Below are 57,671 nucleotides of genomic sequence, written 5' to 3' on the forward strand. Positions count from 1 at the left end.
GGTTTGCCCGGCGCAGCTCTCATCATGGGGCGGGATCTTTCCCATCCACGACCCCGGATAGATTCGAGCAAGTCCACTTTATGCCAACACCGCCTCGCTTGCAAAAATCGGGCTGACCATAGATTTTCATTGCACCGCGGTATTTAACGCGCGGAACGTGCATCAGGCAGCAAACCTCAGGGCCGCATCACACGCTCAGCCACGCAAAACCCTCGTCCTGCGAAGCCACCACCACTTCCGTCGGCGCCGCGCCCAGCACGCCGGCCATCGCGGCCTGTGCCAGTTCCGGCAGATTGTTCTGCTGACTCAGATGCGCGGCCACCAGATGGCGCAATCGCGAACGGTCGAGCGAGGCCAGAATCTCAGCCGCCGCATCATTGTTCAAATGCCCATGATTGCCGCCGATGCGCGCCTTCAGCGATTGCGGGTAGCGGCTGCCAGCCAGCATCCGCACATCGTGATTGCATTCGAGCACCAACGCGTCGCAGCCGCTCAGCACGGTGCTGATATGCGGTGTGGACGTACCCACATCGGTCAGCACGCCAAGCCGGCTCGCGCCATTCGACAGCACGTATTGCAGCGGCTCGCGAGCGTCGTGCGGGACGGTATAAGGGAGGATGCTGAGGTCGCCGATCGCGACCGCTTCGTCGCCCCACAGCACCTGCAGGTCGATATCGGCTTCGTCGGCGCCCACCGCGCGGGCGGTACCCCAGCTCATGTAAAGCGGAATCGACCACTTGCGCGCCAGCGTCAGCGCGCTGCCAATGTGGTCGCTGTGTTCATGCGTGATCAGAATGGCGTCGAGGCCTTCGACGCTCGCACCAAGCCGCGTCAGACGCCGCTCGACTTCCCGCGCCGAAAAGCCGCAGTCGAGCAGCACGCGCGTGGTGGTCGCGCCGCTTTGCGCTTCCACCAGCAAGGCATTGCCTTCGCTACCGCTGCCGAGACTCGCGAACCTCACGGTTCGCTTAGTTCAGTTGCGCATGCAGCAGCGTCACGATGCGCTGCGCGTCGGTCGAATTGTCCACCTGCCCGTTCGCGTCCACCACCGCGACCTGCGTCACCGTGTCGCCCTTCGAACGCACATTGACGAGGAATTCCTGACCCGGCTTTTTCGACGAATTGCCGCTGTAGAACAGCTTGCCGAGCAGGCCTTCTTTCTTCAGTTCCTGCATCGAGTCCGCGTAACGCACGTAGTAGATGCCCTTCGCGCGATCGCGGTTGTCGACCGTGAAGTTGGTGCGGTCGAGCGCGAGGCCCACGCGCAGCCATGCACGATCGAACGACTCCTGCAGATCGAGCGTCGACGCGCCTGCGCTCTGGTCGAGCGTAGCCGGCGCGGCCGCCGGGCGCGCATCGGTCAGCAGTTGCTTGGATTGCGCTTCGGTCAGTCCGAACTTCTGCATCAGCTTGGTCAAAAACAGCGCTTCAAGTGCCGGATCACGCGGGCGCTCTTCCCAGCGCGACGACGTCTTGTCCTGCCCTGTCATCATCTCTTCCATCGCGCTGTGCGTAATGGAGATATCCGTGGTGTCGCCCGGCGCGCGCGAGACGAGCGTGCGGAAACTGTCACGCGTGCCCGACGAGTAAGCGAAGTCGATCACCTTGCCGACCGTGCGGCGGAACCAGTCGTCCGGAATGTTGGCGCGGTTTTCGGCCCAGTCGGTCGTCATGATGCCGGTGGCCGGTGCGTCGGTTTTCAGCGCGAAGCCGTTCTCCTGCCAGAACTCCTGCAACTGGGGCCACAGTTGTTCAGGCGTGCGGCCGTCGACGACGAGCCAGCGGCGATCGCCGTCGCGTTCGATGTGCATGCCGAGCGGATCCTGCGCGTTCGGCTGGCCTTCGGTCGAATTGCCGGCGGCCGTGACCGCGCGCTGCTGCGCGCCGCCCAGCGCCAGATTGGCCGGCGGTGCGACGTAGTGCTGATCGGTCTGCGTGGTGTTCAGATCGCCAGGCACGGCGAGCGGCGGCGCGCTGCCCGCGCCTTTGTAGTTGACGCGGTCGGAAGCGAACCAGTCGTTCAGCGTGTCACAGCCGGCGAGCGTCGTGAGGGCAAGCGCCAGCGCCGCCATGCGGGTTGCGTGGAGGGAAAGTGCAGAACGTTTCATGAGGTCCTTCGTGATGCTGGAACGCGGTGCCGTGGTTCTGTGTGCTGGGAACGTGGGCTGGATCGACGTCGGTTAAGGGATTGCCGGTGACAGGCTTGCGTTAGCGCTGACGGGTATTGCGGACGAGCCGCTTACCCCAGCAGACCCGCTTCGCGAAGCGCGCCGCGCACCACCTCGTGGTATTGCGCGTCGAGCGGCGTAAGCGGCAGGCGGATTCCGCCCTGCACACGACCCAGTTGCTGCACTGCCCATTTCGCGGGAATCGGATTCGATTCGATGAACAGGTTCTTATGCAGCGACAGGAGTTTCAGATGAATTTCACGCGCGGTTTTAGCGTCGGCGGCAAGAGCGGCCTTGCACAACTCGCTCATGGCGCGCGGCGCGACGTTGGCGGTCACCGAAATATTGCCGTGGCCGCCGAGCAGCATCAGCGCGATCGCCGTGGGATCGTCGCCGCTGTAGATGCCGAAATGCGCCGGCGCGAACTTGATCAGATGCGCGGCGCGATCGATGTTGCCGGTGGCTTCCTTCACACCAATGATGCCCGGCACCTGCGCGCAGCGCAGAATGGTTTCGTTGCTCATGTCCGCGACGGTGCGGCCCGGCACGTTGTACAGGATCACCGGCAGATCGACGGTTTCCGCGATTTTCGCGAAGTGGCGATAGATGCCCTCCTGCGTCGGCTTGTTGTAGTACGGCACGACCTGAAGCGTCGCGTCCGCGCCAACTTCCTTCGCCTGGCGGGTCAGTTCGATCGCTTCCGAGGTGGAATTGCCGCCCGAGCCCGCGATCACCGGAATCCGGCCCGCTGTGTGCTCGACTGCGGTCTTGACCATCAGCACGTGCTCTTCCACCGACAACGTAGCGGACTCGCCGCTCGTGCCGACCACCACGAGCGCGTTCGTGCCCTCTTCGACGTGCCAGTCGATCAGTTTGCGAAACGCCGGCAGATCGAGGCTGCCGTCTTCGAGCATCGGGGTGATGATGGCGGGAATGCTGCCGCGAATCTTAACGCCGTCGTTGCTGTTGCCTTGAGTGCCGCTTTGGTTGCCGTTAGTCATGAAACGCCATGAATTTGATCAGGTAAACCGCGATTGTAGCGGATTAGCCAGCCAACCCGTAACAACGCGGAGATGCCGCCTGCATGGGGTCGTCTGAGCGCTCCGCCTCCAGAATTGCGCAGATCCGCTGGACGTAGGCCGGGCGCGGCTGCGCGAGATAACCGTCCTGAAATGCGACCACTCGCAGGTGGCCGCGCACCCGCTCGAGGAGCTCGCCGGGCGCGAGCAGAAACGCCGGATTAGAGGGCTTGCCGACGCTTTCGTTTCCTTGCGCGAAGGTCTCGTAAACCAGTACGCCGCCGGGCGCGAGCGCCTGCAACAGCGACTCGAAAAGCGGCCGGTGCAGATAGTTCGTCACCACGACGGCGGCGAACTTGGCGTCAGCGGGCAAAGGCCACGCGGCGCCCTCGAGGTCGGCCACGAGCGGCGTCACGAGCGGCGCGTCGCGCAGCAAATCGAGCGCGGCCGGATCGCGGTCGATGGCCGTGACCGGATGTCCGCGCGACGCAAAGAATCGCGCATGCCGCCCCGCCCCCGACGCGACGTCGAGCACCGCGCCGCCCGTCTCGACCAGATGCGCCCAATCGCGCACCCAGGGCGACGGCTCGCTCAACCCATGCACGGCGGCAGCGGAAGTACTCATCACTACAGCGCGGCCCGTCAGTTGTACGACAGGCCCATGGCCTCGCGCACGTCGCGCATCGTTTCCGTGGCGAACTTGCGTGCCTTGTCACAGCCGTCGGCGACGATCGCGCGCAACAGCGACGGATCGTCCATGTACTTCTGGGCACGCTCGAGCATCGGCTGCTGCTCGCGCAGAATGCCCTCGATCACCGGCTGCTTGCACTCGAGGCAGCCAATTCCGGCCGAACGGCAGCCCTTCTGCACCCATTCATGCGTGGCCTCATCCGTGTAGACCTGATGCAGCTGCCACACCGGACACTTGTCCGGATCGCCCGGGTCGGTGCGGCGCACGCGCGCCGGATCGGTGGGCATGGTGCGGACTTTCTTCGTGATGGTCTCCGCGTCTTCGCGCAGGCCAATCGTGTTGCCGTACGACTTCGACATTTTCTGGCCGTCGAGCCCCGGCATGCGCGACGCTTCCGTCAGCATGGCCTGCGGCTCGACCAGAATGATCTTGCGTGAGCCTTCGAGGTAGCCGAACAGGCGCTCACGGTCGCTCATCGACAGGCTCTGCGACTCCTGCAACATGGCGCGCGCCTGTTCGAGCGCTTCGTCGTCGCCTTCCTGCTGGTAGGCATTGCGCAGTTCGTGATACAGCTTGGAACGCTTGCCGCCGAGTTTCTTCGCCGCCTCGTTGGCCTTCTCCTCGAAGCCCGGTTCGCGGCCGTACAGATAGTTGAAGCGGCGCGCGATTTCGCGCGTCATTTCGACGTGCGGCACCTGGTCCTCACCGACCGGCACGAGCGAGCCGCGATACAGCAGAATGTCCGCGGCCATCAGCACCGGGTAACCGAGGAAGCCGTAGGTGGACAGGTCCTTGTCCTTCAGCTTCTCCATCTGCTCCTTGTAGGTCGGCACGCGCTCGAGCCAGCCAAGCGGCGTGCTCATGCCGAGCAGGAGCGCCAGTTCGGCGTGCTCGGGCACCCGGCTCTGGATGAACAGTGTGGCTTGCGCCGGATCGATGCCCGAGGCGAGCCAGTCAATCAGCACGTCCCACACGTTCTTTTCGATCACTTCAGGCGTTTCGTAGTGCGTCGTCAGCGCGTGCCAGTCGACCACGCAGAAGAAGCACGGGTACTCGGACTGCAGACGCACCCAGTTTTTCAGCACGCCGTGATAGTGGCCGAGGTGCAGCGACCCGGTGGGCCGCATGCCGGAGAAGATACGGTCTGGGAACATGGTTATTTAGAAAAGCGAAACAAGTGGAGTCAGAATTGCGGTAATCGCGCTATAGCCGATCGTAACGAGCGGGCTCAACCAGTAGCGCGTGAGCGTGCCCGTCATGACAAGCGCCATCACGATGAAAAACCCGTACGGTTCGAGGCGCGACAGCGCAATGGACTGGCGCGGCGGCAACAGCGCCATCAGCACGCGGCCGCCGTCGAGCGGCGGCAGCGGAAACAGGTTCAGCACGCCGAGCACGAGGTTCACGCCGACGCCCGCACCCGCCATGCGCGTGAAGAACGGTTCATCGACATTCAGCACCGCGAGCGCGACGCCGAACACGCCCCAGATCAGCGCCTGCACGAAATTGCACGCCGGCCCCGCCGCCGCGACCCACATGCTGCCCCAGCGCGGATTGCGCAGATTGCCGAAGGCGACCGGCACCGGCTTGGCGTAACCGAACATGAACGCGCCGCTGGTGGCGAAGTACAGCAGCAGCGGAATCGCGATGGTGCCAAGCGGGTCGATGTGCCGCATCGGATTGATGGAGACGCGGCCGAGCACGTACGCGGTATTGTCGCCGAGCCAGCGCGCGACGTAGCCGTGCGCCGCCTCGTGCAGCGTGATCGCGAAGATCACCGGCAACGCGTAGACGGCGATGGTTTGTATCAGGGAAGAATCCATAACTCGCTATTGTAACAACGCGATGGCGTGCGTCTGTCCGCTTTCGCTCATGCCGTCTCTTCGAGACCGAATGGCGCGAGAGAACCGCGCCCTGCCCGCACCAGCACCGGGTCCGCGCCGGTCAGATCAACCACCGTGGACGGCTCGCACACGCAAGGCCCGCCGTCGATCACCAGATCCAGCTGCTTTTCCAGGCGCGCGCGGATTTCTTCCGGGTCGTTCAGCGGCGCGGTTTCGCCCGGCATGATCAGCGTCGAGCCGAGCAGCGGCTGGCCGAGCTCTTCGAGAATGGCCAGCGTGATCGCGTGATCCGGCACCCGCAGGCCGATGGTCTTGCGCGACGGGTGCGACAGGCGGCGCGGCACTTCCTTGGTGGCCTGCAGCACGAACACGTAGGGGCCTGGCGTGACCGATTTGATCAGCCGGTACTGCCGGTTGTCCACCATCGCGAAGTTCGCCAGCTCCGACAGATCGCGCACCAGCAGCGACAGCAGCTGCTTCTCATCGAGCCCGCGAATGCGCCGCAGGCGCTCCACGGCGTCCTTGTCGTCGAGATGGCAGGCGACCGCGTAGCTCGAGTCCGTCGGCAGCGCGACCACGCCGCCGTCGTTGATGATCTGCACGGCCTGCTTGACGAGGCGCGGCTGCGGGTTGTCTGGATGAAGCCGGAAATATTGGGACATGGTGGCTAGCGATGCCTACGGATGAACGGCAAATGAATGGCGGACGAGCAGCGGTGAAACGGCAAGCGGAACACAAACGGACGCGCGACGCAGGCCCTGCTCGCGCGCATGACGTGCCCGCGTGGCACCGCGCGGGATCACAGCCAGCGTTCCCAGACGGGCTTCAGATCGGAGGGCAGCGGCGGCAGCGTGCCTAGCTCGACACGGCCTTCGCCGGGTGCATGAAAGTCGGACCCGCGCGACGCCTCGAAACCGAAACGGCGCGCGACATCTGCGTACTCGCGGTATTGATCGGGCGTATGGCTGCCCGTCACCACTTCGATCGCCTTGCCACCGAGGTCGATGAATTCGGCAAAGAACGCGTCGAACTCGACCGGCGAGTATGCGTAACGGCCGGGATGCGCAATGACGGCTTCGCCGCCGGCGGCCTGGATCCAGCCCACGGCGTCGGACAGCTTGGCCCCGCGATGCGGCACAAAGCCGGGCTTGCCGTCGCCGAGGTAGCGTGTAAACACATCCTGGGTGGAACTGGCGTAACCGCTTTCCACCATGTAGCGCGCGAAGTGCGTGCGTGAAATCAGGTCTGGGTTCGACACGTATTTGAGCGCGCCCTGATAGGCATCGGGAATGCCCAGCGCGGCCAGTTGCTCGCCGATCGCAACGGCCCGCGCGGCGCGGCCGTCGCGTGTGCGGGCCAGTCCATCGATCAGGACCGAACTAGACGGATCGATGCCGAGCCCGACGATATGCACCGTGCGCGAGGCCCAGGTGACGGAAACCTCGACGCCGCTCAGATAGCCCATGCCGAGCGCTTCCGCGGCGCGCCTTGCTTCCTGCTGGCCGCCCACTTCGTCGTGATCGGTGAGCGCCCACAGCGTCACCCCGCCCGCATGCGCGCGGCGCGCGACCTCGGCCGGCGCGAACTGGCCGTCGGAAACGGTGGAGTGACAGTGGAGATCGGCGTTCATCGTTGTCTTGAAAAGGTTCTCCGCTCATTTTACTGCAACGCAGTAAGTGAACGCAGAGCTATCTCGCGCACCTGACGCCCTGAAAGGAGTCTCCCTGAGACGCCTTAAAGCTTTTGAAAGGTCTACGCGCAGAATCCCTCGATCAGCGCGGCCACCTGCTCCGGCTGATCGTGGTGCACCATGTGCCCCGCTTCGTCGATGATCTTCTCGCGCCAGTTCGGGAACGCCTGAAAGCGCGCCTTGAATTCGTCGAGCGGAATCTCGCCCGCAATCTGCGCGAGCGTCGGCGAGTTGGCGGCTTCCACGTGCAGCACCTTCGCGCTCACCTTGCGCCATGTCGCCATCACCTCGTCGAGGCGGTACAGCATGGGGCCACGCATTTTGTGCGCGGGATCGGCGAGCAGCATGAAGCCCCCTTCGCCGTCCGGCTTCGACCAATGCTGGGCGAGGAACTTCGCCCGCTGCGGATCGAGGCGCGGATTGGTCTTGATCAGACGCGCGGCGACGTCGCCAAGCGACGCGTAGTGCCTCAATTGCGGCGGATCGCGCAATTCGTCGAGCCAGTTGCGCAGCCGCTTGGGCGCTTGCGCCGAGTGCGACGGCGCGAGACCGAAACCTTCCAGATCGACCACCCGCCGCACCCGCTCCGGCCGCACGCCCGCATAGATGCAGGCGATGTTCGCGCCCATGCTGTGGCCGACCAGATTGACCTCGTCAGTCGGCGCGTAATGATCGAGCAAAGCGTCGAGATCAGCCACGTAATCCTGAATCCAGTAGTTGCCGCCACCGTGCTGCGCCACTGGCCAGTCGGACAGGCCAAAGCCGCGCATGTCAGGCGCCAGCACCTGCCAGTCGCCGCCCAGGGCATCGACGACGAACTGGAACGACGCCGCCACGTCCATCCAGCCATGCAGCATGAACAGCTTCGGCGCATCTGGGTTGCCCCAGCGCCGCACATGCAGACGGATGCCGCGCACGGCGACGAATTCAGACTGGGAAGTGTTCATGAACGGCTCGCCAAAAAAAGAATGGTCGTTCGATTATAACGAGATAGCGGGCCGATGCACGGGGTCCGATAGCGAAGAAAGTCTCAGTCTTGCGCGGCCGGCGGTGCCGCCTTCTGTACGTCGAGTTCCGCCCAGGCAGCCAGCGCGGCCAGTTCCGCATCGTCAAAGCCGGCGTCGCGGCGCGCCTCGAAATTGAACGGACCCCGTAGCTTCGGTGCGTGATACTGGTCGGCGAGGCGCGTGTACGTCTCGTGCGGATCAAGGCTGTCTTCGTCACACAAATGGCGGAACCAGCGATTGCCGATCAACACGTGACCGATCTCATCGCGCAGAATCACGTCGAGAATCGCCGCGGACGCCTGATCGCCTGCCTGCAGCAGGCGCGCGCGGATCGGCGGTGACGCGTCGAGGCCGCGGGCTTCGAGCGTGCGCGGCACCAGCGCCATGCGTGCCAGCACGTCGTCGCGGGTGCGTTCGCACATGTCCCACAGGCCGTCGTGGGCGGGAAAATCTCCGTATGCGTGGCCATATTCCGCGAGACGCGCGCTCAGCAGCGAGAAGTGATACGCCTCCTCGGCAGCAACCTTGAGCCAGTCGGAATAGAACGCGGCCGGCATGCCGGCGAAGCGCCAAACCGCGTCGAGCGCGAGATTGATCGCGTTGAACTCGATGTGCGCGAGCGCGTGCAGCAGGACCGCCCGCCCCTGCGGCGACTGCATGCTGCGCCGCCCCAGTTTGCGCGGCTCGACCAGTTCGGGCCGCGCGGGACGGCCGGGCAGGCCGGCCGGTTCGTCGAGTTCGAGGTCCGTCGCCCATGTCATGCGGCCTTCGAGCACCGCGGAGTGCAACGCGCGCGCCGCGGCAGCCTTGGTGGGCGGGTCGATTTCGCCTAGCGCGGCAAGCGCAGCCGTACGCATGCAGTGCGCCCGATCACCCGCTTTGGGAACGGGCGAATCGGACGAATCAGGCAAAACCGACGAAACGGGCGAAGCGGCGGGCATCATGGCAAGCGAATCGACAAAGAAAACTGGATACAGAACGGTATAGGAAACGGCGGCACGCACGGTCATCGAGGCGCCGACAGCGGCCCAAAAGGGACAGGCGGCACAACGACAGCTACGCTCCCGCGCGCCTGGGCAGGCGGCGAGCCCACCCACAGACGCGCCAAGCGGCACATGCACACAACCGTTTACAATACCGGATTCGGCCATCCAAAGCGCCCGCGAGGCGAACAACCCCGCCGGACAGGACATTCAGGCGGTTTGCCGCGCCATCCCACGCGCGGCGGCCGATCAAGAGGAGACATTGTGACCATTTACAAGCTTGGCGACGCCGCCCCCACCATCCATGAAAGCGTGTTTGTCGCGGATTCGGCGAACATCATCGGCAAAGTGACGCTCGAAGAAAACGCGAGCGTCTGGTTCGGCGCGACGATTCGCGGCGACAACGAGCCCATCACGATCGGCGCGGGCAGCAACGTGCAGGAAAACGCCGTGCTGCACACCGACCCCGGCTTTCCGCTGACGGTCGAGCCAAACGTGACGATCGGCCACCAGGTGATGCTGCACGGCTGCACGCTCAAGGAAGGTTCGTTGATCGGAATTCAGGCGGTGGTCTTGAATGGTGCGGTAATCGGCCGCAACTGTCTGGTCGGAGCGGGCGCCATTGTCACCGAAGGCAAGGTGTTTCCCGATAATTCGCTGATTCTCGGCGCGCCCGCCAAGGTGGTGCGCGAACTGACCGAGACGGATATCGCCAATATGCAGCGCGGCGCGGCAAGTTATGCCAATCGCCGCGAATATTTCAAGGCGCAGCTCGTGCGCATCGGCTAACCAGCCGGGGCGCGCGGCGGCGCACGGCGCGGCATCATGCCGCGTCAATCGACCGAGGAAAAGTTGTGAGCGACCAGTTGCAAAAATTCATGTTCAGCGCGGCGCCGGTGCGCGGCGAGATCGTTTCGCTGCGCAATACGTGGCAGGAAGTGCTGACACGCCGCGAGTATCCCGCGCCCGTGCGTACGATTCTGGGCGAGATGATGGCTGCGTGCGCGTTGCTGTCGGCGAATCTCAAGTTCGACGGCACGCTCATCATGCAGATTTTCGGCGACGGCCCGGTCAAGATGCTGGTGGTGCAGTGCAGCTCCGATCTGTCGATGCGCGCCACCGCCAAGCTGTCCAGCGAAGCGGCCAGCGTGATCGACGGCACGACCAGCATGATCGAACTGTTGAATGCGAGCGGCCACGGCCGTTGCGTAATCACGCTCGACCCGAACAACAAGCAGCCCGGTCAGCAACCGTATCAAAGTATCGTGCCGCTATCGGGCGTGGACGGCCCGCTCAAGTCGATGGCGGAAGTGCTCGAGCATTACATGCACCACTCCGAGCAGCTCGACACGCGCATGTGGCTCGCGGCGGACACCGAGCGGGCGGTCGGCATGCTGCTGCAGAAGCTGCCGGGCGACGGCGGTATCGTCCCGCATCCGGGCGAACTGGACGCGGATACGTGGGAGCGCGTCTGTACGCTCGGCGGCACCCTGTCGCAAGACGAGTTGCTGAAGGAGGAACCGGAAACGGTGTTCCGCCGCCTCTTCTGGCAGGAGAACGTGCAGCATTTCGAACCGGCCAAGGCGCGCTTCGAATGCACCTGCTCGCGCGAAAAAGTCGGCGGCATGCTGAAAATGCTCGGCCGCGAGGAAGTGGACGGCGTCATCGAAGAACGCGGTCATGTCGAGATTCATTGCGAATTCTGCAATCAGCGTTTTGAGTTCGATCCGGTCGACGTGGCGCAACTTTTCGTCGCCAACGCGCTCTCACAAGGTGTGACACCGGCTGCGGAACAACGGCATTGAAACGGTTCGTCGGCTTGGCGTCCGTTTAGCCGCGCTTCATCAGCTCCGCATCCGACCGGAACAATACCGCGCCGCCCGATGCCTTTTCAGGGCTCGGGCGGCGCAGTATCTTTGATCATTGCGTCAAGTCATTGGCGGTGCACGCCGTGCACGGTTTGCTTAGGCATCCGGCCGATGGAGATCGAACATGAACTACCCCACTTCGTTGATACCGCTGCCACGTGGTGCCAGCAGGCTCGCCGTCCTCGCTGCCGTCACCTGCAGCGTCGCGCTCACCGGCTGCGTGATGGACCCGCCGGGGCCGTCGCCCATCTATAGCCGTCTACCTGCCGACCAGTCAGGTGTGGCGAGCCCCGCCCAGCCGCTGACACCGGAACAGCGTCAACGCTACGACGCGATCGACCAGCAGGTCATGACCGAGCAGAATCAGGCAATCGCCGCCGAAAACGCGGCGCAGGCGTGGTCGCGCTATTACACGCCGCCCGTCAACGTGTACGGCAGCTATTACGGCGGCGGCTGGGGGCATGGCTGGGGTACGGGCGTTGGCGTCGGATATGCGCCGTATTGGGGCTGGTAAGCAGCGGCGGCTAGCTCATTCTGCAGGTGCCGTGGGCTAACCGCCAGGCAGAAAAAAGCACGAGTGATTTCTCACCCGTGCTTTTTTTGCATCCTTCTTACTGAACCGTAGCGATACGTTTCTGTACGGCGTCCCTCAGTGTGCAGGCTTCTTGTCCTTCACGACCTTGCCACCGTGCTTGCGATCCGGTTTCGCGCGCGACTCCGGATTCGGCACTACATGCAGCGGCGCGGCCGACACTTCGCCTCGCGTGGACGTCGTGACCGAAGGCGTGTTCGCAGCCGGCAGCGGCGCATTCGGCGAGACGAACTGCACGAACACCTCGCCGTCCTTCACCATGCCCATTTCGTAGCGCGCCCGCTCTTCCACAGCAGCCGTGCCGTTCTGCAAATCCTGCACTTCGCCCTCGATGCGCTCGTTGCGCACCTTCGCGTCGGTATTCTTCTGCATCTGCTGAGCCAGTTGCTGCTGCAACTCGTGCACGCGCAACCAGCCGCCGTGCCCCCACCAGAGCGGATACTGGATCAACGCCAGTAGAACGATCAGGACAGCAGTGACAAGCCGCATGAAGTAAGCACAATAAATACACGCCGCCCTGCGCTATACGCAGGGCGGCGGGGTCAATCAGAAACGAAGGATAACCGGATCATCGGTCAGCGCTGACAAACCAACGATTAGCGCAGATTGTAGAACGCCGACTTGCCCGGGTAGCTGGCGATATCGCCGAGGTCTTCTTCGATGCGCAGCAGCTGGTTGTACTTCGAGATGCGGTCCGAGCGCGACAGCGAGCCCGTCTTGATCTGACCGGCGTTCAGGCCGACGGCGATGTCCGCGATAGTGGAATCTTCGGTTTCGCCCGAACGGTGCGAGATCACAGCCGTGTAGCCGGCGCGCTTGGCCATTTCGATGGCCGCGAAGGTTTCCGTCAGCGTACCGATCTGGTTGATCTTGATCAGGATCGAGTTGGCGATGCCCTTCTCGATGCCTTCCTTCAAGATGCGCGTGTTGGTCACGAACAGGTCGTCGCCCACCAGCTGAACCTTCTTGCCGAGCTTGTCGGTCAGAGTCTTCCAGCCCGCCCAGTCGCTTTCGTGCATGCCGTCTTCGATCGACACGATCGGGAACTTGTCCGCGAGGTTAGCCAGGTAGTCGGCGAATTCCGTCGACGACAGTTGCAGGCCTTCGCCGGCCAGCTGGTATTTGCCATCGTGATAGAACTCGCTGGCTGCGCAGTCGAGCGCGAGCAGCACGTCTTCACCCGCGCGGTAGCCTGCCTTTTCGATCGCTTGCAGGATGGTGGACAGGCACTCGTCGTTGCTGCCGAAGTTCGGTGCGAAACCGCCTTCGTCGCCGACAGCCGTGCTCATGCCACGGTCCGACAGGATCTTCTTCAGCGCGTGGAACACTTCTGCGCCGCAGCGCAGGGCTTCACGGAAGGTCGGCTGGCTGACCGGGACGATCATGAATTCCTGGATGTCCAGGCTGTTGTTGGCGTGCGCGCCGCCGTTGACGATGTTCATCATCGGCACTGGCAGTTGCATTGCGCCCGAGCCGCCGAAGTAGCGGTACAGCGGCAGGCCGGCTTCTTCAGCAGCAGCCTTGGCCACCGCCATCGACACGGCCAGCATCGCATTCGCGCCGAGACGCGACTTGTTGTCGGTGCCGTCGAGTTCCAGCAGAGTCTTGTCGAGGAAGGCCTGCTCGGAAGCATCGAGGCCCATGATCGCTTCGGAGATTTCAGTATTGATGTGCTCGACCGCCTTCAGCACGCCCTTGCCGTTGTAGCGGCCGGCTTCGCCGTCGCGCAGTTCGATCGCTTCGCGCGAGCCCGTCGACGCGCCCGACGGTACCGCTGCGCGGCCCATCGTGCCCGATTCGAGCAGCACGTCGCATTCGACGGTGGGGTTGCCTCGCGAATCGAGAATCTCTCGACCGATGATATCTACGATAGCACTCATGGTTTCCTCAAGAAATGACGTTGAATTCTTTACTGTGACACTGTGTCGGCCATTTGCCGGTCTCCCCGGCAGACAACTTGCGCCGATACGTTCGACGACCATCGCGTGAATTCGCCGCGCGTCACGAGTATGCCGATTATGCGAAGCATTCGTGACACGCCGCGAACGCCTGAATCAGTTGAAGTCGCCTTCGAGGAACGGCGCGCGCTTGACAGCCTGATCGAGTGTCAACAGCGTCTCGAGCAGGTCGGCCATGCGGTTGAGCGGCACCGCGTTCGGACCATCCGATTTGGCTTCAGCCGGATTCGGGTGCGTTTCCATGAAGAGGCCGGCCACGCCGACCGCCACCGCGGCACGCGCCAGCACCGGCACGAATTCGCGCTGACCGCCCGAGCTCGTGCCCTGCCCGCCCGGCAACTGCACCGAGTGAGTGGCGTCGAACACGACCGGCGCGTTGGTTTCGCGCATGATCGCGAGCGAACGCATGTCCGACACGAGGTTGTTATAGCCGAACGACACGCCGCGCTCGCACGCCATGAAGCGGTCTTCCGACAAACCCGCTTCACGCGCCGCGTCGCGCGCCTTGTCGATCACGTTCTTCATGTCGCCCGGTGCGAGAAACTGGCCTTTCTTGATGTTGACCGGTTTGCCCGAACGCGCGCAGGCGTGAATGAAGTCCGTTTGACGGCACAGGAAAGCCGGCGTTTGCAACACGTCGACCACCGAAGCGACCTGCTCGATTTCGTGCTCGGCGTGAACGTCGGTCAGCACCGGCAGGCCGAGCTGACGCTTCACTTCCGACAGAATGCGCAAACCTTCGTCCATGCCCAGACCGCGGAACGACTTGCCGCTGCTGCGGTTAGCCTTGTCGTACGACGATTTGTAGACGAACGGAATGTTCAGCTTCGCGCAGATTTCCTTCAGCCGGCCGGCTGTGTCGATCGTCATCTGTTCGGATTCGACGACACAGGTGCCCGCGATCAGGAAAAACGGCTTGTCGAGACCGATTTCGAAATCGCCCAGTTTCATGCTTTCTCCCCGACTTCCTTCACCATGCTCGACTGCTGATGCGCGAGCGCCGCTTCGACGAACGACTTGAACAGCGGATGGCCGTCACGCGGCGTGGACGTGAATTCCGGGTGGAACTGCACGCCGACGAACCACGGGTGCATGCTGCGCGGCAATTCCATCATTTCCGGCAGATCCTCACTCGGGGTACGGGCACTGATGATAAGGCCGCCGGCTTCGAGCTGGGGCACGAAGCGGTTATTGACTTCATAACGGTGACGATGACGTTCGTTCACATCCTTGCCGTAAATCTCCTCGGCCATCGTGCCGGGCTTGATCGGGCAACGCTGCGAACCGAGGCGCATCGTGCCGCCCAGATCCGACTCTTCGGTACGCTTTTCGACCTTGCCTTCGCGGTCGTACCACTCGGTGATCAGGGCGACCACGCGGTTTTCGGTTTCCTGATCGAACTCGGTGCTGTTCGCGTCTTTCAGACCCACCACGTCGCGGGCGAATTCGATCACGGCGAGTTGCATACCGAGGCAGATGCCGAGATACGGCACCTTCGCTTCACGCGCATAGCGGATCGCGGCAATCTTGCCTTCGGTGCCGCGCCGGCCGAAGCCGCCAGGCACGAGCACGGTGTCGAGATGCTTGAGGCTCTCGACACCTTGCGTCTCGACTTCTTCCGAATCGATGTATTCGATGTTCACGCGCGTCGACGTATGCATCGACGCGTGGCGCAGCGCTTCGATCAGCGACTTGTACGACTCGGTCAGATCGACATACTTGCCGACCATGCCGATCGTGACTTCGTGCTTCGGATGCTGCAGCTTCTCGACGAGATCGGACCACATGGACAGATCCGCGGCCTTCGGCGTGAGCTTGAGCTCTTCGCAGATGATCGCGTCCAGACCCTGATCGTGCAGCATCTGCGGAATCTTGTAGATGCTGTCCGCGTCCCACACCGAGATCACGGCGTCTTCCGGCACGTTCGAGAACATGGAGATCTTCGCGCGCTCGTCGTCCGGAATGCGGCGGTCGGCGCGGCACAGCAGCACGTGCGGCGAAATACCGATTTCGCGCAGCTTCTGCACGCTGTGTTGCGTGGGCTTGGTCTTCAGTTCGCCGGCCGTGGCGACCCAGGGCACCAGCGTGAGGTGCACGAAGCACGCGCTGTTGCGGCCCATGCGCAGGCTCATCTGACGCGCGGCCTCGAGGAACGGCAGCGATTCGATGTCGCCCACGGTGCCGCCCACTTCGACGATGGCGACGTCCGGCTCACCGCACGTCGCGGAAGCCGCGCCGCGTTCGATGAACGCCTGGATTTCGTTCGTGATGTGCGGGATGACCTGCACCGTCTTGCCGAGATAATCGCCGCGGCGTTCCTTGCGGATCACCGATTCGTAAATCTGGCCCGTGGTGAAGTTATTGGCCTTGCGCATCTTCGTGCTGATGAAGCGCTCGTAGTGGCCGAGGTCGAGGTCGGTCTCCGCTCCGTCTTCCGTCACGAACACTTCGCCGTGTTGAAACGGGCTCATCGTGCCGGGGTCGACATTGATGTAGGGATCGAGCTTGAGGAGGGTGACTTTAAGACCGCGCGATTCGAGGATCGCGGCGAGGGAAGCGGCGGCAATACCCTTGCCGAGGGAAGATACTACGCCGCCGGTGACGAAAACATATTTGGTCATCGCTGGATGCTCGCGGGAAAAACGGATTATACCGTAAAGCAGGGCCTCAACCCAGCGAATTCCTCGTGACAGCCACGCGCGCATGCTGCGGTGCGCATCCTCAAGCCCCGCTTCCGATCATGCGCCGTCAATGCCCGCAAGCGGCGTTAAGCCCGGCGCTCCAGTTCATGCAACATCCGCTGCACCGCGCGGGCGGTTTCGAGGGGTTTTTCCATCGGGTAGAGATGACTGCCTTCGATCCATTCCACATGGCCGCCGGTCGCGCGCCGGGTCGCGGCGAGACCGGCCTGGCGGATTTCCTTCGAATGCGTGCCGGCGATAAATCCCACCGGCACCGGCGCGCCACGGGCGAGCCGCGAGCCGAGCGTATGCGGCAAGGTCTTATAGATCTGATATTCGGTGCGGCGGTCGAAGGCGAGCGAGCGCGAGCCGTCGGGCGCCGATTGCGGAATGCCGAAGTCGATGTAGTCGGAGAGCATGCGTTCGTCCCAGCGCGCGAACGCCGGCTTCGAATGGAAGTGCCGCCACGCTTCGTCGCGGCTCGCCCACTGGGTGCGGCGCGTGCGGGTCGCGGCGGCGGGCGAAAGCCGCTCGTCGAGACCGGTCCATTGCGACACGCGCAGCATGCTGCTGCGCCAGCCGGCGATTACCGGCGAATCGAGCATCACCACGCCCCTCACCCACTGCGGCTTCTTCAGCGCGGCCATCAGCGAGAGGTAGCCGCCGAGCGAATGCCCCACCAGCCACACCGGGTGCTCGTAGGTCCGGCCAATGTCTTCCAGCAGCTGTTCGACCAGATGCGGCCAGTCCTGCGTCACCGGATAGCGCGAGTCGTGGCCGATGCGCTCGATGGTGCGCAGCTCATAGTCGTCGGCGAGCTCGGCGAAGATGGTCCGGTAAGTCGACGCCGGAAAGCCGTTCGCGTGCGAGAAGTGAATGATGTTTTTCAACTGCGGCTATCTCCGTGCTGTTTTGGCGTGCTGTATTTGCGAGCCGGACTGTCGCGCGCGCCGACGGCCGGGCGCCTCGCTCAGCGGCGCGTTCCTTTTTGTCCATGCGGCCGGCCATGCGCCGGCGTTTCATCAGCGATCCATCCAGTAGCGGCGTTGCGTGTCGCGATAGCGTTCGAGCTTCAGCGCAACGCCTGGCGTGCGCGCGTCGCCATTCGCCCTGTCGTCCGGGACGACCTCGACCCGCACCGCGCCGTCCGTATCGCTGCGCCCAAGCTCGATGTGCCGCGCCTTGTAGCGCTCGAACACACCCGCATTCGGATGATGAAAACGGTTGCGATAGCCTACCTGAAATAGCGCGACGAGCGGCTCGATAGAGTCGAGGAACGGCTCGGTCGACGAGGTCTTGCTACCGTGATGCGGCACGACTAGCACCTGGGCGCGCAGCATTGCCGGGTCGCGCGAAAGCAGAATGCGTTCGGTCGGCGCCTCGATATCCGCCGTCAGCAGGGCTGTGATGCGCCGGGGCTCCGTTTGAACACGCCCGTTCGTCTGACTGGTCCCGGCCAGCGGCGCACTGACCCGCAGCACGCAGCAATGCGCGTTCGGCCTGCCTCGCAGCGGGCCGGCATCTGGCCAGAGCATTGCGAACTCGACACCGTCCCACTGCCAGCGCTGTCCCGCCGCGCACGGCAGCGTGTCGGCGCCGCGCTGCCTCGCCGCCGCCCACAACGCGTTCGACGGCGCCAATGCCGCTACCATTTGATGCACCTGGATCGCCTGCAGCACCGCGGGCGCGCCGCCGGAGTGATCGGAATCGGCATGACTGATGACCAGCGTGTCGAGCGCCTTGACACCCTGCGCCTGCAAAAACGGCACGACCACCCGCTCGCCCGCGTGAGTCGATTCAGGACCCGGCCCGGTATCGAATAGCAAGGTGTGATGCGCCGTTTCGATCAGCACCGACGTCCCCTGCCCGATGTCCAGCGCCGTCAGCCGGAAACTGCCGTGCGGCGGGCCGGACGGCGCCGGCATCAGCAGCGGCAGCCACGTCAGTGGCGCAGCCCAGCGCAGCGGCCAGCCGCTTGGCGCGAGACACCAGAGCACGCCGAGCGCCGCGGCGGCGAGGGTCCACGCATCCGGTTGCGGCAGACGCCAGAGCGTCCATGCGGGACCGGATAGCATTTGCAAGCCTGTGGCCAGCAGGTCGAGCAACGCATGCGCGAAGCGCCACGCGTGCACGTCGAGCGGCGCGGGCAATGCAATGCCCGCCAGCACCGCCGGCGTGACCAGCACACTCACCCACGGAATCGCGAACGCGTTCGCAAGCGGGCCGATCAGCGGAATCTGGCCGAACCAGTAGACGGTGAGCGGCGCGAGCGCGACCGTTACCGCGAACTGCACATGGGTGGCGCCGCGCAGCCGTTCGACGGCGCCGCGCCAGCGGCGGCGCAGGACGAGACACAGGCGCAACCATCGGCCCGGCGCCTCGGCATCTTTGCCCGCCTCGTCGCGGTGTTGCTCATGATCCTGCACGCGCGGCCGCCCCGACATCGCGAACAGAATCGCCGCCACCGCGCAGAACGACAACCAGAATCCCGCCGACGTCACTGCCCATGGATCGATCAGCAACACGAGCCCCAGCGCCCACGCGAGCACGACCGAGCGTGCGACCTCCCGCCCGCTCACGAACGCGAGCGCCAGCACGCCCGCCATCCATAGCGCGCGCTGCGCCGGCACATTGAAACCGGCCAACGCGGCGTGCAGAGCGGCGAACAGCGCGCCGCCCGTCACCGCGACGATCTGCGCGGGCAAGCGCAATGGCCAGTTGCGGCCGATCCACGCGGAGCGCCGCCACAGCGCGCCCGCAAGCCAGCCCGCGAGGCCCGCGACGAAACCAATGTGCAGACCCGAAATCGCCACCAGATGGCTCGTCCCCGTGCCGCGCATCAGGAGCCAATCGGCGGCGCTGACTTCGTCCTGCGCGCCGATCGCCAGCGCGACGACAATCCCGCGATGCGGCGCGTCGGCGAGCACCGCGTCGATCCGCGCGCGCAGCGTGGCGCGCAAGCGGTCCACCATGACGCCGACACCGCTTGCCCGGCCCGCAAGTCGCGCGGCATGCGCCGGCGCACTGACATAGCCGGTGGCCCGCACGTTACGCGCGAGCAGATTGACCTCAGTGTCGCGTACGCCGAAGTTCGCATTGCCGTGCGGCCGCTTGAGCCGCACGGTGAGGCGCCAGCGCGCACCGGGCTCGAGCAGCGGCGGCGGCGCATCCTCGGCGATCCAGGAAAGCTGGATCACAGGGGGAAATGCCACGCCGGGCATGTCGGCTTTTTCCACGCTGAACAGAAACCGTGCGCCCTTTTCGTCGTGTGAAGGCAGCCCCTTGATGCTTCCCACGATGTCGATATTGCGGCCTTCCCACGTGCCCGGCAAACTCACCGCGAGGCGCTGGTCCGCGCGCAAGGCGGCGTAACCGAACCCGGCGCACATCGCGGCACACCAGATCGCCCCCCAGCCTGCGCATGAACGTACGCGCCGGTTGAGCCAGGCGCGGCACGCAAGTCCTTTCCCAATAGCCGCACCGTGGGCGCGAACCGAAGCCGCAGCCTCGGAACACCCGCACTCGAGATCCGCAACGCGAGCGCGCAGACCCCAAGCCGCCACGACAACTGAAGCGCCCCCGAGCAGCGCCAATCCGCACCATCCAGTCCAAACCGGCAAGGCCGCCTGCCGCTGCAGCCAGATCACGCCCAACGCAAACCCGCACCACCATGCCCGCATCCGCCCTCCCGCCGTCCGCCTGCTGCCCAACCAGCGCAGGACGAAGACGCAACGCCTCGCGAGCAGGCGTCAGCAGACCCGCCGGGCGTGGGTGTCGCCCGGCGCGAACCACTCAGACCATCGGGGATTGATTATGCAGACGAAAGTGCGAGCCGCGGCAGCGCGGCGAGCGCGTTAGCCGTTGTGCCTAGGGCGGCCTCTTCGGCGCTCATGCCGCGCAGTTGCGCGAGGCCGGCGCCAATGGCCGGAATCTGTTCCGGCGAGTTGCGCTGTTTGTACATCCACGCCGGGGCGATGTCCGGCGCATCGGTCTCGACGACCAGCGCGTCGAACGGAAGTTGTTCGGCAAGACGGCGGATTTGCCGCGCCCGCTCGAACGTCAGATTGCCGCCGAAGCCGAGATGCAGTCCATGGTCGATATAGGCCTCGGCCTGCTGGAAGCTGCCGTTGAACGCATGCGCGATGCCGCGATGAATCTGGTGCCGCCGCAGCCCTTTGAGCACCTGATCCTGCGACTTGCGTACATGGCAAAGCACCGGCAGATCGAATTCGCGCGCGAGTTGCAGTTGCCCGTTGTAGAAGAATTGCTGGCGCGCGTCGTCGAGACCCTCGACAAAATAGTCGAGCCCGATCTCGCCGATCCCAACGAACAGCGGGTCGTCGAGGCTCGCCTCGATTTCCATGCGCAGCAGTTCGAGATCGCCTTCCTGCGCCGCCGGCGTGTACATCGGATGGATACCGAGCGCATACGCGCAACCTTCAAACCGGTGCGCCAACTCGCGCACCGCCGTGAAGTTTGTCCGGCCGATCGCCGGAATCACGATCCGCCCCACCCCCGCGCGGTGTGCCGCCGCCGCGACGTCCGCGCGGTCGGCGTCGAACTCCGAAGCGTCCAGATGGCAGTGCGTATCGATCCACATATCGTGCCTTGCTTACGCCTGTGTCTCAGTCGATAGTCGCTATCAGACCGGCACCGGCGGCTCTTCGTGCAGCACGCCGTCGCGCAGCCGCATGATGCGGTCGCAGCGCCCGGCCAGTTCCGGATCGTGCGTGACGATCACGAAACTCGTTTCGAGCGTTTGCGACAGTTCGAGCATCAGATTGAACACGGTGTCGGCGGTGGTGCCGTCGAGATTGCCAGTCGGTTCGTCGGCCAGCACACAGGCCGGCCGGGTCACCAGCGCCCGCGCGATCGCCACGCGCTGACGCTCGCCGCCCGACAGCTCACCCGGACGATGTTTCGCGCGATGCCCCATGCCCACGCGCTCCAGCACCGCGAGCGCTTCGTGGCGCGCGGCTTCGGTCGTCATGCGGCGAATCCGCAGCGGCATCGCGACGTTATCGAGCGCGGTGAACTCCGGCAGCAGATGGTGAAACTGATACACGAAGCCGAGCGAGCGATTGCGCAGGTCGTTGCGTTCGCGCTCGGAGAGCTGGGTGAACGGCTTGCCCATCACCGAGACATGGCCCGCGCTCGGATCGTCGAGGCCGCCGAGCACGTGCAGCAGCGTGCTCTTGCCGGAGCCCGACGCGCCGACGATCGCCAGCTTCTCGCCGCGCCGCACGCTCAGTTGCGCGTTGTTGAGCACCGTCACGTTCAGGCCGCCCTGCACGAACGATTTGGAAATGCCGTTTGCTTCCAGCACGTAGGGATGCGGCACGGTGTCTCGGGAAGCCATGGACAAGTCAGGGGAACGGTCATTCATAGCGCAGCGCCTCCGCAGGACGGACTTTCGCACCACGCCAGCTCGGGTACAACGTAGCCAGCGCCGACAGCACGAAGGCGATGACGCCGATGCGCGCGACGTCGGCCGGAATCAGTTCGGACGGCAATTCGTTGATGAAATACACCGACGGCGGCAGGAACTGCACGCCGAGCAGGTGCTCGATCATCGGCACGAGCCAAGGAATGCTCCACGCGATCAGGCAGCCAAGCGCGACGCCGGTCGCCGTGCCGACAAAACCGATCGTCACGCCCTGCACGACGAATATCTTCATGATCGAGCGGGGCTGCGCGCCCAAGGTACGCAGAATCGCGATATCCGCCTGCTTGTTGGTCACCGTCATCACCAGCGACGACACCAGATTGAACGCCGCCACCGCGATGATTAGCGTGAGGATGATGAACATCATGCGCTTTTCGATCTGCACCGCCGAGAACCAGGTCTTGTTCTGCTGCGTCCAGTCGCGGATATACAGATCGCCCGACAAGGTGCGCGCGAGCTGATGCGCGACTTCCGGGGCGCGCTGCATGTCGGTCAGGCGCAGCCGCACGCCGGTCGGCGCGGGCAGTCTGAACAACGCCTGCGCGTCTTTAATGTTGATCAGCGCGAGCGTGCTGTCGTATTCGTAATGCCCCGACTCGAAGATGCCCACTACCGTGAACTGCTTCAGGCGCGGCAGCATGCCGGCGGGCGTGATCGTGCCTTCGGGCGCGACCAGGGTGATCTTGTCGTTCACCTGCACGCCGAGATTGGTGGCGAGGTCCGCGCCGAGCACGATGCCGAAGTCGCCCGGCACCAGTGCGTTCAGATTGCCGCCTTTCATTTCCTTACCGATGTCGGACACCTGCGGCTCGAGCGACGGCTCGACGCCGCGGAGCGCCACGCCGCTCACGGCGTCCTGGCGCGTGAGCAGCGCCTGCGCTTCGACATACGGCGCCGCACCGATCACTTCCTTGTTCTGGCGGGCTTCCTGGGCGGTCAGCTGCCAGTTGGGCATGGAGCCGGTGGGCGAAAAGATTTCGACGTGCGCAAGCACCGACAGCATCCGGTCGCGCACCTCTTTCTGAAACCCGTTCATCACGGACAACACGACGATCAGCGCCGCGACGCCGAGCGCGATGCCCGACATCGACACCAGTGCGATGAAGGAAATGAAACCGTTGCCGGTCGTGCGTTTGCCGGCGCGGGTGTAGCGCCAGCCAATCTGCCATTCGTAGGGAAATTTCAAGCGAATCCTTTTCTGCGTTCTTCGGCTTTGTGCCGCGCACGACGGCGTGAAGCGCCTGCCGTGCGGCCCGAGCGTGATGATTGGTGTGTTTTGCGGCGCGGATGGTTCCGGTCCGACGTGCCGTGCCGCAGCAATGCGCGCGCCACCCCGCTCCAAAGCCTGTCAGAAGCCGCGCACTGCCGCTGCCACCAGTCATCAAGCGCGAAGTTTGCCATACAATGCGCAGCATCATGCTCGCCAACCGTCTCCATCTGCTCCTGCCTTTCGCGCTGCCCGCCGCAGCGGACGCTTCCACCGCCCTTCACGCTATCCAGAGTCCGGCCCTCGACCGGCTGATCGCGCGCGCAACGCTCGTGGAACGCGTAATCGGCGAGGATTTCCAGCGCACGCTGCCGCACGAGCGCTGGGTGACGCGCCAGTTCGGCGCGCTGCCGGCCGCTGTGACCGGTGCAGCCGGTGCAGCCGCCGCCGACGAAGCGCCGCTCGCGCCGTACATGCTGCGCGCCGACGGCGGCGAACCCGGCAACGCAACGTGGGCCTGCGTGCAGCCGGTGCACGTGCGCATCGCGCACGACCACCTGGTGCTGATCGATCCGGCCTCGCCCGAACTCTCCGATGAGGACGCCGGCGCGCTGCTCGCGGTCGCCCGGCCGCTGATCGAGGAACTCGGCGTGCGCATCGAAGCGCCGCGGCCCACGCGTTGGTATCTCTCCGGCGACGGCTTCGGCACGCTGGCCGGGGCGTCGCCGTTGCGCGCGAGCGGCCGCAATATCGAAATCTGGCTGCCGCACGAGGCGCATTCCGGCGAGCGGTCGCGCGCCTGGATGAAGCTGCAAAACGAAGTGCAGATGGCGTGGTTCGAGCATCCTGTGAACGAAGCGCGCGAGGCACGCGGCCTGCCGGCCGTCAACTCGATCTGGTTTCACGCGCAAGGCGCGGCGCAGCCTGTGCGCAGCCCGTTCGCCCGCGTGCTCTCCGATGCGGCGGCCACGCGTGGCCTTGCCATCACGGCTGGCGTGCCGGCTGGCGCGCCGCCGGCTTCGTTCGCCGCGCTGTCCGCGCTGGCAGGCAGCGACAGCGCCAACGGGCCAGCCGGCGCCACGCTGGTCGAACTCGACCCGTTCTCCGCGCCCTACATCGAACAGGACTGGGCGCGTTGGAACGACGCTTTCGCCGCCTTGCAGACCGACTGGTTCGAACCCGCGCTCGCCGCGCTGCAATCCGGCCTGCTCGGCGAACTCGCCCTGACCCTGTGTGGCGACACCGGCTCGGTGACGCTCACGGTCACGCGCGGCGACCTGCGCAAATTCTGGCGGCGGCGGGTGCTCGCCTCGCTGTTTATCGAATGACTTATCAAATGACCCATCGAATAACTCATCGAATGATCCACGGCCTTTCCGAATGACTCGAATCGTTACGCGCGCCTGCTCTCCTGTCGACGCCGAAGTCCTCACCCGTCACGGCCTGCACCCGGTGCTCGCGCGTCTTTACGCCTCGCGTGGCGTGTGCCTGCCCGACGAGATCGAAACCGGCCTTGCGCGGCTCGTGCCGCCCGCCGCGCTCAAGGGCTGCGAAGAAGCCGCCGCCCTGCTCGCCGACGCGATCCAGAACCGGCGCCGCATGCTGGTGGTCGCCGACTACGATTGCGACGGCGCCACCGCCTGCGCGGTCGCCGTGCGCGGCCTGCGCATGCTCGGCGGCCAGATCGACTATCTGGTGCCGAACCGCTTCGAGTACGGCTACGGCCTCACGCCCGAAATCGTCGCGCTGGCCGCACGCAATGCGTCAGGCCAGCCGGATCTGCTGATCACGGTCGACAACGGCATCGCCAGCGTGGATGGCGTGGCCGCCGCCAACGCGCTCGGCATCGACGTGCTGGTCACCGATCACCACCTGCCCGGCGACGAACTGCCGGCCGCCCGCGCGATCGTCAATCCGAACCAGCCGGGCTGCACGTTTCCGAGCAAGTGCATCGCGGGCGTCGGCGTGATGTTTTACGTACTGCTCGCGTTGCGCGCGGAATTGCGCAGCCGTGGCGCGTTTAACGACAGCCTTCCCGAACCGCGCCTCGACGGCCTGCTCGACCTGGTCGCGCTCGGCACCGTCGCCGACGTAGTCAAGCTCGACGGCAACAATCGCGTGCTGGTCGCGCAGGGCCTGCAGCGCATCCGCAAAGGCAAGATGCAGCCGGGCATCGCCGCCCTCTTTCGCGGCGCCGCGCGCGACGCCCGCAGCGCGTCGGGCTTCGATCTCGGCTTCGCGCTCGGGCCGCGCCTGAATGCGGCGGGCCGCCTGTCGGACATGTCGCTCGGCATCGAGTGCCTGACCACCGACGACATCGGCCGCGCGTGGGAGCTCGCGCAACAGCTCGACACGATGAACCGCGAACGCCGCGAAATCGAAGCCGGCATGCAGCAGCAGGCGCTCGACGACCTCTCGGCCATCGACCCGGCGGGCGCGACCACCATCACGCTGTTCAATCCGGGCTGGCATCAGGGCGTGATCGGTATTGTCGCCGGACGGCTGAAGGAAAAATTCCACCGGCCCTCGTTCACCTTCGCGCTCGCCGATGACAGCGGCCAGACCGTCAAAGGCTCGGGCCGTTCGATCGCGGGCTTCCATCTGCGCGACGCGCTCGACCTGATCTCGAAACGCGAACCGGGGCTGATCGCCAAATTCGGCGGTCACGCGATGGCCGCGGGCCTCACGCTCGCCACCGCCGATGTGCCGCGCTTCACCGCCGCGTTCGAAGCGGTCGGCCGCGAATGGCTGTCCGAAGAGGCGCTCTCGCGCACGGTGGAAACCGACGGCGAACTCGAAGACGCCTACTTCACGCCGCAATTCGTCGAAATGCTCGACGCCGCCGTGTGGGGCCAGGGCTTCCCGGCGCCGGTGTTTTCGGGCGAGTTCGAGATCGCATCACAGGCGCTCGTGAAGGACAAGCATCTGAAGCTGCAACTGGTGCGCGGCCGCCAGCGCTTCAACGCGATCTGGTTCAATCACACCGACACCCTGCCCGCGCGCACCACCGTCAGCTACCGGCTGGCGAGCGATACGTGGAACGGCGTGTCGCGCGTGCAACTGATCGTCGAGCACGCGGCAAGCTGAAGCGGTGAACTGAAGCGGCGCACCGGAGAGAGGCGCCATGGGAGGCTCCATGCAAGGCTCCATCTCGCCGGAAACCTCGAAAAATCTCCGCAAAATCAACCGCAAACACGCGCCGGATCGCTCAAGAGCCTCCGGCGCGGCGCGTCGATCGGCTATAATTTCCCCTTTTCACCAAGCTATAAAAGATCGACATGGAAGCGGAACGTCTCAACGCGATCGAAGCCTCACTGGCGGACCTGCGCTCTCGCGCGGACTCGCTACGGGGGTATCTTTGACTACGACGACAAGTCACTGCGCCTGATCGAAGTCAACCGGGAACTCGAAGACCCGGATGTCTGGAACGACTCGAAGCACGCCCAGGCCCTCGGCCGGGAAAAGAAGCTGCTCGACGACACCGTCGGCAAGCTCACGTCGCTCGATAACGACCTGCGCGACGCGCAGGACCTGTTCGACATGGCCCGCGAGGAAGACGACGAGGACACCCTCCTCGCCTGCGAATCCGACGCACAAGGCATCGAACAGCGCGTCGCCGACATGGAATTCCGCCGCATGTTCGCCAACCCGGCCGACCCGAACAACGCCTTCTTGGACATCCAGGCCGGCGCGGGCGGCACCGAGGCGTGCGACTGGGCGTCCATGCTGCTGCGCCAGTATCTGCGCTACTGCGAGCGCAAGGGCTTCAAGACCGAAGTGCTGGAACAGACCGACGGCGACGTGGCCGGCATCAAGAACGCCACGATCAAGATCGAAGGCGAATACGCGTACGGCTTCCTGCGCACCGAAACCGGCGTGCACCGCCTCGTGCGCAAGTCGCCGTTCGACTCGTCGGGCGGCCGTCATACGTCGTTCTCGTCGGTGTTCGTGTACCCGGAAATCGACGACTCGATCGAAGTGGACATCAACCCGGCCGATCTGCGGATCGACACGTACCGCGCGTCCGGCGCGGGCGGTCAGCACATCAACAAGACCGACTCCGCGGTGCGTATCACGCACATGCCGTCGGGCATCGTCGTGCAGTGCCAGAACGACCGTTCACAGCACCGCAACCGCGCCGAAGCCATGGCCATGCTGAAATCGCGCCTGTACGAAGCGGAAATCCGCAAGCGTCAGGAAGAGCAGGACAAGCTCGAAGCCGGCAAGACCGATGTGGGCTGGGGTCATCAGATTCGCTCATACGTGCTGGACAATAGCCGTATCAAGGATCTGCGCACCAACGTTGAAATCAGCAACACCAAGAGCGTGCTCGACGGCGACCTCGATCCGTTCATCAGCGCGAGCCTGAAGCAAGGCGTGTAACGCCAACGCGAGCGCAACTGGCGCGGCCCGCACCGCCGCGCCGCGCCGCGCCGCCTCTTTTTATCCGCCTGAGGTTTTTACTGACTGGCTACCCGCATGCGAGCCGCTCCCGCGCGGGCCACCGAATACCAAATCATCATGACCGAATCGACCCAGCCTAATGCCGTGCCCGAAGGCGACGACAACAAGATCATGGCCGAGCGCCGCGAAAAGCTGCGCGAGTTGCGTGAACAAGGCGTCGCCTACCCGAACGACTTCCGCCCCACGCACCACGCCGAAGATCTGCAAGCCCAGTACGAGCATGCCGACAAGGAAGCGCTCGAGGCGAATCCGCTCGAAGTCGCCCTCGCCGGCCGCATGATGCTCAAGCGCGTGATGGGCAAGGCGAGCTTTGCGACCGTGCGCGACGGCTCGGGTCAGATCCAGTTTTTCATCACGCCCGCTGACGTCGGCCAGGAAACGTACGACGCCTTCAAGAAGTGGGACATGGGCGACATCGTCGCGGCACGCGGCGTGCTGTTCCGCACCAACAAGGGTGAGCTGTCGGTGCGCTGCACCGAATTGCGCCTGCTGTCGAAGTCGCTGCGTCCGCTGCCGGACAAGTTCCACGGCTTGGCCGACCAGGAAATGAAGTACCGCCAGCGTTATGTCGATCTGATCGTCACGCCGGAAACGCGCAAGACCTTCCTCGCGCGCACCAAGGCGATCGCGTCGGTCCGCAATTTCATGGCGAACGCCGACTTCATGGAAGTCGAAACGCCGATGCTGCACCCGATTCCGGGCGGCGCGGCGGCCAAGCCGTTCACCACGCACCACAACGCGCTCGACATGCAGATGTTCCTGCGCATCGCGCCGGAGCTGTATCTGAAGCGGCTGGTGGTGGGCGGCTTCGAGCGCGTGTTCGAGATCAACCGTAACTTCCGCAATGAGGGCGTCTCGGTGCGCCACAATCCGGAATTCACGATGATCGAGTTCTACGCGGCGTACACCGATTACAGGTGGGTGATGGACTTCACCGAGCAGCTGATCCGCCAGGCCGCGATCGACGCGCTGGGCACCGCCACGATCACCTATCAGGGCCGTGAGCTCGATCTGGCCAAGCCGTTCCACCGCCTCACGATCACCCAGGCAATCCAGAAGTACGCGCCGCAGTACACGAACGAACAGCTCGCCGACAGCGCGTTCCTGCGCACCGAACTGAAGAAGTTCGGCGTGGACGCGTCGCAGCCGCAATTCCTGAATGCCGGTGTCGGTTCGCTGCAACTGGCGCTGTTCGAGGAAACCGCCGAGTCGCAACTGTGGGAGCCGACCTACATCATCGACTACCCGATCGAAGTGTCGCCGCTCGCGCGCGCGTCGGACAAATTCGACGGCATCACGGAGCGTTTCGAGCTGTTCATCACGGGTCGTGAGATCGCCAACGGCTTCTCGGAGCTGAACGATCCGGAGGACCAGGCGGCCCGCTTCAAAAAGCAGGTCGACCAGAAAGACGCCGGCGACGAAGAAGCAATGTTCTACGACGCGGACTACATTCGCGCGCTGGAATACGGCATGCCGCCGGCCGGCGGTTGCGGTATCGGCATCGACCGTCTGGTGATGATGCTGACCGACAGCCCGAGCATTCGCGACGTGATTCTGTTCCCGCATCTGCGCCGCGAAGACTGATCGTTACGCGACTCGCATCAAACGAGTTGTACACCCCCAAACGCCCGGCTCGATGCCGGGCGTTTTCACTCGTGGCGCGCGAAAAAGCGTGTTGCGCCCAGCTGACGGTTTGTAACCATCGGTAAAAGCTGCACGCCATGCGACCATTGGACGGTCAATGTTCATCGCACGAGCGCTTGCAGGCAAGCGGCGCCCCGCCGCCCGGCGGGAACTTCGACGCGAAGTCATCGCGATGATTGCCGGCAAATCGTTACAAATTGAAACCCTCACGGAATTGATTTGTCCGACACTGTGTTTCTGTAAAAGTCACTAAAAGTCGACTCTGCCAAAGACGGAGGCCAATATGGACAACCCCAACACACAACCCACTACGCAATCCACGCCGCCCGCGCAACCGCGCCGGATTCACCCGCTCGTCGCGACTGCCGCCGGTGCCGTGATCATCGCCAGCCTGGCGGCCACAGCGGCTGTTACGGGCCTGTTCCCGAAGGCGTCCAGCACCGACGCGCAAAACAGTCAGACGCAAGCGGCGCAAGTTTCCACGCAAAGCACCCCGTCGGGCGTCGTCGACTCGGCGACGCCGGCCGGCCCGTCTGCGCAACAGGCTGCGCAGCAGCAAGCCGCACAGCAACAGGCCGCGCAACAGCAGGCTGAACAGCAGCAGCGCGTGCCGACGCAACAACCGCAGCAACAACCGCAATACGCGCAGCAGCAAGCAGCCCAGCCTGCACCGAACTACGCTCAGCAACAGCCGGCACAGCCCGCCTACTGTTCGACGTGCGGCACGGTGGAAGCCATCTCGACCGTGCGTCAGGAAGGCCATGGCACGGGTATCGGCGCAGTCGGCGGCGCATTGGCCGGCGGTGTGGTGGGCAATCAGTTCGGCAGCGGCAACGGCCGTACCGCGATGACGGTGCTCGGCGCGCTGGGCGGCGGCTTCGCCGGCAATTCGGTGGAAAAACACATCCGCAGCACCACGTCTTATTCGGTCCGCGTGCGGATGGAAAGCGGCAAGACGCGCTACTTCACCTACCACGACGCGCCGCCGTTCGCGCAAGGCCAGCGCGTGCGTGTCGAGAACGGCACGCTGGTGGCGGCGGGCTAAGTTCCTCTTCGCGAGACCGCTGTTTTCCGCGGGCGTAAAAAAGGCGATTCCAGTGGAATCGCCTTTTTGTTTGCCGCTGCCGGAGCGTTTGTCACTCGCACACCCCGGCAACATCGAACTACGTCACAACAACGCGCTCAGTAATCCGCGTCTTCAATCCATGCAGCCTGAATCGCCTCGAGGATCTTTTCGTTCGACCGGTTAGGATCGTCGTCGAATCCCTCCAGTTCGGTGACCCAGCGGTGCAAGTCGGTGAAGCGCACCTGTTGCGGATCGATGTCCTGGTGCTTGTCAGTCAGGGCCATCGCGATGTCTTGCGTATCGGTCCACTTCATGGCTGCATCCTCCTGTTAGTGATTTTCCTTCGCGTGATTGATCGAGTAGCGAGGGATTTCGACAACCAGATCCTGCTCGGCCGGCACGATGGCCTGGCATGACAGGCGCGAAGCCGGCTCGAGGCCCCACGCCTTGTCCAACAGATCGTCCTCGTCTTCCTCGGAGGGCGTCAAGGCGGCGAAACCCTCACGCACGATCACGTGACAGGTCGTGCACGCGCAGGACTTCTCGCACGCGTGCTCGATTTCAATGCCGTGCTCGAGCAGGCTGTCGCAAATGCTCTTGCCGGGCACGGCATCGATGACCGCGCCTTCCGGGCACAGTTCGACGTGAGGCAGCACAACGATTTGAGGCATACATTTTCCGTTTGGGTCTGCGGCACGGCGGCCGCAAACAGGCTCCGTACCATTTTACTGGCGCCGCGCGGACTTTTTAAGTCCACGCGGCGCGGTTCGGCTTTTCGACGGCGGGCGATCCTGGCGGCCCGCCTTCCACCGCCGTGAGGCTCTGAACGCGCCTCAGATCTCGTCGAGCTTGCGCCCTGCGAGTGCGCGGCGAATGCCCTTGTTCATGCGGCGAGCGGCGAATTCGTCGGTGCCTTCGGCGAGCTTTTTGGTAGCGGCCTCGATCGCGTCGACGTCCTCGCTTTGCTCGACATTGCGCAACACGACGAGCAGCGCGTCGAGTTCGGCGCGCTCGTTCTCGTCGAGCAGCTCGGCGTCGGCGGCGAGCGCCGCGTCGGTCGCTTCCGCGAGACGGCGCGCTTCGACTTGCGCTTCGCGCAGCGCGCGCGCCCGCATGTCGACTTCAGCCGTCGAGAAGCTTTCTTCGAGCATTCTGGCGATGTCGTCGTCGGCGAGGCCGTACGACGGCTTGACCACCACCGACGCTTCGACGCCCGAGCCCTGTTCGCGCGCGAACACGGACAGCAGGCCGTCCGCGTCCACCTGATAGGTCACGCGAATACGCGCCGCGCCGGCGGCCATCGGCGGAATGCCGCGCAGCTCGAAACGCGCGAGCGAGCGGCAGTCGCTGACGAGCTCGCGCTCGCCTTGCACGACATGGATCGCCATGGCCGTCTGGCCGTCCTTGAAGGTCGTGAAATCCTGCCCGCGCGCGACCGGAATCGTCGAATTGCGCGGAATGATCTTCTCGGTCAGGCCGCCCATGGTTTCCACGCCGAGCGACAGCGGAATCACGTCGAGCAGGAGCCAGTCGTCGCCATCCGCGCCGCGGTTGCCCGCGAGCAGATCGGCCTGAATCGCCGCGCCGAGCGCGACGACCTGATCCGGATCGAGATTGATCAGCGGCGGCTGGCCGAAGAACGACTCGACCGCACGGCGGATCACCGGCATGCGCGTCGCGCCGCCGACCAGCACCACGCCCTTGATCTCTTTGGTCGTGACGCGGGCGTCGCGCAGGGCCTTTTTCGTCGGGCCGAGCGTGCGCTGCACCAGCGCCTCGGTGATCGCCTCGAAAGTGGCCTCAGCGATCGTCAGATCGATCTGAGCGCCGTTCGAGAGGGTTGCCTGCACCTTCGCATCCGGCGCGTCCGACAACGCCTCCTTGGTCACGCGCACGCTGTCCAGCAGCAGGCGCACGTCTTCCGGCGCGAGCGTCTGCGGCGCGATGCCCGCCTGCTCCAGCACGTGGCGATACAGCGCGTGGTCGAAATCGTCGCCGCCGAGCGCGGAATCGCCGCCCGCCGCGAGCACTTCGAACACGCCCTTGGTGAGCTTGAGAATCGACAGATCGAAGGTGCCGCCACCGAGGTCGTACACCGCGTACAGCCCCTCGGAGCCGTTGTCGAGACCGTAGGCGATCGCGGCCGCGGTCGGCTCGTTCAACAGACGCAGCACGTTCAGCCCGGCCAGACGCGCGGCGTCTTTGGTGGCCTGGCGCTGGGCTTCGTCGAAGTAGGCCGGCACCGTGATGACCGCGCCGACCAGCTCGTCGCCGAGCGTGTCTTCGGCGCGCTGGCGCAGCGTCGCGAGAATTTCGGCCGACACTTCGACCGGGCTTTTCACGCCGTCGATGGTGCGGATCTGCACCATGCCGGGTGCGTCGACGAAATCGTACGGCGCGTTTTCGGCGCCCTCCACTTCCGCCTTGCCACGGCCCATGAAACGCTTGACCGAGACGATGGTGTTGCGCGGATCGCTCGCCGCTTCCGCCTTGGCCTTACGGCCGATGCGGCGGCCGCCCTGCTCCAGATAACGCACCACCGACGGCAGCAGCGCATGGCCGTCCGCGTCGGGCAATACGTCGGGCACACCGCTGCGCACAGCGGCAACGAGGGAATTGGTGGTGCCGAGATCGATACCGACCGCCAGACGCCGCTGATGGGGCGCCGGCGCCATGCCGGGTTCGGAGATTTGCAGTAGGGCCATCTGGATCTTCTCGGGGCCGCGAGACCCCGTCCTGAATTTTCGCGTTGCTGGATGTAATGCTACGGCTGTTCTGCTTTATCTGGCGGCGGCTGCTGCGCTCGCGCCGGCGACGCAGAGCGGCCCGCCAGGTTTCAAGCCGCTACGGTTCGAGCCGCTCGATCTGCGTGCCGATTTCCGATGCCACCCGCTCGATGAACATCAACTGCCGCACCGCCTCGCCCGCGGCCTGATTCGCGCCGCTGTCGAGCAAGGCGCCAAGCTTGTCGAAGCGCATGCGCTCTTCGTCGCGCAATTCAATGAGCAAGGCGTCGAGCGCGTCGACGTTTTTCGCCGCGGCCGCGTCTTCGACGCCTTCGCGCCACTCCATCTGCTGCATGAGGAACGCCGGTTCCATCGCCGTGTTGTCGTGCGTGCCAATGTCGATACCGCGCAGATGCAGCAGATACGTGGCGCGCTTCAACGGATCGCGCAGTGTCTGATACGCCTCGTTGGTGCGCGTCGCCCATTGCATCGCGATGCGCTTTTGCGCATCGCCGGCCGCCGCGAAGCGGTCCGGATGCACTTGCGCCTGCACCGTGCGGTAAGCGTGATCGAGCGCTTCTGCGTCGAGCGCGAATTGCGCCGGAAGATGGAACAGGTCGAAGTGGCTGTCGTTCAGCGAGGCCATCGGATAGAAGAAGTCCGTTCAGAAAAGCGCACCGGAGTGCAGTCTAAAAACGCGGCTCAGCAGAGCGGCAGAGGCGAATGCGCGGATGAAACTAAAAAGGCGGCCCGCGCCGCCTTTGATCCGCTGCACGCGGAAACGTCCGGAATCAGACGCGGAACGACTCGCCGCAACCGCACTCGTCCTTCACGTTCGGGTTGTTGAACTTGAAGCCTTCGTTCAACCCTTCACGTGCGAAGTCGAGTTCGGTGCCGTCGATATACGCGAGGCTCTTCGGGTCGACAATGACCTTCACGCCGTTGCATTCGAACACTTCGTCTTCGGGGGCGAGTTCGTCCACATACTCGAGCTTGTAAGCCAGGCCGGAGCAGCCGGTGGTGCGCACGCCGACGCGCAATCCGACGCCTTTACCGCGACGGGTCAGGTACTTCTGGACGTGCTGTGCTGCCTTTTCGGTCAACGTAATTGCCATAGCGTTTCTCATTCACCTAAAACCGCGCTGCAACCGCCGCTTACGCGTGTTGCTTGCTGCCTTCAACCGCTTCGCCGTGACGTTGCTTGTAGTCGGCGACCGCTGCCTTGATCGCGTCTTCCGCGAGGATCGAGCAGTGGATCTTCACCGGCGGCAGCGCCAGTTCTTCGGCGATCTGGGTGTTCTTGATCGACATGGCCTGATCGAGCGTCTTGCCCTTCACCCACTCGGTAACGAGCGAGCTCGACGCAATGGCCGAACCGCAGCCGTACGTCTTGAACTTCGCGTCTTCGATGATGCCGTCCGCGCCCACGCGGATCTGCAGCTTCATCACGTCGCCGCATGCCGGCGCGCCGACCATGCCGGTACCGACAGCGTCGTCGTCCTTCTCGAAGGAACCGACGTTGCGCGGGTTTTCGTAATGGTCCAGAACCTTTTCGCTATAAGCCATGATGACACTCCTTGATTCGTTTCAACCTGCTGATTCGATGAATTCGACGCCGTCCAAACTACGGCGCGTCAGTGCGCTGCCCACTGGATGGTCGAAATATCGATCCCGTCCTTGTGCATTTCCCATAGCGGCGACAGATCGCGCAGCTTGGAAATCTTGGTCTTCAGCAGGTTGATCACATAGTCGACATCCTGCTCGGTGGTAAAGCGGCCCACCGTGAAGCGGATCGAGCTGTGCGCGAGCTCGTCGTTACGGCCCAGCGCGCGCAGCACATAGGACGGCTCCAGCGACGCCGACGTGCAGGCCGAGCCCGACGACACCGCCACATCCTTCACCGCCATGATCAGCGATTCGCCTTCGACGAAATTGAAGCTGATGTTCAGGTTGTGCGGCACACGTTTTTCCATGTCGCCGTTCACATACACTTCTTCGATTTCCGACAGGCCGCGCAGCAGACGATCGCGCAGCATGCGGATGCGCTCGTTTTCCGTCGCCATTTCCTCACGTGCGATACGGAACGCTTCACCCATGCCGACGATCTGGTGCGTAGCCAGCGTGCCCGAACGCATGCCGCGCTCGTGACCGCCGCCGTGCATCTGCGCTTCGATGCGGATACGCGGCTTGCGGCGCACGTACAGCGCGCCGATGCCCTTCGGGCCGTACGTCTTGTGCGCCGAGAACGACATCAGGTCGACCTTCAGCTTCTGCAGGTCGATTTCGATCTTGCCGGTGGCTTGCGCGGCGTCGACGTGGAAAATGATGCCCTTTTCACGGGTGATCTCGCCGATTGCCTCGATGTCCTGAATCACGCCGATTTCGTTATTCACCGACATGACCGACACCAGAATCGTGTCCGGGCGCAGCGCCGCCTTGAAGGCCTCGAGGTCGATCAGGCCGTCGTCCTTGACGTCCAGATAGGTCACGTCGAAGCCTTCGCGCTCGAGTTCGCGGCAGGTGTCGAGCACGGCCTTGTGCTCGGTCTTCACCGTGATGACGTGCTTGCCCTTGCTCTTGTAGAAGTGCGCGGCACCCTTGATGGCCAAGTTGTCCGACTCCGTTGCGCCCGAGGTCCAGATGATTTCGCGCGGGTCGGCGTTCACCAGCGCGGCGACGTTCTCGCGCGCTTCCTCGACCGCACGCTCCGCGTCCCAGCCATACGAGTGGCTGCGCGATGCGGGGTTGCCGAACTGCTCACGCAGGTACGGAATCATCTTGTCCACCACGCGCGGGTCGACCGGGGTCGTCGCGCTGTAGTCCATGTAGATGGGCAGATGGAGAGAGTCGTTGTTCATCAATTGCTCCGGGGACGTCATGTGCTCTGGCTTCTGGTTTCCTGATGAGGCTGCGGTGAATGCTCGCTGCCGCGCCTCAGGAACCGGCCATGTTGAAAACGGAATTGGGTCCTTTCGGCGCCACGCGGACGGGCTCGACCGCCGGCGCCTCGCTGCGCCGGTCGCGCAACACCGCCGGCGCGCCTTCGCGCGAGCGCTGCTGATCGACCAGATCCTTCAGCGAGACCGAGTCGAGATACTCGACCATTTTCTGGTTCAGCGTGGACCACAGTTCGTGGGTCATGCAATGACCGTCGTGCTGTTTGGTGCCCTCGCACGAGCCCTTGCCGCCGCATTGGGTGGCATCGAGCGGCTCGTCGACAGCGATGATGATGTCCGCCACCGTCACGTCTTCGGCGCGGCGGGCGAGATTGTAGCCGCCGCCCGGTCCGCGCACGGACTCGACGATTTCATGACGGCGCAGCTTGCCAAACAGCTGCTCGAGGTACGACAGGGAAATGTGCTGGCGCTGGCTGATACCCGCAAGCGTCACCGGGCCCTGCTCCTGGCGCAGCGCCAGGTCAATCATCGCCGTGACGGCGAAACGGCCTTTCGTGGTGAGTCTCATATGGTGTGGGAACCGCTATTCTCGACAAGTTTGGTCAAGTATAAATACATGAGCGATTTAGTCAAGTATCCATATTGAAATTTGGGTTATTTGCTTAATTCCGAGACAAGGGCGGCGCGCGCTCGCCGGCCCTACGCGAGCAACTGGGGACGCAGGGCCGCAATCAGTCCGCGGCAAGCGGCTTCACACTGATCCAGCACCTGCTCGAAACCTTCAGCGCCGCCGAAATACGGATCGGCGACTTCGCGGGCGCCGCCCCAGCGGCTGTCCGATTCCGGGACGAATTCCATCAGCAGCCTGATCTTGTCGCGCTGCGCGGGTGGGCAAACCTGGCGCAGCCCGGCGACGTTTTTGTCGTCCATCGCAATCAGCAGATCGAAGCGCTCGAAATCCGCCGCGGCGATCTGGCGGCCGCGCAAGGCGGCCAGGTCAAAACCCCTTCGGGCGGCTGCCTGTTGCGCACGCTCGTCGGGTGGTTCGCCGATATGCCAGTCGCCCGTCCCGGCCGAATCGACCAGGATGCGCTCTGCAAGCTTCGCCTCGCCGACCAGTTGGCGCATCACGCCTTCCGCCGTCGGTGAACGGCAGATGTTCCCGAGGCAGACAAAGCAGATCGACACGGTTTTCATCAGAGGCTTTTCAGGCGCGTTAGACGCATGGGTCAACGGTTAGCAAACGGGTGCCGCGATTATACAAAGCTCGTCAAAATCTCGCCGGACGCCGGGCCGGCGCGCGGCGGCGCGGCCCAAGGGCATAACGTCGGCCGACACCGGCCGCCATCGCTACGCCCTGCTGCAGAATCAACTACTCACCGCCGACGCATCCGCAAGGGGCATCGCCTTCGGGGACCGCATGGGCTTGGCCGGCAGCGCCGAGCTTTCGTCGATCATGCCGTACGAGACGGCGCGAGCGAGTTCAGCCGTCAGCTGATCAGCGGCGAGCGGAGTCTGCGGGGGGCGCGAAGCGGCATCGCCGCACAGATGCAGGAACGCAGCCGCGGCAAGCGGCACAACAATGGCAAGGGGCCAGTACACCGATATTTTCTTTCTCATGATGGCATTTCTTCCGATTAGGAGTCTGTGAGCTAGCAACTCACTATGACCAGTTGAAATGCTATAGAAATACGCAATCAGGAAAAACCCACTGGCGCGAGATACATCGTTGCTCCGAATGGAACAGTCAATTAATCGCGTGGAGGCGCACGACGCGGAGTGCTTGCCGAAGCACGTCGTGGCACGAAAAAGAAATCCTTACAAACACATACAAAGCTCACGCGACGGACGGCGATAATAGCGGTCTCACCGACATACATTTCGCACTGGTCGATCTCATGAAATGCTTCGCGCCCCTCGCCAGCCTTGCCGTTGCCGCCCTGCTCAGCGGCTGCGCGGTGTACCCGGACGGCACGCCGATGTACGGTAACGGCGGCGGCTACAGCGGCTATCAAGACTACGACGGTTACGCCACCGGCGTGCCGGTCGTGCCGCAAACCAACGTCTATATGGGCTATGGCAATTACTACGGCCCGGGCTACTACAACGGGCCGGGAGGTTACTACGGGCCGAGGGGCTATGACGGCTACCCGGACAGGGGCCACCCGAACAATGGGAACGGCAACTGGCACGGCGGGCCGCCGCCGCAACCGCAAAGCGCGGTGAGCGGCCCGCGCGGGCCGAGCGGATCGAGTGCGCCGCGCCCGGGAGCGGGCAACCCGCCGCCTCCGCCTCCGCCACAACAGGCAGGCAATGGAGGTAACCGCGGCAATGGCAACGGCAACAATGGCTCGCAGAGGGGAAACTGGACTAGCCGTCCGTCGGGCAGTCCGACGGAACATTGACCCGGAGAGGCGCGGGCCGCGCGAGAACCGCGGCCGCCGCCTGCTTAGCCGATATGGCTGCGTTGCGCTGCGTATAGCTCCCTGAACGTGCGGCCGACCGGGGCCGGCATATCGCGCGTCCCCGTCCAGCCCGCTCCACCCAACGGCAGCCGGGCAATCGAACGATTCCGACCGCCCATGCGCTCCAGCACCCGTACGGCAAGCTTGGTGACGAGCGCATACGCATCCGGATGCAGCGCCAGAAAGCCCCATACCGCGAGTCCCAGACGCTCCTTCCAGGGCCGCAGATGCCGCTCCACCTGTTTCTCGCGCAGCTTGCGCAACAGATCGGATAACGGAATGCCGACCGGACACACGCTGTTGCATTCACCGCACAGCGTCGCGGCCTGTGGCAAATCGAGCGCCTTGTCGAGCCCGACATAGCTCGGCGTCAGCACCGAACCCATCGGACCCGGATAGACCCAGCCGTACGCGTGGCCGCCCACCTTCTGATACACCGGGCAATGATTCATGCACGCGCCGCAACGGATGCATCTCAGCATCTCCTGAAAATCGCCGCCGATCAGCCCGGTACGCCCCCCGTCGACGAGCACCACATACATATGCTCGGGACCGTCCTGATCCTGCTCGCCGCGCGGCCCGGTCAGCACCGAAAAATAGTTCGACGTGGCCTGCCCGGTCGCGGAACGCGGCAACAAACGCATTGCCGTGGCCAGATCTTCCAGCGTGGGCAACACTTTCTCGATACCGGTGACGGCCACGTGCACGCGCGGCATCACGGTGCACATGCCCTCGTTGCCCTCGTTGGTGACCAGCACGACCGAACCGGTCTCCGCCACCACGAAGTTGCCGCCAGTCACGCCCATATCCGCCGTCATGAAGTGCGGGCGCAGCATCTCGCGCGCTTCCCGCGTCATGTCGGTGATCTCGGTCAGGCGCGGCCGACCATGCGTTTTCGCGAACAGGTCGGCGATTTCGTCCTTATCCTTATGAACCACCGGCGCAATGATGTGGCTCGGCGGCTCGTTGTCGTTGATCTGCAGGATGTACTCGCCCAGATCGGTCTCGATCGACTGCACGCCCATTTGCCCGAGCACCTCGTTCAGGCGCATTTCCTCGGTGACCATCGACTTGGTCTTGATCACCTTCTTCACCTCGTGCCGGCGCGCAATGTCACCGACGAGCCGGGCGGCCTCAGTAGTCGTCTCGGCAAACAGCACCGTCACGCCGCGCCGGGCCGCTTCGCGCTCGAAGGTTTCCAGCCACACATCGAGATTCTCCAGCGCGCGATTGCGGCGCTCCTTCAGCGCCGCGCGGGTAGCGGGAAAATCGATCGCGGTCATAGCCGTGGCGCGGGCCGACACGAACTTGGTCGACAGCTTGGTGAGGTTCTGCTGCAGACGCTGGTCGGCGAGCTTCTGACCGGCGCGTGCCTTGAATTGCATCGATTGGACTTGCATGGCGGCCTTGTGCGGATTCGGGCAAAGCGCGCGAACGGCAACGCGCATAACGGAACACAACGGAAAACGGCGGCAACGCGACGCGCGGCGTCAGACGTCGCCGGCCAGCACCTGTGCAATGTGCAGCACCCGCGTGGTGTGGTCGCCGGTACGCCGCAAACGGCCTTCAATATTGAGCATGCACCCGAGGTCGCCGAGCACCACCGCGCCGGTGCCGCTTGCCTGGATGTTCGCGCATTTTTCGTCGACGATTGCCGTCGAGATATCGCTGTACTTGACCGCGAAAGTGCCGCCGAAGCCGCAGCAGTGCTCGCAACCCTTCATTTCAGTCACGGCGACGCCCACCTGCGCGAGCAACGCGCGCGGCTGCTCCTTGACGCCGAGTTCACGCAGCCCCGAGCAGGAATCGTGGTAGGTCACCGGCGCTGTGAATTCGCCCGGCTGCAATTGCACCTTGGCCACGTTCACGAGGAAGTCGGTCAGTTCGAACACTTTGGCGCGCAGCCGGCCGAAGCGGTTCATCAGTTCGGGATCGTCGGCGAAGAGGTCGCCGTAATGCACGCGGATCATGCCGCCGCAAGAGCCCGATGGCACCACGATGTAATCGAACTGTTCGAATTCGCGCAGGGTTTTCTCGGCCAGATCGCGCGCGATGCGGCGCTCCCCCGAGTTGTAAGCGGGTTGCCCGCAGCAGGTTTGGGCGGGCGGCACAACCACTTCGAAACCGGCTCCTTCGATCAGCTTGATGACCGAAAAACCGATTTCGGGACGCATCAGGTCGATCAGGCACGTAACGAACAATCCGACTCGCATGAGCCCTCCTTCGGGAAAACGTCCCTGATTATCCGCTGTTTGCCGCACAATACCAACGGCCGGAAGGCATAGGACGAGCACCACCTGATTTGGAATAGCCTTTCCAATCACATTCGCTTTTTTCACGATACGAGATACAATCAATTTCCGCTGTTTGACGCGTCAACCGATTCCTCCCATGAGCGATACGAACCCGGATCCCAAAACGTCGATCCAGGTGATCGAACGCATGATGCGCCTGCTCGATGCACTCGCCGCACATAGCGACCCGGTCAGCCTGAAAGAACTTGCCATCCGCACGGAACTGCACCCTTCCACCGCGCACCGCATCCTGAACGACATGGTGATGTGCCGGCTGGTCGACCGGTCGGACCCCGGCACTTACCGTCTCGGCATGCGCCTGCTCGAACTGGGCAATCTGGTGAAGGCGCGCCTGTCGGTGCGCGACGCGGCGCTCACGCCGATGCGCGAATTGCACCGGCAGACGGGCCAGACCGTGAACCTCTCGGTGCGTCAGGGCGACGAAATCGTCTACATCGAACGGGCTTATTCCGAGCGCTCCGGCATGCAGGTGGTGCGAGCCATCGGCGGACGGGCTCCCCTGCATCTGACCTCGGTGGGCAAGCTCTTTCTCGCCGCCGACGAATCGACCCGCGTACGGGCCTACGCCACGCGCACCGGCTTGTCGGGCCACACGCAGAACAGCATTACCGACCTGAGCAAACTGGAACGCGAACTCTCGCATGTACGCCAGCAGGCCTGCGCGCGCGACAACGAGGAGCTGGAACTGGGCGTGCGCTGCATTGCCGCCGGCATCTACGACGACACCGGCAAGCTGGTCGCCGGCCTATCGCTGTCGGCGCCCGCGGACCGTCTGCAAGACTCGTGGCTCAGCCAGCTCAGCCAGACGGCGCTGATGATCTCGGAGTCGCTCGGCTATCGGCCGCCCTCGCCGCAGGACCATGCTCACGGCCATCATCACGCGTAAGCCGGCGCTACCGTCAGCTCAATGACAAAAAGCCTCGCATCCGCGAGGCTTTTTGTTTTGCTGGCCAGTCAGGCAACCGGCCACCGGGATGCGTCAGGTGCCCGCGCCGCCGGCATCCGCGCTGGTGATGCGCGGCTGGTCGCCGCCGTTATCAAGCCACGTGCGCAGACGCGTGGCGTCGGCAAAACGCGAATATTTGCCCGACGAATCGAGCAGCACCATGATCATCGGACGGCCGTGGATGGTCGCCTGCATCACGAGGCACTCACCCGCTTCGTTGATGAAACCGGTCTTTTGCAGGCCGATATCCCACGTCGGGTTGCGCACCAGCGCATTCGTGCTGTTGTAGGCCAGCGAGCGCTTGCCGGTGTACACCTCGTAGCTATGATCGGTCGAGAACTTGCGGATCACCGGATATTGATACGCAGCATTGACCATCTTCACGAGGTCGCGCGCGCTCGACACGTTCTGGCTCGTCAAACCTGTGGGGTTTTCAAAGTGCGTGTCGGTCATGCCGAGTTGCTTCGCCTTGGCATTCATGGCGGCGAGGAACGCCGGACGGCCGCCCGGGAAGTAACGCGACAGCGACGCGGCCGCGCGGTTTTCCGAGGCCATCAGTGCGATGTGCAGCATGTCTTCACGCGAGAGCACCGAGCCCACCGACAGACGCGAGCCGGTGTTCTTTTCGTAATCGCGGTCTTCGTCCGTGACTTCGATCTGGTCCGTCATCGGCTCTTTCGAATCGAGCACCACCATCGCCGTCATCAGCTTGGTGATCGACGCGATCGGCACCACGGCGCGCGAATTCTTGTCGAACAGCGATTCACCGGTGTTCTGATCGATCACATAGGCGACGCTCGAACGCAGCATCAGCGCGTCGGGCGTGTCGTGCAGACCAAAGGCCTGGCCGACGCTCGGCTGGCGCGGTTCGTAGGCGACGCGGCGCATCACCGTGTGGTGACGGCCATTCGACGTGTACGTGACGCGCTTGCGCTTGACGCTCGCGCGCGGCGCGTCGTCGTCAGCGGCGGCTACCGGTTTGGCAGCCGCGCCTTTGTTCGCCTTCGACACCTTGGCGGTGGCAGCAGCCGGCTTCTTGGTTTTTTTCGCCTGTTTGGTGGTTGTTGCAGTCGCGTCAGGCGTGGCGGCAAAAGTGCTCACAGGCGCGGCGAACGCCGCCGCGATGACCATGGAGGCGGCCACCGACAGAGCGGTGCTGCGGGCCGCGCCGTGGATCACTTTTAGCGACGAAAACATGTCGGTTTTCATGTGTGTTCGGTAAGGAGCGGCGAGAGGTTTCCGCAAGTGTAGTAAAACAACGAAAAATTAGCAATTTTAAGCACTTATACGTGGTCCTTAAACCGGCTTGTAAGCTCCGATCGCAAAAACACAAGTCAGTGCCCCGCCTCGATCGAAAAAAACGATCGCTGGCGTGCTTCGTCCCGCCCTTGCCGCCACACGCCAGAATCTCGAGGTGATTCTTCCAGCATAACGGCAATTTCGAGACAACCTTGATCAGGGGAAATACGGTCAACACACAGGCAGGCCAAGGGCTTGCTCGTGCAAGGCGCGCAGTCGGGATCACGCCGCGAGGGTGTTAAACACCTGCTGAGATCGCCAACGCGCATTCGACCGGCATGAAGCGTTAACGTTCCGTGACACTTTCCGGTTTACATGAATCTGCAAATCCTGGCTTGCCACCCGCTGCCAGATGCTGGCCAGCCGCGCCGCCCGCGCACCAGGATCGGTCAAAACGCCCTACCCGCCTGCCGGTCAAGTCGATTTTGCCGCGCACCAGCACGGCGCAAGAGCCAATTCAGCCTGCGTCATACGAATGTCATGCGTACTGAATAACGTATTGTTTTATCAGCATTTTATCAACATTGTGCGACGCACAAAAAGTTCTTGACATTCGGTTAGGCCATCCTAAAATGGGAACCATTGCTGCGATGCACAAAACATTGCAGTCCGGGGAGATGCACCAATGTGTCTCGCCACCAACCCAACGCGGTCCGCACAGACAGACCGCTACCCAGGAGCGTAAAACATGACTCTGCTGACCCCTGAGCAATTCGCCGCAGCCCAGAAAGCCAACTTCGAAACGCTGTTCGGCCTGACGACCAAGGCATTTGAAGGCGTGGAAAAACTGGTTGAACTGAACCTGCAAGTCGTGAAGTCGACGCTCGCGGAAAGCCAGGAAAACGCCCAGCGCGCGCTGTCGGTGAAGGACGCGCAAGAACTGCTGGCACTGCAAGCAAGCCTGGCACAGCCGGTGGCTGAAAAGGCCCTGTCGTACGGCCGCCATGTCTATGAAATCGTTTCGGCAACGCAAGGTGAATTCACCCGCGTCGCAGAAGCGCAATTCGAAGAGCAGAACAAGAAGGTTCAATCGCTCGTCGAAAACGTCGCAAAGAACGCACCGGCTGGTTCGGAAACTGCTGTCGCCGTGCTGAAGTCGGCTATCACCGCCGCCAACACCACGTACGAAACGGTTCACAAGGCAACCAAGCAAGCTGTTGAAATCGCAGAAAGCAACTTCAACGCAGCCGCAACGGCCGCCTCGAAGGCAGCTTCGCAAGCCGCTGCACAAGCTTCGCGCTCGGCCAAGAAGGCAGTCTAAGTTTCAGGCTTCAGTTTCAGGCATCAATTCAGGCATCACCCGACGCCGGCACAGCTCATCCGCTGTGCCGGCGTTTCTGCAAGCAACAGCGTCGTGCCGTTGCCGCTCATACGGTTCTATTGGCCGAACGCTCCGATACGCTGAATCGCGTATCGTTTGCCCGGCGCAGGCCGGGATTTTTTTTCCCGCCGCCTGAAACCGTTCAGAAAGTACCGACGCCGCCACCGTCCAGCGGTGACCGCCCGCTTCGATGCTCAAAACGCTGGCCAAGAAAAAAACGGCGCGCCCCGCAAAGGGCGCGCCGTATTTTTTTTCGCTTCGTCGAGTCCGTCTGCAAGCAGACGGACCAGAGCGCATTACTTCTTCTTCTGCGGCGGCAAATCCGTACAGACGCCTTCATACAACTCCGCAGCCATGCCGATCGATTCGCCGAGCGTCGGATGCGGGTGAATCGTCTTACCGATATCCGTTGCGTCCGCACCCATCTCGACCGCGAGACACACTTCGCTGATCAGGTCGCCCGCATTCAGACCGACAATCCCGCCGCCGATCACGCGATGCGTTTCTTCGTCGAACAGCAGCTTCGTGAAGCCTTCGTCGCGGCCGTTGGCAATCGCGCGGCCGGAAGCAGCCCACGGGAACACGGCTTTGCCGTACTTGATGCCCTCGGCCTTCAACTGGTCTTCCGTCTTGCCGGCCCACGCCACTTCCGGATCGGTGTACGCCACCGACGGAATCTGCAGCGCGTCGAAGTACGCCTTCTCGCCATGCGCGGCTTCGGCGGCGACATGCCCTTCATGCACGGCCTTGTGCGCGAGCATCGGCTGACCGACGATATCGCCGATCGCGAAGATGTGCGGCACGTTGGTGCGCATCTGCTTGTCGACGTCGATGAAGCCACGATCCGTTACCGCCACGCCGGCCTTCTCCGCACCGATCCTCTTGCCGTTCGGCGAACGGCCGACGGCCACCAGCACGAGGTCATAGCGCTGCGCTTCGGCCGGCGCCTTCTCGCCTTCGAACGACACGTAGATGCCGTCGGCCTTAGCCTCGGCCGCGGTGGTTTTGGTCTTCAGCATGACGTTCGCGAAACGCTTGCTGTTGTACTTCTCCCAGACCTTGACCAGATCGCGGTCGGCGCCGGTCATCAGACCGTCGAGCATTTCCACCACGTCGATCTGCGCGCCGAGCGTGGCGTACACCGTGGCCATTTCCAGGCCGATGATGCCGCCGCCGATCACCAGCATGCGCTGCGGAATCTGACGCAGTTCGAGCGCGCCGGTCGAATCGACCACTCGCGGATCTTCCGGAATGAACGGCAGCTTCACCGCTTCCGAGCCGGCCGCGATAATCGCCTGCTTGAACTTGACGACCTTCTTGCCGCCTTCCGTCTGCACTTCCATGTGGTGCGGATCGACAAACGCGCCGGTCCCCGTCACGACTTCGACCTTGCGCATCTTCGCCATGCCGGCGAGACCGCCGGTGAGCTTCTTGACGACGCCCGACTTGAAGTCGCGCAGCTTGTCGAGATCGATCTGCGGCTTGCCGAACGTGATGCCGTGCGAGCCGAGCGCTTCGGCTTCATCGATCACCAGCGCCGTATGCAGCAACGCTTTCGACGGAATACAGCCGACGTTCAGACACACGCCGCCGAGCGTCGAATAACGTTCGACGAGCACGGTCTTCATGCCGAGGTCGGCGGAGCGGAACGCCGCCGAGTAACCGCCGGGACCCGAACCGAGCACCAGCATGTCGCATTCGATGTCCGCACTGCCGGCAAAGCTGCCGGCTTGCGGCGCGGGGGCTGCCGCCGCTGCAGGAGCAGCCGCTTTCTCAGGTTCTTTGGCCGGCGCCTTCGGTGCTTCTTTAGCCGGAGCCGCGCTTGCCGACGTTTCGACGAGCGCGATCACCGTGCCTTGCGAAACCTTGTCGCCGGCTTTGACGCGGATTTCCTTGACGGTACCGGCGATGTCGCTCGGCACTTCCATCGACGCCTTGTCGGATTCGAGCGTCAGCAGCGACTGCTCTTTCTCGATGGTGTCGCCCGGCTTGATATTGACTTCGATGACGTCGACGTCCTTGAAGTCACCGATATCCGGCACTTTTACTTCGACGAGACTCATTAGTGTCCCCTTCTCTTATTGATCGGCGATAAGGTGCGCGCAAGCGGACAGACACGGATAACAACTGCTAATCCGCGCCTGCCGCCTGACCTCAAACCACCATCAAAGAATCACACGCCGGAAATCGGCAAGAATCGCACCCAGGTACGCGTTGAAGCGCGCCGCTTCCGCCCCGTCGATGACGCGATGGTCATACGACAAGGACAACGGCAGCATCAGACGCGGCACAAACTGCTTGCCGTCCCACACCGGCTTCATCGCACCGCGCGACAGGCCCAGAATGGCGACTTCAGGTGCGTTGATAATCGGCGTGAAGTTGGTGCCGCCGATTCCGCCGAGCGACGAAATCGAGAAGCAGCCGCCTTGCATCTGGTCCGGCTTCAGCTTGCCGTCGCGAGCGGCCTTCGACAGATCGGTCATTTCCTTCGCGATCTCGACGAGACCCTTCTTGTCCGCGTCGCGAATCACCGGAACCACCAGACCGTTCGGCGTATCAGCGGCAAAACCCACGTGGAAGTACTGCTTGAACACGAGGTTGTCGCCGTCGAGGCTCGCGTTGAACGTCGGGAATTTCTTCAGGGCCGAGACCACCGCCTTGATCACGAACGCCAGCATCGTGATCTTCACGCCGGCCTTTTCGTTTTCCTTGTTCAACTGCACGCGCAGCGCTTCGAGATCGGTGATGTCCGCTTCGTCGTTGTTCGTGACGTGCGGAATCATGACCCAGTTGCGGTGCAGATTCGCGCCCGAAATCTTCTTGATGCGCGACAGCGGCTTCGCTTCGAACGGGCCGAACTTCGAGAAGTCGACCTTCGGCCACGGCAGCAGATTCAGCTCGCCGCCACCGGCCGCAGCCGGTGCCGCCGCACCTGCAGGAGCAGCGCGCTGGCCGGTCATGACGCCCTTGATGAAGGCGGTCACGTCGGCTTGCGTAATGCGGCCCTTCGGCCCCGTGCCCTGCACTTGAGCCACGTCGACGCCGAGTTCGCGCGCGAACTTGCGCACGGACGGCGACGCATGGCTCGCGTGGCGCGCGCCACCTTCACCGGCCGGAATCACCGGCGCCTGAGCGAGCGCGGACGGCGCAACCGGCGCCGGCGACGGCGCGACCGGTGCGTCGGACGGCTTCTCGAGTGCCGGCTTCGGCGCCGGAGCCGGCGCGGCCGCACCGCCTTCGGCTTCAACCACGACGATCACCGAGCCTTCCGACACGGTATCGCCCACCTTGACCTTCACTTCCTTCACCACGCCGGCGGCCGAGCTCGGCACGTCCATGGTCGCCTTGTCGGATTCCAGCGTGACGAGCGACTGCTCTTTCTCGACGCGATCGCCGACCTTCACCGCGACTTCGATCACGGGGATGTCTTTGTAGTCGCCGATGTCCGGCACTTTGACTTCCTGCAGGCCACCGCCGGCCGCGGCCGGTGCGGGCGCCGGCGCAACAGCGGGTGCTGCTGCCGGCGCGGGTGCCGGAGCCGGAGCCGCGGCAGCCGCCGGAGCGGCCGCACCGTTCACCGCGCCGTCCAGCACGACGATCAGCGAACCTTCCGACACGTTGTCGCCGACCTTGACCTTCACTTCCTTGACGACGCCGGCAGCCGAGCTCGGCACGTCCATGGTCGCCTTGTCGGATTCCAGCGTAACGAGCGACTGCTCTTTCTCGACGGTGTCACCCGCCTTGACCAGCACCTCGATCACAGGAATGTCCTTGTAATCGCCGATGTCCGGCACCTTGATTTCGATCGCTTGACTCATTGTTAGTGTCTCCTGGGCCGCGCGCGCAGCCTGCCCCTGTTATCAGGGGCGGCCGCGCGCGCCATGGCACACGGGGAATGATGCCTTAGACGGTCATCGGGTTGGGTTTGGCGGGATCAAGGTTGTACTTCTTGAGCGCCTCGGCGACGACCTTGCGCTCGATCGTGCCTTCATCTGCCAATGCATTCAGCGCGGCAACCGTGACCCAGTAGCGGTCGACTTCGAAGAAGTGGCGCAGCTTTTCGCGCGTGTCCGAACGGCCGTAGCCATCCGTGCCCAGCACGACGAACTTCTGCGGCACGAACGCGCGAATCTGCTCGGTCAGCGCGCGCACGTAGTCGGTCGAGGCGATGACCGGGCCCGGCGCGTCCTTCAGCAGCTTCTCGACGTGCGAGAGCTTCTTCTCTTCGGTCGGATGCAGCAGGTTCCAGCGCTGCACTTCGTGGCCTTCGCGAGCCAGTTCGGTGAAGCTCGGCACGCTCCACAGGTCGGCGGCGACGCCCCAGTCGTTCTTCAGCAGGTCGGCGGCGGCGATCACTTCGTTGAAGATCGTGCCCGCGCCCATCAGTTGCACGCGCGGCGCCTTCTTGTCGGCCTCTGCCTTGCGGAACGAGTACATGCCCTTGATGATGTCGGCTGCTACGGCTTCGCCCTGCGGAATCGCCGGGTGCTCGTAGTTCTCGTTCATCACCGTGATGTAGTAGTACACGTCTTCCTGATCCGCGACCATGCGGCGCAGGCCGTCCTGCATGATGACCGCGAGTTCGTAACCGAACGTCGGGTCGTAGCTGATGCAGTTCGGCACCGAAGCCGCCCACAGCAGCGAATGGCCGTCTTCGTGTTGCAGACCTTCGCCGTTCAGCGTCGTGCGGCCGGCCGTGCCGCCCAGCAGGAAGCCGCGCGAACGCATGTCCCCCGCGGCCCAGGCCAGGTCGCCGATGCGCTGGAAGCCGAACATCGAATAGAAGATGTAGAACGGGATCATCGTCTCGCCGTGCGTCGAGTACGACGTCGCGGCTGCGATCCAGTCACACATGCCACCGGCTTCGTTGATGCCTTCCTGCAGGATCTGGCCGCTTTCCGATTCGCGGTAGAACATCAGCTGATCGGAGTCTTCCGGAATGTACTTCTGGCCTTCCTGGTTCCAGATACCGATCTGACGGAACAGGCCTTCCATGCCGAAGGTACGCGACTCGTCCGGCACGATCGGCACGATGCGTTTGCCGAGAGCCTTGTCTTTCAGCAGGATGTTCAGGATCCGCACGAACGCCATCGTCGTGGAGATCTCGCGGCCTTCACCCGTGCCCTTGAGCAGCGGCTCGAACGCGTCGAGCGCCGGCACCGGCAGCGACTCGGCCTTCTGGCGACGCGCCGGCAGATAACCGCCGAGGTCCTGACGGCGGGCGCGCATGTACTCGAGTTCCTTCGAACCTTCTTCGAACTTGAGGTACGGCACGTGGACGAGGTCTTCGTCGGAGATCGGCAGGCGGAACTGGTCGCGGAACTTCTTCAGCTGATCCACGTGCAGCTTCTTCTGCTGGTGCGTGATGTTCATCGCCTGGCCGGCTTCGCCCATGCCGTAGCCCTTGATCGTCTTCGCGAGGATGACAGTCGGCTGGCCCTTGGCGTTGGTCGCTTCGGTGAACGCCGCGTAGATCTTGTGCGGATCGTGGCCGCCGCGGTTCAGGTTCCACACGTCCTCGTCGGACCAGTCGGCGACCAGCGCCTTCAGTTCCGGCGTGTTGAAGAAGTGTTCGCGCACGAATGCGCCCGACTCCGACTTGTACGTCTGGTATTCGCCGTCGACCACTTCCATCATGCGGCGCATCAGCGCGCCCGACTTGTCGCGCTGGAACAACGCATCCCAGCGGCTGCCCCAGACGACCTTGATGGCGTTCCAGCCCGCGCCGCGGAATTCGCTTTCCAGTTCCTGGATGATCTTGCCGTTACCGCGCACCGGACCGTCGAGGCGCTGCAGGTTGCAGTTGATCACGAACACGAGGTTGTCGAGACGTTCGCGGCCGGCCATGCCGATCGCGCCGAGCGATTCCGGCTCGTCCGTCTCGCCGTCGCCGAGGAACGCCCAGACCTTGCGGCCGTCGGTCTTCGCGATCCCGCGCGCCTGCATGTACTTCATGAAGCGTGCCTGATAGATCGCCATGATCGGGCCGAGGCCCATCGAGACGGTCGGGAATTGCCAGAAGTCCGGCATCAGCCACGGGTGCGGATACGACGAGATGCCCTCGCCGCCCACTTCCTGGCGGAAGTTGTCGAGCTGCTGCTCGCTCAGGCGGCCGAGCAGGAACGCGCGCGAGTACACACCCGGCGACGAGTGGCCCTGCACGAACACGAGGTCGCCGCCATGTTCGGCCGACGGCGCATGCCAGAAGTGGTTGTAACCGACGTCGTACAGCGTGGCGGCCGACGCGAACGAGGCGATATGGCCGCCGACGTTCGTGTCCTTGCCCGCGCGCAGCACCATGGCGATGGCGTTCCAGCGCGTGTACGAGCGGATGCGGTGCTCGAGATCCTGGTCGCCGGGGATCGGCGCCTGGCGTGAGACCGGAATGGTGTTGATGTACGGGGTGTTGGCGGAGAACGGCAGATGTTCGCCATGCACGCGGGCGAATTCGATCTGTTTTTCGATCAGGTAGTGAGCACGATCGGGGCCAACAGCAGAAATCACGCCATCCAGCGCTTCAAGCCATTCGCCGGTTTCCTGGGGATCGTCGTCTTTTTCAGCAGCGACATATTTCATGACTTCGTCGGGTACAGCGGACATTCTCGTCTCCTGGATGTAGAGGAACGCTCTTTGAACAGACGACGCGGACGAAGCACGGCCGCGGCAGCTTCGGCCGATTGTAATAAGGGTCCCGACGTCCGCGCAACAAAATTTTCGAATTACGAGATCGAATCTCATAATGCGGAAAATTGTTGCGGCGCAACCTGATTTGACTGCCGATCGACGGATACGTCGGGTAGTGTGCGCCGATTAACGGTACTTTCAGCGCTTTTTTGCGCCATTTGCTAGCTGCACGCTGCGCTACAATGCCAGGCATGTTGACCGAACGGCTTTTCGCACGCTCGGCGCGCGCCGCCGGTTCGCCGGCGGACTCGACGCCGTCCTCTCGCTGGCACCATGGGCCATGGTGGTCCAATTCCTATTTGCTCACGCCACTCCTGTCGATCCTGGTTTTCCTGGTCGTCATGAGTCTGATTCTGTGGAGTCTGAACCGGCGCGAACAGCAGCAGCAGGAAGACACGCTATACCGCAACGTCGCATGGGCGCAGCAGCAGATCCGCCTGTCCATGACCGGCGCGCAGGAACAGATCCAGGCGCTCGCGCGCGATCTCGTCGCCGGCCACGCCGACCCGCATTCGTTCCAGGTGTCCACCACGGACATCATGCAGGGGCATCCCGAGATCCTGCACATGAACTGGTACACGGCCCAGCAGCAGCCGCGCTGGCCCAATACCGCGCTGCCCGTGTTCGGCCAGCGCCTCGCCAAGCCGAGCGACGCGCAGATGGACGAGGCCGTCAAAGCCGGCTTCAGCGAAGCGCGCAACACGCGCCGCCAGGTGTACTCGCCATTGATGTACGACGACGTCGGAAACGGCTACATCACGCTGCAAACGCCGTTGTACCGCGACCGTGAATTTCTCGGCACGATTGCCGCCGTGTTCTCGGTGGAAGGCATCCTGAAGCACGACATTCCGCCCGAGTTGTCGGCTAAATACAAAATTTCGATCATCGACGTGAACAACCGCGAGTTGACCACCACGTCGACCCGCCCGCGCCTGCCGCGCGACATGTTCTACGACCTGCCGCTCGACCCGCCGGGCCAGGGCGTCTCGGTGCGCGTCTACGCGTTCCCGCAGATGACCAACTTCACCAACAACACGCTGGTGTGGCTGGTGGCCGGCCTGTCCTGTTTCGTGTTGTGGAGCCTGTGGAGCCTGTGGAAGCACACGCGGCAACGCTTCGAGGCGCAGCAGGCGCTGTACGCCGAGGCGTTCTTCCGCCGCGCGATGGAAAACTCGGTCCTGATCGGCATGCGCGTGCTCGACATGCACGGGCGCATTACCCACGTCAATCCGGCGTTTTGCCGCATGACCGGCTGGGACGAAAGCGATCTGGTCGGCAAGAACGCGCCGTTCGCCTACTGGCCGCGCGACTCGTACCCGGAAATGCAGCGCCAGCTCGACATGACGCTGCGCGGCAAGGCGCCCTCGTCGGGCTTCGAATTGCGGGTACGCCGCAAGGATGGTTCGACGTTCCATGCGCGCCTCTATGTCTCGCCGCTGATCGACAGCTCGGGCCGCCAGACCGGCTGGATGTCGTCCATGACCGACATCACCGAGCCGAAACGCGCGCGCGAAGAGCTGGCCGCCGCGCACGAGCGCTTCACCACGGTGCTCGAAAGTCTCGACGCCGCCGTGTCCGTGCTGGCCGCCGACGAAGCCGAACTGCTGTTCGCCAACCGCTACTACCGCCATCTCTTCGGCATTCGCCCGGACGGTCATCTGGAACTGGCGGGCGGCGGGTTCGACAGCTCGCAGGCGTCGTCCGATTCGATCGATATGGTGGACACCTACGCCGGCCTGCCCGCCGCCGCGTTGACGGAAAGCACCGCCGACGCGCAGGAAATCTACGTGCAGAGCATCCAGAAGTGGTTCGAAGTGCGCCGCCAGTACATCCAGTGGGTGGACGGCCACCTCGCGCAGATGCAGATCGCCACCGACATCACCACGCGCAAGCAGGCGCAGGAACTGTCGCGCCAGCAGGACGAAAAGTTGCAATTCACCAGCCGCCTGATGACGATGGGCGAAATGGCGTCATCGCTGGCTCACGAGCTGAACCAGCCGCTCGCCGCCATCAATAACTATTGCTCCGGAACCGTCGCACTGGTTAAATCCGGTCGGACGACGCCTGACAATCTGTTGCCCGTGCTCGAGAAGACCGCTCAACAGGCAGTGCGCGCGGGCATGATCATCAAGCGTATTCGTGAATTCGTGAAACGCAGCGAGCCGAAGCGCCAGGCCACGCGCGTGGCCGATATCGTCGCGGACGCGGTGGGGCTGGCCGAACTCGAAGCGCGCAAGCGGCGCATTCGCATCGTCACCGATCTGCGCTCGCGCCTGCCGGTGATCTACGTCGACCCGGTGCTGATCGAGCAGGTGCTGGTCAACCTGCTGAAGAACGGCGCCGAAGCGATGGCCGAAGCCCGTCCGAATGCGGTCGATCCGGTGATCCGCGTGGTCGTGCGGCTGGACAGCGACTTCGTCTGCATCAGTGTCGTCGACCAGGGGCCCGGCGTCGACGAAGCGACAGCCGAGCGGCTGTTCGAACCGTTTTACAGCACCAAGTCCGACGGCATGGGCATGGGGCTGAACATTTGCCGTTCGATTATCGAATCGCACCGCGGTCGTCTGTGGGTGGTCAACAACGTCGAATCAGACGGCCACATCACGGGCGCCACGTTCCATTGCAGTCTGCCTATTGGAGAGCCGGACGGCCCGAGCAACGGCGGGTCAGAGGCGCCGACACCACAAACCGTTACGGGAGAGCTATGAACAGCCCAGTCACCACACAGGAAACCGTCTTTGTCGTCGATGACGACGAGGCCGTGCGAGATTCGCTGCGCTGGCTGCTGGAGGCGAACGGCTACCGCGTGCAATGCTTCTCCAGCGCCGAGCAGTTCATCGACGCCTGGCAGCCGCATCAGCATCCGGGCCAGATCGCATGCCTGATTCTCGATGTGCGGATGTCCGGCATGAGCGGGCTCGAGTTGCAGGAACGCCTGATCGCCGACAACGCTTCCCTGCCCATCATCTTCGTGACAGGTCACGGCGACGTGCCGATGGCCGTGTCGACGATGAAAAAAGGTGCGATGGACTTCATCGAAAAGCCGTTCGACGAAGCCGAATTGCGCAAACTGGTCGAGCGCATGCTCGACAAGGCGCGCAGCGAAAGCACCAGTGTGCAGCAACAGCGTGCCGCCGCCGAACGTCTGGGCAAGCTGACCGCGCGCGAACACCAGGTGCTCGAGCGCATCATCGCCGGCCGCCTGAACAAGCAGATCGCCGACGACCTGGGCATCAGCATCAAGACAGTCGAAGCGCACCGCGCGAACATCATGGAAAAGCTCAACGTCAACACGGTCGCCGATCTGCTGCGACTGGCGCTGTCGAACAAGCCGCAGCAGCCGGCGCAATAAGCCGCACCCGGCGGCGTGCCCCGAAGCGAGCCCGCCTGCGGGGGCTCGCCGCCAGACGCGACTGCGCGCCAACGCGCCGGACTGCACGACAGTCCGGCTTGCCTTATGCTCGGCCGCCGCGTCTTTCCTGCCTGATTTCCCCCTCGCCTTTCTGTTGCCGCCGCGCGGCGGTCTGGTCCGACGGACTGATTTCGACGCACCCAAAGCGGGCGATCAATGTGCAGATTGCCAGCCGGGCCGCCCGGTATAATGTCGCACTTCGCTGCGCGCATTAACCCCAATTCGCGCAGCGCGCTTTTCAGGTGACGACCCGTTCCCGCTGAAAAACGCCATCGGGCGCGAGCACCCGCGCCCTGCTCCGCTTTCCAAACTGCCCATCTCGACCGACCATGACTGCCAAACTGATCGACGGCCTCGCCCTTTCCAAGACCTTGCGTGCCGACGTCGCCGCGCGCGCCGCCGCCCTCACCGCCCGCGGCCATCAGCCGGGCCTCGCAGTGGTGCTGGTCGGCGACAATCCGGCCAGCGAAGTATACGTGCGCAACAAGGTCAAGGCCTGCCACGACAACGGCCTCGGGTCGTCGTTCGACCGTTATCCGGCTGACCTGCCGGAGGCCGAACTGCTCGCGCGCATCGACGAACTGAACCGCGACCCGCGCATTCACGGCATTCTGGTGCAACTGCCGCTGCCGCCGCATATCGACAGCCACAAGGTGATCGAAGCCATCGCGCCCGAAAAGGACGTGGATGGCTTTCACGTCGCCAACGCCGGCGCGCTGATGACCGGCCAGCCGCTGTTCCGCCCGTGCACGCCGTACGGCGTGATGAAGATGCTCGCCGCATACGATATCCCGCTGAAAGGCGCGAACGCGGTGGTGATCGGCCGCTCGAACATCGTCGGTAAGCCAATGGCGCTGCTGCTGCTCGAAGCCGGCGCGACCGTCACGATCTGCCACAGCAAGACGCGCGATCTGGCCGCCCATACGCGCAACGCCGACGTGGTCGTGGCCGCGACCGGCCTGCGCAACATTCTCACGGCGGACATGGTCAAGCCGGGCGCGGCGGTGATCGACGTCGGCATGAATCGCGACGAAGCCGGCAAGCTGTGCGGCGACGTCGATTTCGCGGGCGTCAAGGAAGTGGCCGGATACATCACGCCGGTGCCGGGCGGCGTCGGCCCGATGACCATCACCATGCTGCTCGTCAACACGATCGAAGCGGCCGAACGCGAAGCGGCTGCCGCCAACGCGTAAATCAGGAAGGACAAGCCGGCGCAGCGCATGCGTCGGCCAACTCGCCGCGCGGCACGATCCGCCCTCATCACTGCGGCAATCACCATCTGCTGGCGCGCAATGCGCCTGCATGGCCCGGCTTGGGCCCGGCCGGACATGTGCCGCCCGCAAATCGAGTCACGACATCTGATAATTTCTCTGCTGACGGATTGGAATCGGGACGCCCTGCCCCAATAATGTCCGTATCGGGTGTCAGAGGGCGTGATCACACGCCCGGAAGCTCGCCCCCTTGGGCGCGCGCCCGTCGATCCACCGATTACCCGTTCACCCGCGTCAGACAGGAAGCCTTATGTCCACTACCGCCTCGAATCACGACAATCCGCTCCTCGATTTCTCCGACCTGCCGCGCTTTGGCGAAATCCGCCCCGAACACGTTACGCCCGCCCTCGACGTGCTGCTCGCCGACGCGGCCGCCGCCGTCGAGCGCGCGGCCCAGCCGATCACCCCCGCCTCCTGGGCCGATGTGGTCGAGCCGGTCGAACGCGCTACCGAACCGCTGTCGCGCGCCTGGAGTGTGGTCGGCCATCTGAACGCCGTGGCCGATACGCCCGAACTGCGCGCCGTGTATGGCGAAAATCTGCAGCGTGTAACCGAATTCTGGTCGAGCGTCGGACAGAATCTCGCGCTGTACGAAAAGTACAAGGCATTGAACGCCAGCGGCGATTTCGCCTCGCTGACCAGCGAGCGCAAGAAGATTCTCGGCAATGCGCTGCGCGACTTCCGTCTGTCTGGCGCGGAGCTGCCGGAAGATCAAAAGCCGCATTTCGCCGAATTGCAGGAACGCCAGGCCGCGCTGTCGAAAGCGTTTTCAGACCACGTGCTGGATGCGACCAACGCCTACGCTTATGTCGTCGAAGCCGGCGACGAGGCACAACTGGCCGGCCTGCCGGAAGACGTGATCGAAGCCGCGAAAGAAGCCAGCGAACGCGAAGGCAAGACCGGCTACAAATTCACGCTGCACTTCCCGTCGTACTTCCCGGTCATGCAGTACTCGGAAAACCGTGCAATGCGCGAAGCGGTCTATCGCGCCTACGTGACGCGCGCCTCCGAACTCGGCCCGCAATACGGCAACGGCAAAACGGAGTGGGACAACACCGCGGTGCTCGCCGACCAGCTGAAGGTGCGTGCCGAAGAAGCGCGCATGCTCGGCTACAACAACTTCGCCGAAGTCTCGCTCGCGCCGAAAATGGCCGAGTCGCCCGCGCAAGTCATGAGCTTCCTCGAAGACCTCGCCACACGCGCACGTCCGCATGCCGAGCAGGACTGGAAGGAACTGCGTGAATTCGCCGCCAACGAACTCGGCCTCGCCGACATGCAGCCGTGGGACATGACGTTCGCCGCCGAGCGCCTGCGTCAGAAGCGGTATTCGTTCTCGGAGAACGAAGTCAAACAGTATTTCCCGGAAGACACCGTATTCAAGGGCCTCTTCAAGGTCACTGAAACACTGTTCGGCGTGCGTATCCGTCGCGACGACGCGGCCGTGTGGCATCCGGACGTGCGCTTTTTCCGCGTCGAGAATCAGGACGGCGGCCTCGTCGCGCAGTTCTACCTCGATCTGTACGCGCGCGAAGGCAAACGCGGCGGCGCATGGATGGACGACGCGCGCGGCCGTCACAAGCACACGCATGGCGCCGTGCAAACGCCGGTCGCGTATCTGACCTGCAACTTCTCTGCGCCGGTCGGCGGCAAGCCGGCCTGCTTCACGCACGACGAAGTCATCACGCTGTTCCATGAGTTCGGCCATGGCCTGCATCACATGCTCACGCGGGTCGACGAACTCGGCGTGTCGGGCATCAACGGCGTGGAGTGGGACGCGGTCGAACTGCCGTCGCAATTCATGGAGAACTTCTGCTGGGAGTGGGACGTGCTGAGCGACATGACTTCGCACGTCGAAACCGCCAAGCCGCTGCCGCGCGAGCTGTTCGACAAGATGCTGGCCGCGAAGAACTTCCAGAGCGGTCTGGGCACGCTGCGCCAGATCGTGTTCTCGATGTTCGACATGCAACTGCATACCGGCTTCGACGCGTCCGGCACGAAGAACGCCAC

50 protein-coding genes (1 of these 50 running past the window's edge) are annotated in these 57,671 nt (G+C 63.9%); 15 read left to right on the forward strand and 35 right to left on the reverse strand.

Going from position 1 to position 57,671, the window contains the following annotated elements; all coding sequences use genetic code 11:
• Positions 1-187: 187 nt before the first annotated feature.
• The 10 genes from A6V37_RS25725 to A6V37_RS25770 form a co-directional block, all read right to left on the reverse strand.
• Positions 188-961 (reverse strand): MBL fold metallo-hydrolase, encoded by a 774-nt coding sequence (locus A6V37_RS25725; RefSeq protein WP_064268993.1) that lies wholly within the window; start codon positions 959-961, stop codon positions 188-190.
• Between the two features lie 7 nt (positions 962-968).
• Complete coding sequence (gene bamC, locus A6V37_RS25730) at positions 969-2,108, reverse strand: outer membrane protein assembly factor BamC (RefSeq protein WP_064268992.1); 1,140 nt, start codon at positions 2,106-2,108, stop codon at positions 969-971.
• Between the two features lie 131 nt (positions 2,109-2,239).
• A complete protein-coding gene (dapA, locus tag A6V37_RS25735) occupies positions 2,240-3,169 on the reverse strand; it encodes a 4-hydroxy-tetrahydrodipicolinate synthase (protein WP_064268991.1) in 930 nt (309 codons plus the stop codon).
• Positions 3,170-3,212: 43 nt separating this feature from the next.
• Positions 3,213-3,812 carry a class I SAM-dependent methyltransferase gene (locus tag A6V37_RS25740; protein WP_064268990.1) on the reverse strand — a complete coding sequence of 200 codons (600 nt, stop codon included), beginning with the start codon at positions 3,810-3,812 and terminating at the stop codon, positions 3,213-3,215.
• 17 nt (positions 3,813-3,829) lie between these two features.
• Positions 3,830-5,032, reverse strand: coding sequence for a tryptophan--tRNA ligase (locus A6V37_RS25745; protein WP_064268989.1), 1,203 nt, complete (start codon positions 5,030-5,032; stop codon positions 3,830-3,832).
• Positions 5,033-5,038: 6 nt separating this feature from the next.
• Positions 5,039-5,701, reverse strand: a complete 663-nt coding sequence (locus A6V37_RS25750; RefSeq protein WP_064268988.1) for a site-2 protease family protein — start codon at positions 5,699-5,701, stop codon at positions 5,039-5,041.
• Between the two features lie 47 nt (positions 5,702-5,748).
• Positions 5,749-6,384 carry an L-threonylcarbamoyladenylate synthase gene (locus tag A6V37_RS25755; RefSeq protein WP_064268987.1) on the reverse strand — a complete coding sequence of 212 codons (636 nt, stop codon included), beginning with the start codon at positions 6,382-6,384 and terminating at the stop codon, positions 5,749-5,751.
• A 137-nt stretch (positions 6,385-6,521) separates the two neighbouring features.
• Complete coding sequence (locus A6V37_RS25760) at positions 6,522-7,352, reverse strand: 3',5'-nucleoside bisphosphate phosphatase (RefSeq protein ID WP_064286448.1); 831 nt, start codon at positions 7,350-7,352, stop codon at positions 6,522-6,524.
• A 122-nt stretch (positions 7,353-7,474) separates the two neighbouring features.
• Positions 7,475-8,359, reverse strand: coding sequence for an alpha/beta fold hydrolase (locus tag A6V37_RS25765; protein ID WP_064268985.1), 885 nt, complete (start codon positions 8,357-8,359; stop codon positions 7,475-7,477).
• 83 nt (positions 8,360-8,442) lie between these two features.
• A complete protein-coding gene (locus A6V37_RS25770; RefSeq protein WP_064268998.1) occupies positions 8,443-9,363 on the reverse strand; it encodes a ferritin-like domain-containing protein in 921 nt (306 codons plus the stop codon).
• Positions 9,364-9,666: 303 nt separating this feature from the next.
• Here A6V37_RS25770 and A6V37_RS25775 point away from each other — a divergent pair, with 303 nt between their 5' ends.
• The 3 genes from A6V37_RS25775 to A6V37_RS25785 all read left to right on the forward strand — a co-directional run bounded on the left by A6V37_RS25775 (position 9,667) and on the right by A6V37_RS25785 (position 11,784).
• Positions 9,667-10,191 (forward strand): gamma carbonic anhydrase family protein, encoded by a 525-nt coding sequence (locus A6V37_RS25775; RefSeq protein WP_064286449.1) that lies wholly within the window; start codon positions 9,667-9,669, stop codon positions 10,189-10,191.
• A gap of 65 nt (positions 10,192-10,256) precedes the next feature.
• A complete protein-coding gene (hslO, locus tag A6V37_RS25780) occupies positions 10,257-11,207 on the forward strand; it encodes an Hsp33 family molecular chaperone HslO (protein WP_064268984.1) in 951 nt (316 codons plus the stop codon).
• A gap of 187 nt (positions 11,208-11,394) precedes the next feature.
• Positions 11,395-11,784 carry a hypothetical protein gene (locus tag A6V37_RS25785; protein ID WP_064268983.1) on the forward strand — a complete coding sequence of 130 codons (390 nt, stop codon included), beginning with the start codon at positions 11,395-11,397 and terminating at the stop codon, positions 11,782-11,784.
• A gap of 135 nt (positions 11,785-11,919) precedes the next feature.
• On the opposite strand, the gene ftsB is transcribed toward A6V37_RS25785, so the two are convergent.
• The 9 genes from ftsB to A6V37_RS25830 all read right to left on the reverse strand — a co-directional run bounded on the left by ftsB (position 11,920) and on the right by A6V37_RS25830 (position 23,133).
• Entirely contained in the window at positions 11,920-12,351 is a 432-nt protein-coding gene (ftsB, locus tag A6V37_RS25790) for a cell division protein FtsB (RefSeq protein ID WP_064268982.1), read from the reverse strand.
• Positions 12,352-12,458: 107 nt separating this feature from the next.
• On the reverse strand, positions 12,459-13,742 hold the full coding sequence (gene eno / locus A6V37_RS25795) for a phosphopyruvate hydratase (RefSeq protein WP_064268981.1): 1,284 nt from the start codon (positions 13,740-13,742) through the stop codon (positions 12,459-12,461).
• Positions 13,743-13,916: 174 nt separating this feature from the next.
• A complete protein-coding gene (gene kdsA, locus A6V37_RS25800) occupies positions 13,917-14,771 on the reverse strand; it encodes a 3-deoxy-8-phosphooctulonate synthase (protein WP_064268980.1) in 855 nt (284 codons plus the stop codon).
• On the reverse strand, positions 14,768-16,441 hold the full coding sequence (locus A6V37_RS25805; protein ID WP_064286450.1) for a CTP synthase: 1,674 nt from the start codon (positions 16,439-16,441) through the stop codon (positions 14,768-14,770). Before A6V37_RS25805 ends, kdsA begins: the two co-directional genes overlap by 4 nt.
• 146 nt (positions 16,442-16,587) lie before the next feature.
• Entirely contained in the window at positions 16,588-17,391 is an 804-nt protein-coding gene (locus tag A6V37_RS25810) for an alpha/beta fold hydrolase (RefSeq protein ID WP_064268978.1), read from the reverse strand.
• 132 nt (positions 17,392-17,523) lie between these two features.
• Positions 17,524-20,181 carry a DNA internalization-related competence protein ComEC/Rec2 gene (locus A6V37_RS25815; protein ID WP_064268977.1) on the reverse strand — a complete coding sequence of 886 codons (2,658 nt, stop codon included), beginning with the start codon at positions 20,179-20,181 and terminating at the stop codon, positions 17,524-17,526.
• Positions 20,182-20,312: 131 nt separating this feature from the next.
• Positions 20,313-21,101, reverse strand: coding sequence for a TatD family hydrolase (locus A6V37_RS25820; protein WP_064268976.1), 789 nt, complete (start codon positions 21,099-21,101; stop codon positions 20,313-20,315).
• Positions 21,102-21,143: 42 nt separating this feature from the next.
• A complete protein-coding gene (lolD, locus tag A6V37_RS25825) occupies positions 21,144-21,887 on the reverse strand; it encodes a lipoprotein-releasing ABC transporter ATP-binding protein LolD (protein ID WP_064268975.1) in 744 nt (247 codons plus the stop codon).
• Positions 21,880-23,133 carry a lipoprotein-releasing ABC transporter permease subunit gene (locus A6V37_RS25830; RefSeq protein ID WP_064286451.1) on the reverse strand — a complete coding sequence of 418 codons (1,254 nt, stop codon included), beginning with the start codon at positions 23,131-23,133 and terminating at the stop codon, positions 21,880-21,882. Before A6V37_RS25830 ends, lolD begins: the two co-directional genes overlap by 8 nt.
• A gap of 218 nt (positions 23,134-23,351) precedes the next feature.
• Between A6V37_RS25830 and A6V37_RS25835 the strand changes: the two genes are divergently transcribed.
• The 5 genes from A6V37_RS25835 (at position 23,352) to A6V37_RS25860 (ending at position 30,307) form a co-directional block, all read left to right on the forward strand.
• On the forward strand, positions 23,352-24,482 hold the full coding sequence (locus A6V37_RS25835; RefSeq protein WP_064286452.1) for a hypothetical protein: 1,131 nt from the start codon (positions 23,352-23,354) through the stop codon (positions 24,480-24,482).
• Between the two features lie 52 nt (positions 24,483-24,534).
• On the forward strand, positions 24,535-26,241 hold the full coding sequence (gene recJ / locus A6V37_RS25840) for a single-stranded-DNA-specific exonuclease RecJ (protein ID WP_064286453.1): 1,707 nt from the start codon (positions 24,535-24,537) through the stop codon (positions 26,239-26,241).
• 191 nt (positions 26,242-26,432) lie between these two features.
• A protein-coding gene (gene prfB, locus A6V37_RS25850) for a peptide chain release factor 2 (RefSeq protein ID WP_100249404.1) occupies positions 26,433-27,537 on the forward strand; the annotation gives its coding sequence in 2 pieces (ribosomal slippage) (positions 26,433-26,513 and positions 26,515-27,537; 1,104 coding nt in all).
• Positions 27,538-27,675: 138 nt separating this feature from the next.
• Positions 27,676-29,202, forward strand: coding sequence for a lysine--tRNA ligase (gene lysS, locus A6V37_RS25855; protein ID WP_064268997.1), 1,527 nt, complete (start codon positions 27,676-27,678; stop codon positions 29,200-29,202).
• 343 nt (positions 29,203-29,545) lie between these two features.
• Positions 29,546-30,307, forward strand: coding sequence for a glycine zipper 2TM domain-containing protein (locus A6V37_RS25860; protein WP_064286454.1), 762 nt, complete (start codon positions 29,546-29,548; stop codon positions 30,305-30,307).
• 137 nt (positions 30,308-30,444) lie between these two features.
• Here A6V37_RS25860 and iscX read toward each other — a convergent pair whose 3' ends face one another.
• From iscX to A6V37_RS25910, 10 genes are all read right to left on the reverse strand, one after another.
• On the reverse strand, positions 30,445-30,642 hold the full coding sequence (gene iscX, locus A6V37_RS25865) for a Fe-S cluster assembly protein IscX (RefSeq protein ID WP_007181290.1): 198 nt from the start codon (positions 30,640-30,642) through the stop codon (positions 30,445-30,447).
• A gap of 15 nt (positions 30,643-30,657) precedes the next feature.
• On the reverse strand, positions 30,658-30,999 hold the full coding sequence (fdx, locus tag A6V37_RS25870; RefSeq protein ID WP_064268968.1) for an ISC system 2Fe-2S type ferredoxin: 342 nt from the start codon (positions 30,997-30,999) through the stop codon (positions 30,658-30,660).
• Between the two features lie 162 nt (positions 31,000-31,161).
• Entirely contained in the window at positions 31,162-33,033 is a 1,872-nt protein-coding gene (hscA, locus tag A6V37_RS25875; protein ID WP_064268967.1) for a Fe-S protein assembly chaperone HscA, read from the reverse strand.
• Positions 33,034-33,172: 139 nt separating this feature from the next.
• Positions 33,173-33,700, reverse strand: a complete 528-nt coding sequence (hscB, locus tag A6V37_RS25880; protein WP_064268966.1) for a Fe-S protein assembly co-chaperone HscB — start codon at positions 33,698-33,700, stop codon at positions 33,173-33,175.
• A 145-nt stretch (positions 33,701-33,845) separates the two neighbouring features.
• Positions 33,846-34,169: an iron-sulfur cluster assembly protein IscA gene (gene iscA / locus A6V37_RS25885; protein WP_064268965.1), complete on the reverse strand. Its 324-nt coding sequence runs from the start codon at positions 34,167-34,169 to the stop codon at positions 33,846-33,848.
• Positions 34,170-34,209: 40 nt separating this feature from the next.
• Entirely contained in the window at positions 34,210-34,620 is a 411-nt protein-coding gene (iscU, locus tag A6V37_RS25890) for a Fe-S cluster assembly scaffold IscU (protein WP_064286455.1), read from the reverse strand.
• A gap of 68 nt (positions 34,621-34,688) precedes the next feature.
• Positions 34,689-35,912 carry an IscS subfamily cysteine desulfurase gene (locus A6V37_RS25895; RefSeq protein WP_064286456.1) on the reverse strand — a complete coding sequence of 408 codons (1,224 nt, stop codon included), beginning with the start codon at positions 35,910-35,912 and terminating at the stop codon, positions 34,689-34,691.
• 76 nt (positions 35,913-35,988) lie between these two features.
• Positions 35,989-36,519 carry a Fe-S cluster assembly transcriptional regulator IscR gene (gene iscR / locus A6V37_RS25900; protein ID WP_006051269.1) on the reverse strand — a complete coding sequence of 177 codons (531 nt, stop codon included), beginning with the start codon at positions 36,517-36,519 and terminating at the stop codon, positions 35,989-35,991.
• Between the two features lie 131 nt (positions 36,520-36,650).
• A complete protein-coding gene (locus A6V37_RS25905; protein WP_064268962.1) occupies positions 36,651-37,148 on the reverse strand; it encodes a low molecular weight protein-tyrosine-phosphatase in 498 nt (165 codons plus the stop codon).
• A 171-nt stretch (positions 37,149-37,319) separates the two neighbouring features.
• Positions 37,320-37,571 (reverse strand): hypothetical protein, encoded by a 252-nt coding sequence (locus A6V37_RS25910; protein WP_064268961.1) that lies wholly within the window; start codon positions 37,569-37,571, stop codon positions 37,320-37,322.
• A gap of 278 nt (positions 37,572-37,849) precedes the next feature.
• Between A6V37_RS25910 and A6V37_RS25915 the strand changes: the two genes are divergently transcribed.
• Positions 37,850-38,356, forward strand: coding sequence for a hypothetical protein (locus A6V37_RS25915; RefSeq protein WP_064268960.1), 507 nt, complete (start codon positions 37,850-37,852; stop codon positions 38,354-38,356).
• Positions 38,357-38,400: 44 nt separating this feature from the next.
• On the opposite strand, the gene A6V37_RS25920 is transcribed toward A6V37_RS25915, so the two are convergent.
• Entirely contained in the window at positions 38,401-39,816 is a 1,416-nt protein-coding gene (locus A6V37_RS25920) for a lactate utilization protein B (protein WP_064268996.1), read from the reverse strand.
• Between the two features lie 90 nt (positions 39,817-39,906).
• Positions 39,907-40,629 carry a (Fe-S)-binding protein gene (locus A6V37_RS25925; RefSeq protein WP_064268959.1) on the reverse strand — a complete coding sequence of 241 codons (723 nt, stop codon included), beginning with the start codon at positions 40,627-40,629 and terminating at the stop codon, positions 39,907-39,909.
• Positions 40,630-40,807: 178 nt separating this feature from the next.
• Between A6V37_RS25925 and A6V37_RS25930 the strand changes: the two genes are divergently transcribed.
• Positions 40,808-41,617, forward strand: coding sequence for an IclR family transcriptional regulator (locus A6V37_RS25930; protein ID WP_064268958.1), 810 nt, complete (start codon positions 40,808-40,810; stop codon positions 41,615-41,617).
• Between the two features lie 93 nt (positions 41,618-41,710).
• On the opposite strand, the gene pbpG is transcribed toward A6V37_RS25930, so the two are convergent.
• On the reverse strand, positions 41,711-42,886 hold the full coding sequence (gene pbpG, locus A6V37_RS25935) for a D-alanyl-D-alanine endopeptidase (RefSeq protein ID WP_064286457.1): 1,176 nt from the start codon (positions 42,884-42,886) through the stop codon (positions 41,711-41,713).
• A 778-nt stretch (positions 42,887-43,664) separates the two neighbouring features.
• On the opposite strand from pbpG, the gene A6V37_RS25940 reads away from it, so the two are divergent.
• Positions 43,665-44,237: a phasin family protein gene (locus A6V37_RS25940; protein WP_064268956.1), complete on the forward strand. Its 573-nt coding sequence runs from the start codon at positions 43,665-43,667 to the stop codon at positions 44,235-44,237.
• Positions 44,238-44,593: 356 nt separating this feature from the next.
• Here A6V37_RS25940 and lpdA read toward each other — a convergent pair whose 3' ends face one another.
• The 3 genes from lpdA to aceE all read right to left on the reverse strand — a co-directional run bounded on the left by lpdA (position 44,594) and on the right by aceE (position 50,897).
• On the reverse strand, positions 44,594-46,360 hold the full coding sequence (gene lpdA, locus A6V37_RS25945; RefSeq protein WP_064268955.1) for a dihydrolipoyl dehydrogenase: 1,767 nt from the start codon (positions 46,358-46,360) through the stop codon (positions 44,594-44,596).
• A gap of 102 nt (positions 46,361-46,462) precedes the next feature.
• A complete protein-coding gene (aceF, locus tag A6V37_RS25950; RefSeq protein ID WP_064268954.1) occupies positions 46,463-48,115 on the reverse strand; it encodes a dihydrolipoyllysine-residue acetyltransferase in 1,653 nt (550 codons plus the stop codon).
• An 85-nt stretch (positions 48,116-48,200) separates the two neighbouring features.
• Positions 48,201-50,897: a pyruvate dehydrogenase (acetyl-transferring), homodimeric type gene (gene aceE / locus A6V37_RS25955; RefSeq protein ID WP_064286458.1), complete on the reverse strand. Its 2,697-nt coding sequence runs from the start codon at positions 50,895-50,897 to the stop codon at positions 48,201-48,203.
• Positions 50,898-51,172: 275 nt separating this feature from the next.
• On the opposite strand from aceE, the gene fixL reads away from it, so the two are divergent.
• The 4 genes from fixL to A6V37_RS25975 all read left to right on the forward strand — a co-directional run.
• A complete protein-coding gene (fixL, locus tag A6V37_RS25960) occupies positions 51,173-53,689 on the forward strand; it encodes an oxygen sensor histidine kinase FixL (protein WP_064268995.1) in 2,517 nt (838 codons plus the stop codon).
• Complete coding sequence (fixJ, locus tag A6V37_RS25965) at positions 53,686-54,333, forward strand: oxygen response regulator transcription factor FixJ (RefSeq protein ID WP_064268952.1); 648 nt, start codon at positions 53,686-53,688, stop codon at positions 54,331-54,333. The genes fixL and fixJ overlap by 4 nt, the downstream gene beginning before the upstream one ends.
• A gap of 389 nt (positions 54,334-54,722) precedes the next feature.
• A complete protein-coding gene (gene folD / locus A6V37_RS25970) occupies positions 54,723-55,586 on the forward strand; it encodes a bifunctional methylenetetrahydrofolate dehydrogenase/methenyltetrahydrofolate cyclohydrolase FolD (protein ID WP_064268951.1) in 864 nt (287 codons plus the stop codon).
• Positions 55,587-55,914: 328 nt separating this feature from the next.
• Positions 55,915-57,671 carry the 5' portion of a M3 family metallopeptidase gene (locus A6V37_RS25975; RefSeq protein WP_064268950.1) on the forward strand. The gene runs 352 nt beyond the window's last position, so 1,757 of the gene's 2,109 nt are visible here — the first part of the coding sequence; the start codon lies at positions 55,915-55,917; its stop codon lies beyond the right edge, outside the window.

Source organism: Paraburkholderia ginsengiterrae (assembly GCF_001645125.1).
GTDB lineage: Bacteria > Pseudomonadota > Gammaproteobacteria > Burkholderiales > Burkholderiaceae > Paraburkholderia > Paraburkholderia ginsengiterrae.

Coding starts and splice junctions, on each gene's coding strand:
- bamC (WP_064268992.1), bottom strand. CDS start 2,108: ATGAAACGTTCTGCACTTTCCCTCCACGCAACCCGCATGGCGGCGCTG.
- dapA (WP_064268991.1), bottom strand. CDS start 3,169: ATGACTAACGGCAACCAAAGCGGCACTCAAGGCAACAGCAACGACGGC.
- A6V37_RS25740 (WP_064268990.1), bottom strand. CDS start 3,812: ATGAGTACTTCCGCTGCCGCCGTGCATGGGTTGAGCGAGCCGTCGCCC.
- A6V37_RS25745 (WP_064268989.1), bottom strand. CDS start 5,032: ATGTTCCCAGACCGTATCTTCTCCGGCATGCGGCCCACCGGGTCGCTG.
- A6V37_RS25750 (WP_064268988.1), bottom strand. CDS start 5,701: ATGGATTCTTCCCTGATACAAACCATCGCCGTCTACGCGTTGCCGGTG.
- A6V37_RS25755 (WP_064268987.1), bottom strand. CDS start 6,384: ATGTCCCAATATTTCCGGCTTCATCCAGACAACCCGCAGCCGCGCCTC.
- A6V37_RS25760 (WP_064286448.1), bottom strand. CDS start 7,352: ATGAACGCCGATCTCCACTGTCACTCCACCGTTTCCGACGGCCAGTTC.
- A6V37_RS25765 (WP_064268985.1), bottom strand. CDS start 8,359: ATGAACACTTCCCAGTCTGAATTCGTCGCCGTGCGCGGCATCCGTCTG.
- A6V37_RS25770 (WP_064268998.1), bottom strand. CDS start 9,363: ATGATGCCCGCCGCTTCGCCCGTTTCGTCGGTTTTGCCTGATTCGTCC.
- A6V37_RS25785 (WP_064268983.1), top strand. CDS start 11,395: ATGAACTACCCCACTTCGTTGATACCGCTGCCACGTGGTGCCAGCAGG.
- ftsB (WP_064268982.1), bottom strand. CDS start 12,351: ATGCGGCTTGTCACTGCTGTCCTGATCGTTCTACTGGCGTTGATCCAG.
- eno (WP_064268981.1), bottom strand. CDS start 13,742: ATGAGTGCTATCGTAGATATCATCGGTCGAGAGATTCTCGATTCGCGA.
- kdsA (WP_064268980.1), bottom strand. CDS start 14,771: ATGAAACTGGGCGATTTCGAAATCGGTCTCGACAAGCCGTTTTTCCTG.
- A6V37_RS25805 (WP_064286450.1), bottom strand. CDS start 16,441: ATGACCAAATATGTTTTCGTCACCGGCGGCGTAGTATCTTCCCTCGGC.
- A6V37_RS25815 (WP_064268977.1), bottom strand. CDS start 20,181: ATGCGGGCATGGTGGTGCGGGTTTGCGTTGGGCGTGATCTGGCTGCAG.
- A6V37_RS25820 (WP_064268976.1), bottom strand. CDS start 21,101: ATGTGGATCGATACGCACTGCCATCTGGACGCTTCGGAGTTCGACGCC.
- lolD (WP_064268975.1), bottom strand. CDS start 21,887: ATGAATGACCGTTCCCCTGACTTGTCCATGGCTTCCCGAGACACCGTG.
- A6V37_RS25835 (WP_064286452.1), top strand. CDS start 23,352: ATGCGCAGCATCATGCTCGCCAACCGTCTCCATCTGCTCCTGCCTTTC.
- recJ (WP_064286453.1), top strand. CDS start 24,535: ATGACTCGAATCGTTACGCGCGCCTGCTCTCCTGTCGACGCCGAAGTC.
- lysS (WP_064268997.1), top strand. CDS start 27,676: ATGACCGAATCGACCCAGCCTAATGCCGTGCCCGAAGGCGACGACAAC.
- A6V37_RS25860 (WP_064286454.1), top strand. CDS start 29,546: ATGGACAACCCCAACACACAACCCACTACGCAATCCACGCCGCCCGCG.
- iscX (WP_007181290.1), bottom strand. CDS start 30,642: ATGAAGTGGACCGATACGCAAGACATCGCGATGGCCCTGACTGACAAG.
- fdx (WP_064268968.1), bottom strand. CDS start 30,999: ATGCCTCAAATCGTTGTGCTGCCTCACGTCGAACTGTGCCCGGAAGGC.
- hscA (WP_064268967.1), bottom strand. CDS start 33,033: ATGGCCCTACTGCAAATCTCCGAACCCGGCATGGCGCCGGCGCCCCAT.
- hscB (WP_064268966.1), bottom strand. CDS start 33,700: ATGGCCTCGCTGAACGACAGCCACTTCGACCTGTTCCATCTTCCGGCG.
- iscA (WP_064268965.1), bottom strand. CDS start 34,169: ATGGCAATTACGTTGACCGAAAAGGCAGCACAGCACGTCCAGAAGTAC.
- iscU (WP_064286455.1), bottom strand. CDS start 34,620: ATGGCTTATAGCGAAAAGGTTCTGGACCATTACGAAAACCCGCGCAAC.
- A6V37_RS25895 (WP_064286456.1), bottom strand. CDS start 35,912: ATGAACAACGACTCTCTCCATCTGCCCATCTACATGGACTACAGCGCG.
- iscR (WP_006051269.1), bottom strand. CDS start 36,519: ATGAGACTCACCACGAAAGGCCGTTTCGCCGTCACGGCGATGATTGAC.
- A6V37_RS25905 (WP_064268962.1), bottom strand. CDS start 37,148: ATGAAAACCGTGTCGATCTGCTTTGTCTGCCTCGGGAACATCTGCCGT.
- A6V37_RS25910 (WP_064268961.1), bottom strand. CDS start 37,571: ATGAGAAAGAAAATATCGGTGTACTGGCCCCTTGCCATTGTTGTGCCG.
- A6V37_RS25915 (WP_064268960.1), top strand. CDS start 37,850: ATGAAATGCTTCGCGCCCCTCGCCAGCCTTGCCGTTGCCGCCCTGCTC.
- A6V37_RS25920 (WP_064268996.1), bottom strand. CDS start 39,816: ATGCAAGTCCAATCGATGCAATTCAAGGCACGCGCCGGTCAGAAGCTC.
- A6V37_RS25925 (WP_064268959.1), bottom strand. CDS start 40,629: ATGCGAGTCGGATTGTTCGTTACGTGCCTGATCGACCTGATGCGTCCC.
- A6V37_RS25930 (WP_064268958.1), top strand. CDS start 40,808: ATGAGCGATACGAACCCGGATCCCAAAACGTCGATCCAGGTGATCGAA.
- pbpG (WP_064286457.1), bottom strand. CDS start 42,886: ATGAAAACCGACATGTTTTCGTCGCTAAAAGTGATCCACGGCGCGGCC.
- A6V37_RS25940 (WP_064268956.1), top strand. CDS start 43,665: ATGACTCTGCTGACCCCTGAGCAATTCGCCGCAGCCCAGAAAGCCAAC.
- lpdA (WP_064268955.1), bottom strand. CDS start 46,360: ATGAGTCTCGTCGAAGTAAAAGTGCCGGATATCGGTGACTTCAAGGAC.
- aceF (WP_064268954.1), bottom strand. CDS start 48,115: ATGAGTCAAGCGATCGAAATCAAGGTGCCGGACATCGGCGATTACAAG.
- aceE (WP_064286458.1), bottom strand. CDS start 50,897: ATGTCCGCTGTACCCGACGAAGTCATGAAATATGTCGCTGCTGAAAAA.
- fixL (WP_064268995.1), top strand. CDS start 51,173: ATGTTGACCGAACGGCTTTTCGCACGCTCGGCGCGCGCCGCCGGTTCG.
- fixJ (WP_064268952.1), top strand. CDS start 53,686: ATGAACAGCCCAGTCACCACACAGGAAACCGTCTTTGTCGTCGATGAC.
- folD (WP_064268951.1), top strand. CDS start 54,723: ATGACTGCCAAACTGATCGACGGCCTCGCCCTTTCCAAGACCTTGCGT.